Origin of the sequence: uncultured Rhodococcus sp. (assembly GCF_963525155.1) — a bacterium.
Taxonomy (GTDB): Bacteria; Actinomycetota; Actinomycetes; order Mycobacteriales; family Mycobacteriaceae; genus Rhodococcus_F; species Rhodococcus_F qingshengii.
The window spans coordinates 1-55,895 of sequence record NZ_CAURKP010000009.1; the positions used below are offsets into that span (position 1 = coordinate 1).

The window sequence follows — 55,895 nt, forward strand, 5'->3', positions numbered from 1 at the left end:
CTCTGACAGTGCGCGTCGAGGCTCGCCCTGACGCGGCAATTTCCGATCACGCGGCAGCGTCTTCCGCGTTGCAGAAGCTGGTGAAGAACAAGATAGGTGTCACGGTCGAGGTGAACGTTCTCGAACCCGGCGGACTCGAACGCTCGATCGGCAAAGCGCGTCGCCTGATCGACCAGCGTCCTAAGGACTGAAGACTACTCGAGTGCCATGCGGGTGGCGAAGATTCCGAGAATGCCACCCGCTAGCCATTTCTGAGCCCGCATCCACACCGGACGCGCCATGAGGAAGGTCGACACGGCTGCCGCACAGCACACGATCAACGCGTTGACGGTGACTGCCACCAGGATCTGCACTCCGCCGAGTATCAGCGCTTGCTGCCAGACGGGTCCCGCAGCGGGATCAACGAATTGGGGGATGAGCGCCGCGTACATCAGGGCGATCTTGGGATTGAGCAGATTGGTGGTCAGACCCATCCCGAACAGTCGACCGCTGCCGTGGCGGTCGACTTCGCCCACCTCGAAGGCGGACTTCCCGCCTGGTCGGAGCGTCGACCAGGCGAGATAGGCCAGATACAGGGCGCCGCCGATTTTGACCGCGGTGAACACCGCGGGTACGGCGAAGAGAACCGCTGTCAGCCCGGCACAGGTGGCGGCGAGGTAGACCAGAAATCCGGTGGCGACTCCGCTGAGCGAGATCAAACCTGCCCGGCGGCCCTGGCTGATGCTGCGGGACACCAGATAGATCATGTTGGGGCCCGGAGTCAGAACCATCGCGAGGGCGATCAGCGCGACTCCCGTCATCGACGCTGACGCGATCATGTCGGTCTCCCACTACTCGATGCGTATGTTTCGTCGAGTACACAAGGGTTTGCAGTCGCGCGCCAAGGTCCAGTTCGCAGGCAGTGGTCCGCTCAGGTGTTGGCCCAGCTGTCCGGTCCGAAGACCTCGTAGTGGATATTCTGCGCCGGGACATCCCGTTCGAGCAACGATGCGCGCATCGCCAACATGAAGGGCATCGGCCCGCAAAGGAAGGCTTGGGTATCGGGCTCGACTGCAATATCTTGCAAATCCGCCCGTCCTTCGTGAACCGATCCGAACGCAACGTGCGTGCCGAGATCCTCGTACCAACGGTGCAGGGTTGCGGCGGGAATCTGGTCGACGAGTGTGCTGAGTTCTGCGCGGTGAGCATGATCCGCAATGGATCGATCAGCGTGAATGACAGAGACCGAACGGTCAGCGCCGGTGTCCACGAGATGATTGAGCATCCCGATCATCGGTGTGCACCCGATTCCGGCCGATGCGAGTAGGAGGGGTGAGTTGTCATCCGGCATGGTGAGATCACCGAAAGGCGTGGTGACGGAGAGTTCTTGTCCTTCGAATACGTTGTTGTAGAGGAAGTTCGACACTTCGCCGTCAGGAGTTCCGGAGATTCGCTTGACGCTGATCCGCCAGTCCGCGCTGCTCGGTATCGAACACAGGCTGTACTGGCGAATCTGGCGAGCGCCGTCGGGCAGCGTAACCCCGACTGAAAGATACTGTCCGGGAGCGAAGGTGGGGAGCGCGCTACCGTCGAGCGACGTGAGCGTCAGTGAGACGGTGTCGGCGGACTGAAGGACGCGGTCGCTGATCCTGACCGTGCGCCAGACGTCACCGGGGTCGACGCCGGCGAGTTGGTAGAGGCCGCGCTCCATCGTGATGAGGGTTTCCGCCATAAGCCAGTAGACCTCGTCCCAGGCCGCTGCGACGTCGGGAGTGACTGCATCGCCGAGTATTTCGACGATTGAGGCAAAGAGGTGTTCGTGCACGATTGCGTACTGGTCGGGCGTGATTCCCAGCGACGCATGCTTGTGGGCGATACGTGAGAGGATGAGATCGACCTTGTCGCTGTCCGGTTCGAGCTGAAGCGTCGCGAATGCCGCAATGGCGCCGGCGAGAGCCTTTTGCTGTTCACCCTGTTTTTGATTGCCGCGATTGAACAGATCGCGTTCAAGCTCGGGATGTGCGTCGAACATCTTGCGGTAGAACAGGGTTGTGATATCGCCGATGGCGGCGCCGACCACGGGAAGGGTGGCGCGAATGACCTCGGTTGACTGTGGGGAAAGCATGAGCTGCTCCGTTCGGTCGAAATTCGATTGATCAGCCTGCTTCGTCGCTCCGAGTGGTGAGGCGAAGCAGAACAGTTTTGGACGGCTGCCGGATGACGTCTTCGATCGTGACCGCGTCGAGTGAAACGAAAAAAGCTTCCTGGGCGTCGCGCAATGCGCTCCGAAGGAGGCAACCTCCGCGCAGGGGGCACGGTTTGTCGCCTTCGCAGTCGACGACTTCACCCGGGCCTTCGAGGCGTCGGGCCAGCCAGCCGATGGTGGCGGTGCGGCCGAGTTCGGTGATGGACAGTCCGCCGCCGCGGCCACGCCTGGTTGTGACGATGCCCAGCTCGCCGAGTCGGGTAACCACCTTGGTGGCATGGGAGTACGACACGTTGAGCTGCTGTGCAACATCCCGGGTGCTGGGGGAGGCATCCGCGTCGAGTACGGCCAACCGCATGACGACGCGCAATCCCAGATCGGTGAACTGCGTCAGTTGCATGACCCGAACCTACATAATTCGCATCTGAGATGACTATTTATGTGAGGGGGATCTCGAGGTGCCCCAACCAGGGCGAACGGTACGTTCGGCGCCTCCAGTGCGCTGAACGTGCCGTTCGCTCAGAGACGGGCGGCCGAACCCCCGGCAACGACGCCGAGAAAGTGGGGTGCTCGCCAACCTCGCGCCGCAAAGTCGCGGCTCACCGACGCGATGACCTCCGCTCCGCTTCCTTCCGGAACCAGCGCGATGGCCGAGCCTCCGAATCCGCCGCCGGTCATCCGCGCACCGATCGCGCCGCCGCGTCGTGCTGCGGCAACGGCGACGTCGAGTTCTTCACACGAGACCTCGAAGTCGTCGCGCAACGAGGCGTGCGAGTTGTCGAACAGCTCGCCGACGTCACTGAATCTGCTGTTGCGCAGAAGTTCTGCGGTCTTCCGCGTCCTCTCGATCTCGGTCACGACGTGCCGTGCCCGCGCCCGGAGGATCGGGTCTCGCACTGTCTCGGCCTGGCCTGCTGTAGCCTCTCGCAAGCTGCCGACGCCGAGAGCTGCTGCTGCAGCGACGCATTGAGAGCGCCGCATTCCGTACTGTCCGTCTGCGAGTGAGTGTTTGACCCGGGTGTCGATGACGATCAGGTCGTAACCTGCACCGTGGAGTTCGAAAGGTATGGGTTCGGTGGATCCGTCCTGGCAGTCCAGCAGGAGCGCAGTCGAGGGCTGAGCAAAGAGGGCAATGGTTTGATCCATCCCTCCGGTCGGTGCGCCGACGCCGTCGTTCTCGGCCTGGATGCACACCTGTACCAGCTCATCGCGGGCGAAAGGTGAATCATGAAGTTCGTTGACGGCCAACGCAACCGAACAGGTGAGGGCAGCGGAGCTCGACAGCCCGGCCCCGACCGGTACCGACGAGTCGACGGCAAGATCGATTCCTTCGATCGGGAGGCCTCTGCGCGCAAGAGACCACAGAACGGCTGTGGGGTAGGCGGCCCACCCTGTGGCGATGTCGCCGAGGGGCCCGGTGTACGTCTCGGCGGATTGCCGACTGTGCACGCGGACGACCCCGTCGCTGCGCAGTGCGACGGCAACCAGTGTTCGCTGCTCGAGAGCGACCGGTAGGCACAATCCACCGTTGTAGTCCGTGTGTTCACCGATCAGGTTGACTCGACCGGGTGCCGCCCACACTCCGGTTGCCGGATAGCCGTAGGTGGCGTGAAACTGTTGGAGCACAGAATTGTTCGAGACGGTATCCACTATTTCAACTCCCGTAGACGGGCCGCGACTGCCTCGGGAACGGTGTCGTTCACCCAGGCGCCCATGGCGGACTCGGACCCGGCGAGGTATTTGAGTTTGCCCGGTGCGCGCAAGATCGAGAACAGCTGAAGGTGCAGTCGACCCAGAGGTCGGTTGATGCGGACGGGAGCTTGGTGCCAAGCCGCGATGTACGGTACCCGGTCGACGCCCGGATAGAAGCGATCGATACGGCGTAGGACATCTTGGTAGACGACCGCAAGCTCTTCGCGCTCTTGGTCGTTCAGCGAGGGGAGGTCCGGGACGTCTCGGTGCGGTGCCAGGTGAATCTCGATGGGCCATCGTGCGGCGGTCGGGACGTAGGCGCTCCAGTGATCTCCGTCGTAGATCAACCGGGCCTTGTCCTCGCGCTCGAACGCCAGAACATCGGCGAGTAGTGAGCGACCGGTGCGCTCGAAGTGTTTGTGCGCCTGCGTCAGCATCGATCGGGTGCGTGGCGTGACATACGGGTATGCGTAGATCTGTCCGTGTGGATGGGTGAGTGTCACCCCGATTTCTTCGCCGCGGTTCTCGAAGCAGAACACTTGTTCCACAAGCGGATCCGCCGACAACTCTTCGGTCCGAGAAATCCAGGCACCCACAATCGTGCGCATGCGTTCGAGTGGAAGCTCGGCGACGGACGCCGTGTGATCGCTCGAGAAGCACATCACTTCGCAGTGACCGGCCGCTGGGCGATCGCCCGCACCGTCTCCGGGACTGTCAATGTCTTCCTCGGGCGCCGCGGCAAAGCTCGGAAACCGATTCTCGAACACCGCGACGTCGTAGTCTCCGTCGGGTATCTCTGTGGGCGTGCGTGTTTCGTCGGTCGGGCACAATGGACATTCGGCGGCGGAGGGGAGATGTGTCCGTGTCATGCGATGCGAAGCCATGGTGATCCACTCCCCGGTGAGAACGTCGAATCTCATCCGAGACGAGTGGTCGAGAGCCGGCAATTCGCGGGAATCTCGTGCAGAGTGGGCGCGGGTACTGCCGGCATCGTCGAAGTAGAAGATCTGACGCCCGTCGGCGAGGGTGCGACGGGTCGGATCCTGCTTGGGTGTCATGCGTCGACTTCCCATTCCAGAACACCCTTGCTGACAACGGGTTTCCACACTCCGATCGTTGATCCTGTTTCCAGCGCTACGGCATGGGCGCCCAACATGACCGAGATGGACGCCCAGACCGGACCGCCGTTGTCAGTGGCGTCCGACGCATACTCGGTCACACAATGATGGAGTGCGCCGTTGCGTGTGTCGACGAAGTAGTGATACTCGTCCAGTCCGGCAAAGGGAACGAACGAAGGGATGAACATGGTTGCGGCAGTGCCTGCGTCGCGTTGATCGTGTCGATCCATCTCGTCCTCGGCGTAGAGGTCCGGATTCTCGTAGATCATCTCGTCCCACGTTTCGAGCAGAGTGAGACGAACTTCGGTTGCGACGTCGATGGGGTAGAAGAATTTGTCCGGGAGCACGCTGCCGAGAAAGAGGCCGGTCCGGTCGTCGTGGGTCAAGCTGCCGTTGTGAACCCGATACAGGTCGCGAAGTTCCTGGGGCCACGTGACGCCGGTCGAGGCTTCGAATTCCTCGATAACGGCGTCACCGAGTCCTGGTTGAAACGCTGCAGCCGTCACCGGTGCGTGTGTACGGCACCACGCTTCGATTCGGCTCCATTCGTTTGCAACGCTCATGGGCTTTACGATACGTCCGAGTCAGGACCCGTGAATCAGGTACTGCAGTGTGTCCACGAGCTTTCGGTCCGAAGCCTCGGACTTTCGGCCGGTGATTCCCGATCGGAGAATTGCGGAACCCTCGAGCAGGCTCACGATGGTCTGCGCTGTCGCGCCAAGTTCCGCCGCATCCAGCTCCGGTTGTGCACACGCGACTGCGCGCTCTACGTGTGCGATGTACTGGGCGTAGAAGTCTCGAAGCACGACCGCGACTTCTTGGTCCGCCGCTGCAATGGCCCATACTTCGACGTACAGACGCACCGTGGCCTGGTCGTCCTGTTCTCCGAGCAGGACTCCGATGAAGTGTTCGGATTCCTCGCGGGAAAGGCTCTGATCCGTATCGGGGACGACGGCAAGGCGATCCAGTGAGCGGGTCAATGCACGTGACATCACTGCGCGTATCAGATCTGCACGGGTGGGGTAGTAGTGCTGCAGATGTCCTACCCGCACTCCGGCCGCGGCTGCGAAATCGCGCATTGCCGAGTTGGCATTGCCCTGAGTAGTGAGGACCTGTTCTGCTGCGTCGAGAAGTGCTGCCGCACGGGCGGCGCCCTTGGAGAGGGTCATGGTCGCAATACTGCCACCCCGAAGCTCTCCAACTCGGAGACGGTGCGGCGAGGGTTCGGAAGCGATTCGGGGAAAGTGACTCCAGGCCGGGCATCGTCGGCCAAGGCTCGTCTGACGGCCAGCGCGCCGCCCACCGCGGTGAGGTGAGCCTGGCCCTGCCGGTCGACGATTGTCGCGCTTGTCGTGCCGCTCGGGCCCGTGACATCGATGCGTACTTGCGCGCTCCCGCCCTTGCCTGGCGAGTACAGGAGTCCGCGTCGTAGCGGTGTGAAGCGGTCGCCGCGACCCCAACGGAACAGACCCACCTTCTTGGCGGCGAGCAGCGCAGTTGTGGATGCATTCGAACTGAAACCTATTCGAGTGTTGGCAGTTTCGGCGCCCAGGGTCATGGGGAACGTGAATTGTTCCGGAGTGTCGATTCTTCCGACCTTGGTGCGCGATCCGGGGAAGTCGACCCAGCGTGTATCCGTCAACGGGCTGACGGTGATCGGGTTTCCTTGCTGCATCACCTCGAAATCCTGGCCGAGACGATCAATGAAGTCGACGGAGTCGAGCCCGGCAATGTCGTTGACGTCGTAGCGAATCGAGACGTCGATCGTGCTCGCGCCACCCAGTTCCTCGGCCAGCGCTGCGGCGACGATATTGGTGACTCCGCCCATCCATCCGGACGACAGGTACACCGGTGCGCTCGGCGACTTCTGACCCGCCAGAGTGGCGGCGCGAGCGACGCGGGTTGTCCAGCGGGTGATGTCCACGTACGGAATGCCGGCCTCGACGGCGGCGGACAGGACGCGATCGTGGGGATCGTTGACCGTCGACACGACCGCGCGTACGGACGCGTCGAAGGGTGTCGGGTCGAGGAGGTCCCAGCGGCGGACGGAAGCGCCGTGACGGCCGGCCAGTTCGTCGCCTCGCTCGGGGGTGCGTCCGGTGAGGAGTAGTGGGAAGTCGGGGGCGAGCAACGCTGTCAGGGCGCTGCCCACGGTTCCGTATCCGCCGGCCACGAGGATCGGGCCGTCGGCTGAATACTGCAATGAATCGGTCATGCACCTAACTCTAGGTCAAATGACCTAAAACCTCGAATGGGGTTCTTTCCGCTGTTCAGTCCCGGTGTCGCACGATGTTGACGACGTTGCCATCGGGTGCCCGGACGAGGAATCGGCGAACACCCCACTCTTCGGTCGTTATGGGGTGCACGATTTCGTAGCCGAGCCTGCGGGCCTCTTCGTAGGCGTCGTCGACGTCGTCCGTGTGGACTGAGATGGCCGAGTCCTCGGCTGCAGTGGCGTCGTGCGTGACGAGCTGTACGTTCGCGCCGGTGTCGGGAGAGGTGAAGCGAGCGACCCACCCCATGTTGAACTCTTCGGTGCTCAGGCCGAGAAAGTCGGAGTAGAAGCTCTTGGCGGTTCCGACATCGGCGACTTTGAGATTGGCGGTGATGCGTCGAGCGCGCATGTGGTTCTCCTACCCTCGGCAACAGATGCGCTCGATGATCGTCCGAAAGCGGAGCCATGTCGACTGTGCCGTCCGAAGATGCGGGCCACCTGGTTGATTCGATCTGTCACTGCGGATCGAACGAGCTCACAGTTCCCCACCGCGAGAAGGGAAGGACGATCAATTGAACCTTGCCGATGACATTGTCGATCGGCACCGTTCCACTGTGTTCGTCATCGAGATGGAAACGTGAATCCTTCGAATGGGCGCGGTTGTCGCCCATCACCCACAGGTTCCCGTCGGGAACCGTGACCGGCCCGAAATACCTTCCTTGACAAGAGGTACCGTTGCCCGGAATGCGCTTGTCGATGTACGGCTCGGTCAGCGGCTTGCCGTTCACTCGAAGCCCCTCTTCCTCGGACAGGCACTGTACGGTTTGGCCACCGACCGCGACTACCCGCTTCACGAGGTCGTTTTCGTCCGGCGGAACCAAGCCGACGATGGACCCGAGTCCCTGAAACGCGCGAACAATCGAATTGTCGGATCGAATGGATTTGTACTCGTCGTTCCAGGACTCGGGTCCCTTGAACACGACCACATCCCCAGGTTGCGGATCCCCGAATCGATAGCTGATTCTGTCGACGAGGATCTTGTCTCCCGTGCAGCCGGTGCATCCGTGAAGTGTCGGTTCCATGGACTCCGACGGGATCAGAAAAATGCGTCCGACGAAGTTCTGAATGACAACACTCAGGACAAGTGCGACGACAACGAGGATCAGAATCTCACGCCACAGTGGACGTTTCCTCGGGTGATCGGCCACTGCCGATTCAGTGGAGTCGGTCGAGTCCTCGTGGGCGTCGGATTCCGTCACACTCCCGACAATAGATGGCGCAACCAGTCGTCGGCCCGATACCGACGTTCTCGATTCGAGGGTCTACTTTGTCGGCCGATTTGCTTCAGAATTGGATCACATCACCCACGCGGATCTGGTCGGGATCGGGAATCCGGGCATTCCTTGCCCAAACATCCTGCCAACGAAACCCTTTCGCAGAAGCAAGGTCGAAAAGTGTATCGCCCTCGGAGACTGTCACCGTGTCGCCCGCTGAATCTTCCGATGATGGAGCCGAGGTGGTCGAATCAGGGGTGGTGCCGCCCCAGCCGAGGTAGACGCCACATACCGGCCACGCGCCGATGTCCTGAGCTGAGAGGGTTGCTTCCGCAGCGGCGACTTGATCGGCCGTCGACGCCAAGTCGGCGCGGGCCGGTGCGCTTGCCGGTTTGTATGCATCCCACGTCGACTGCGTGAATTGAAGTCCGCCGTAGAAGCCGTTGCCGGTGTTGATGTTCCAGTCTCCGGAACTCTCGCACACGGCAACCTGCGACCAATCGTGTGCACTGGCTACGCTCGTAGTCACGATTGTGCAGGCAAGTGCGAGAGCGCCTGCTCCTGCGGCTGTCGTAACGAATCGTTTGGCGTGAGAACGATTGTTTTTCCGGTGAATTCCCATGATTTTTCCTTGATCGGTCTGAGGGGACAGCGATCTCGGCTCGGCCTGGCGCTGCAGCGGTTTGCGGCATATCGCGGCACTCGAAATCGTCAGTGCTGAAATGTGATTGAGGTGGTCGGTGTGCAGGCACTCGTCGCCGGATCGTGGTTCCGAGGTATGACCAGATTGGTGGCCACGCACGTTTGCCGACAACGGCTCAATTACCCGGTGGGATACCTGTTTTGTAGGCCGACACAAACGTCGGTGTACTCGGTGCTGAGCGGAAACAGGTAGACGAACAGGCCATTCGACCCGTGTGCGGACGAGCACCGATCGGCATGCTGAGGCAACACCGAAACAGGATCTCTTCGAGGTCCAAGCTTGCGGCACGCCGGCGCCTTCTGATGATCGATTGGCGCACCCTTTTGAGGGAGATGTGTCGCGCCCCGAGAGGCGCAGTCTGCGCCCGGGGATGAGCCCTCCTGCGGAATCCAGAGAATCGGATAACGCAGGAGGGCATTCTCTCGAACTTCGATTGACCGCACGAAAACCGGACGTTTGGGGGACAATGATCTGGGGCGATCACCTGGGGCGACAAGTCGAGGAGATGCAGATGTCCGAGGCCAAATCCGAAAGCGCCGAGTCTCTCGCTGGAACAACGCCGCCGGCAAAGACACCGCCGTCCAAGACACCGCCGGCCGAGCCGTCGAAACAATCGGTGCTCAGGCGGTACTACCCGGCTGCGGTGCCCGTCATCCTCGGCTTGATCATCTATTTCATGCCTGTTCCGGACGGTGTGGATCCCAAGGGCATGCACATGCTCGGAATCTTCGTCGGCACCATCGTGGCGTTGATCTTGCAGCCTCTGCCGACGGGTTCTGTGGCGCTGGTAGGCCTGTCGATCGCCATGATCACTCAGACCGAGACGCCGACGGAAGCGTTGTCCGGCTTCAGTAACACCACGATCTGGCTGATTGTCGCATCGTTCTTCATTGCCGAGGGCTTTCTGGTCACTGGACTCGGCAAACGGGTTGCGCTCATGTTCGTGACCAAACTCGGCAAGTCGAGTCTCGGATTGTCCTACGGAATGGCGTTGACGGACTTGATACTTGCTCCGGCGACGCCGTCGAACACCGCCCGTGCGGGTGGCGTCGTCTATCCGATCATCGTCTCGCTGAGCAAGTTGGAGGACTCCAATCCCGAGCCCGAGGACTCTCGCAAGAAGCTCGGAGCATATCTGCTGCTCACGTCGCTGCAAGTCAACGTCGTGACCTCCGCGATGTTCATCACCGCCATGGCGGGTAACCCTGTGGCCGTCGATGCGGCTGCCAAGATCGGCATCGACATCTCGTGGGGCAAATGGGCGCTGGCAGCATCGGTTCCGGGAATTGCGAGTCTCATCGCGATCCCGTGGGTGATGTCGAAGATCTTCCCGCCCACGATGTTGAAGACTCCGAAAGCACCCGAGCAAGCCAGGGAGGAACTGCGCAAGGCAGGTCCGATCAGCCGCAACGAGAAGATCATGGCCGCCACCTTCGTTCTGCTGCTGGTGCTCTGGTGCCTGGGCTCGCAGCTCAACGTCAATGCCACTACAACAGCATTCGTCGGAATCGGCATCCTGTTGGTGACCAAGGTGCTGACGTGGAACAACCTGGTCCACGACACCGGGGCGTGGCAGACGCTCGTGTTCTTTGCCGTTCTGGTCGGTATGGCAAGCCATCTCGAAGAACTCGGCGTGATCTCGTGGATCGGAACCCAGGTCTCCTCGAGCGTCGACGGTTTGCCGTGGATCTGGGCTTTTGCGATCCTGACCTTGGTGTACTTCTACGCGCACTATCTGTTTGCGTCGAACACCGCGCAGATCGTCGCGATGTACGCGGTGTTTCTCGGCGCGGCGGTGGCAACCGGTGCACCGCCGCTGTTCTCAGCCCTGGTGTTCGGCTTCATCGGCAGCCTGTTCGGCGGTATCTCGCACTACGCGTCCGGTCCGGCCGGAGTGATCTACGGTTCCGGATACATCAAGACCTCGGAATGGTTCCGAATCGGTTTCGTGATGAGCGTCGTGATCATCCTGATCTGGACGATCATCGGCGGCGCGTGGATGAAGCTGATCGGCGCCTGGTGACGATCAGTTGTCCTTGCGCCGCAATCCGAATCGCATCGATTCCTTGTTGACAGCGGCAATCGCGGTCAGCGGTATCTCCGCGGGACACACCTGCGCACATTCACCGTAGGTCGAGCACGGCCCGAAATCGGCCTCCATCTGGTGCGACATCGCTCGGGCCCGCTTGCCACGTTCGTTGCGGCCCTGCGTGACGAGAGACAGGTGGGTAAGTTTGGACCCGGTGAAGAGGTGCGCGGCACCGTTCGGGCAGGCTGCCACGCAAGCGCCGCAGCCGATGCACGCGGCGAAGTCCAGTGCAGCTTCGGCACTTTGATGCGAGAGCGGCTGACTGTCTGCGTCCGGCGCGGTTCCTGCATTGTCCGATACGTATCCACCGGCTTCGAGCACCCGGTCGAGCGCAGAGCGATCGACGACGAGGTCTCGGACCACGGGACAGGCTGCGGAGCGGAATGGCTCCAGTTTGATTCGGTCACCGTCGGAGAAGCTGCGCAGGTGCTGACGGCACGTGGGAGTGTTCGCAACCGGCCCATGGGGAAGGTCATCGACGGTGATGCCACAGGACCCGCAGATACCTTCTCGGCAGTCGGAATCGAAGGCGATGGGTTCGTTGCCGCTCTCCACGAGTTGGTCGTTGAGTCGGTCGAGGAGCTCCAGCAGCGACATCTCCACCGTCGCGTCGTCTATTTGGTAGGTGTCGAATGCGCCGGACGACTCAGGTCCGGATTGGCGCCACACGTCCACGGTGATTTTCATACGTAGTTCCTCGTCTGCAGTGGAACAGCGGTGAAGGACAACGGCTCGTCGTGTCGAACGTGTCTGCCGTCCTGGGCGGTTTCCCACGCGGAGACGAAGCACCAGTCCTGATCGTTTCGCTGCGCTTCGCCGTCGGGAGTCTGATGTTCGGCACGAAAGTGCGCTCCACAGGACTCGTCACGATCGAGAGCATCGACGCACATCAGTTCGGCGAGCTCGAGGAAATCGGCTACCCTGCCGGCCCTTTCCAGCTCCTGGTTGAACTGGTTTCCGCTGCCGGCAACTCGCAGGTTCGACCAGAAATCGGTTCGCAGTGCGCGGATTTCGGCGATCGCCTTGGTCAAGCCCTCGGCCGTTCGGGTGACACCGCAACCCGCATAGAGGATCTCGCCCAGTTGTCGATGGAACCTGTCGGGGCCGTGTGTTCCGCCGACCGAGAGCAGCAGGTCCACCCGACCCCTCACGTCAGTGAGCGTCGACGTCACTGCGGGATCGGAAAGCTCGAGAGGTGCTGATCCGAGTAGTGGCGCAAGATAATTCGGAATCGCGTACGGGAGGGTGAACCAGCCGTCGACGCAGGCCGAGAGCAGCGAATTGGCGCCGAGGCGGTTGGCCCCGTGGTATCCCCAGCCTGCCTCACCACCGACGAACAAGCCGGGGACGGAGGTCATCTGGTCGTAGTCGTTCCACAGTCCGCCCATGGTGAAGTGGGCTCCAGGGGCGATGCGCATCGGCACCGTGTACGGGTCTTCGCTGGTGGCATCGCGATACATCGAGAACAGATTCCCGTACCGCTCCTCGATGGTCTTGCGGCCGAGCCGTGCCAACGCATCGCGGAAATCCAGGTACACACTGTTTTTCAGAGGGCCGACGCCGTGACCGGAGTCGATTTGCTCGCGGGCGGCCCGTGAAGAGACGTCGCGGGGAGAGAGGTTCCCGAACGCCGGATATTTGCGCTCGAGGTAGTAGTCGCGTTCGTTTTCGGGAATGTCGCCGGGCTCACGATCGTCTCCGGGCTTGGCCGGTACCCAGATCCGGCCGTCGTTGCGCAGGGATTCGCTCATCAGAATGGTTTTCGACTGCCACTCGGAGTTGACGGGAAGTGCCGTCGGATGGAATTGGATGAACGAGGGTGAAGCCATCAACGCACCGCGTCGGTGCGCTCGCCACGCGGCCGTGGCGTTGGAATTCTTCGCAAGCGTGGACTTGTGGAATACGGTTCCGTAGCCGCCGGATGCCAGTACGACGGCATGGCCTGTGGTGGCGCCGATCTCACCGGTCACGAGATCGCGTGTGACTATCCCTTGTGCTCGCCCGTCCGAAACGATGAGATCGAGCATCTCGGTTCGGGTGTGTAGGTTGACCGTTCCGGCTGCGATCTGACGTTGCAGTGCCTGCGACGACGCTATCTGCAACTGCTGGCCTGTCTGCCCGCGCGTGTAGTACGTGCGCGACACCTGAACGCCGCCGAAGGATCGGGTGGCCAGAGTGCCGCCGTACTCACGAGCAAACGGTGCCCCGATGGCATTCATGTGATCGATGACGCGTACGGATTCTTCGGCGAGACGGAAACAGTCGGCCTCACGGCCCCGGAAATCACCGCCCTTGACGGTGTCCTTCACGAAGCGGGCGAGACTGTCGTTGTCCACTTTTCGAGCGCGAGCAGCGTTGATGCCTCCTTGCGCGGCGACACTGTGTGCACGGCGGGGTGCATCGTGGAAGGTGAAGGACTCGACGTGGTAGCCCAGTTCACCGAGGGAGGCGGCGCAGGCCGCGCCGGCGAGGCCGGTACCGACGACGATGACCGTGAACTTGCGCCGGTTGAGTGGGCTGACGAGCTTGTAGTCGAGTTTGCGAGTGGGCCAGGCCGTCGCCGGATCGCCGGCCGGGACCTTACCGTCCACCGGTGTCCCGATGCTGCGCAGATCGTCGAGTTCGAAGCTGTTCACTTATGACGCTCCTGTCTTCGAGATGGCGCCGGTCATGACCGCGATGGGGATCGACATGTTTCCGACCATCACGACGAGCGCAAAGATTCCGGAGAGTGCAACGCCAATCTGGCGTAGTCGTTGGCCGGTCACGCCGAGATCGTTGACCGCGCTCCAGAGTCCGTGCGCGAGGTGCATTGCCAGCAGAGCCATCGCGACGATGTAGAACGCTGCCACCAGCGGACGCTCGAAGCTGGCAATCAGATTGTCGTATGCGTAACTCTGTGTGCGCGTGGCCGCTTCGTACTCGCTGCTGCCGATGGGTCGGGTTCCGGTCGTGAGGTCGAGTATGTGGAAAATGACGAATAGCAGCAGCACAGCTCCGGTGACGGGCATCGTGCGCGCTGTAAAGGACTTGATTCCCAGACCTTTACGTCGAAATCTTCCTCGAGCTCGGCGTCCGCGGGCGGTGAGCAGCCAGGCACACCAGACGTGTGCGACCAATGACGCGAGCAAGACGATGCGAAGAATCCACAGAAGTCCCTCGTAGGGCAGGAAGGGTTCGAAGACCGTTCGTAGCCAGTGTGCGTAGTCGTCGAAGTGATCGGCACCGGTGTAGACCTTCAGGTTTCCGATCATGTGGACGAGAACGAAAGCGGCGAAGATCAGTCCTGTCACGGCCATCAGAATCTTGCACGTGATGTTGGACGGCCGCGGTCGAGCTTGGAGTGAATCGCCGGTAGCTCGCGATACACGGGTCGGAGCACTCACAGACAAACCTCCCACGCCAGACTTGCCGGACAGGTGCCGTCAGCCTAAGCCCGATCGGGGTTTTCGGCCAACGGATGGGTGCCCGACTTGTCTGTTAATGCAGGTGAATGGGAGTGTAGGGGTGCTCATTACCCGAAAGTAAGGAACTCGTGAACGATGTTTGACTCGACGTGGCGACGGTGGTCATGGCGCGCCGGAACGGCATCGGCCCTGGCAGTGGCCTTGTTTGCGGTGGGGTCGCCGGCTGGTGCGCAGGAGACCGTCGACCTGGCCGACGTGTTCAATCCGTTGGTCGTGAAGGCACTCCAAGGCGCTGACATTTCCACCGAATTGACTCCACTCGGGCTCTCGTCCGATGATCCGTGGTTCGACGAACCCGAAATCGAGCCGGGTACCGCCCCCGGCACACTTCTCAAAGCGCGTCCGGTCAGCGTGCAGGTCTACCAGGTCCGCCCCGACGTGGTCTCGGCTCACCAACTGATGTACACCACCACTGATCACTTCGGTCGGCAGGTGATCAGCACCGGAATTCTAATGATTCCCGAGGACGGAACTGTGCCAGGTGATCGCAAGATCATCGGATACGCCGAGGCGAACGACAGCCTCGGCGCGAACTGCGCACCAAGTCACCAGTGGACCGGCGGCAATCAGAGCGACCCGGCGATGTTCTCGGCGCTCGGCCCGGTGGCTCAGATGTTCGGCCACGGCTGGGCAGTGATGATGAGCGACGTCGGCAACGACGGCGACACTGCTCCCCATCCGTTCTCGATCGGACAGTTCTCAGGGAAGGCAACGCTCGACGGCGTTCGGGCAGCACTCGCGCTTCCGGAAGGTGGCCTCGAATCAGACACCCCTGTCGGCATCTACGGTGTCGCCGGAGGCGGTGTCGCAGCGGGCTTTGCCGCGGAACAGGCTCATGAATATGCGCCGGAACTGAACGTCCAGGCCAGTGCCATTCAGGCGATGATGATCGACCCGGCAACGTTCGAGGAAACAGCGGCCGGTGGGATCGGTTCCGGATTCGTCTTCTCGAGCATTCTCGGATTCGACGCGGGCTACCCCGACGTTCGGCTCGACGATCATCTGACTCCGATCGGTCACAACGTCGCCGCAGCCTTCCGCGCGTCCTGCCAGGCGCTCTACCTCGGACTCCCATTCGTTCCATTCGACGTCCTACTCACCAACCCTTCGCCCCGAACGATCCCTGCGCTGGCCGCGGCGTACGCGGACAACACGTTGGGAAAGCAGGCGCCGGCTTCCAAGCTTCTGATTTCTTCCTGTGAGGACGACTTTCTCGTTCCCTTCAGTGAGGCAGAGCAATTGGCGCAGACATATCGAGCAGACGGCGGCAACGTGGACCTGCTCCCGTCGCAGTGCGGGCCGCTCGATTACGTGACCAACCTGTACAAGACGGTGACCGATCAGCTGGGTATGCAGGACATCGCCTGGCTGGCAAAGACGTTCGACGAAGCCGAGGGGCGATGAGCTTGCGGAAGTCTCTGACGCGCAGGGATTTTGCGCGCATGGTTCTCGTTGCTTCGGCAGGTATCGGCGGTGCCGTCGTACTGGGAGGCAGGGCGTCCGCGGGTACTGGTGAGCTCGACAGGTACCTCGACCTGGAAGCAGTGAACGCAAACGCCGAAGCCACGGGCGGTCTGCATCCTTCTCTGCCATCGGATTCCGCGACGCTGCGGTCTTTGGTGGATACCGCCCGAGCCTCGGGAGTGGATCCGCATCGCTATCAGACACTGCTCAAGCAGTACTGGCTCGCGGTCGGGACGGAGTCGGCAGGTATCGATCTCGCTACGTGGACTCCGTTCGACGGTGTGCACGCGAATCTCGGAAACCTCACCAACACTTTCCAGTTCTACGAGCGACTCCAGCTCGAGCATCGAGAACTGCAGTGGGCAGGTATGGGAGGAATGGTCGGGCCCGCTTTCGCCGGTGGACTCCTCGACTTGGACTACGGGCGGGTTGTGCTGGAAGTCCAAGCGATCAGTGAGGCGATGGCACTGGTGTGGCGAGAGATCGACCGCATCGGGTCGCCGGTTGCATCGTCGACGGGAGCACCCGAGGACATTGCGGCACTTCTCGAGGTCGGCCACGAGATTCGCCCCGAGGACGTGATGTGGTTCCAGGGGAAAGTGATTGCGATGAGCAAACACATCTTCTCGGACCTGATTCCCATGCACATGGCGTGGGTTCACGACGGTGTCGACGGTATCGCCGAACTCGATCGCGCAGGGCTGCTCGACGAGAACGCCCGTATCGCGTGGAACAACATTGCTTCGGGGACACCGGAATCGGTCTTCGACGGCAATGTGCGTCTGCTGCGAAGGGAGCAGTACCAGTCGGTGGGTGATCAGTGGGACGAGGCGAAGGCCTACCGCGGCAGCGTTGGTCGCTCGTTGACTTACCTGACCACCTTCGCCGCATCACCGTCGATGCCTGGCGTCGTGCCGCCACGCGAGTCGAACCCGCTCTCGTTCGCGGTGGGCAATGCTGTTGTGCAAACGCCGCTTCCGGACTTCAACTGGGCGGACCGGGATGGTCGTTGGACCTACATCAACGATCAGTTGCTCCCGGTCTACAACAACCTGATGAAGAATCAACCGGAACTGTGGCGAGCGACGCTGGCCGCGCCCGTCTCCGTTCGGATAACCGAGCAGCGAATGATCGCTCGCTTGCCGGACATGTTGCGGTCCATGTTGTCGACTCTGGCGATTACGGTCAACTGAACTCGGCGGTGGCGGGGCCTCAGGGTCCCGCCACCGCCCGTGAACTTGTCGGTCAGGCCTGGCTCAGCTCCGCTTGCATGCGCGCGGAGTCCTTGCCGACAGTGCGGGTAGCCAGGTAGATGAATACCGCGGTGAGTGCCAACATGATCGGCACGAGATACATGGCCGAGTTCAACCCGTCGCCGGCGTACTGAGCCAACTTCCCGGTACCGGCATCTGCAAGTGCACGCTTGGCGAACCAGTCCGAGATCGCGCCAACGGCAACCGGTCCGGAGAATCCGCCGAGAAGGTACATGGCAGCGAAGAACAACGCAGTCGCAGTGCCGCGGAGCCTGGGAACCACGACGTCGTGAATGGCAGGGTAGACGCTGATGTAGAAGCCGTAGGCCAGAAGCCACCCGGCCGAGAACAAGAGCGTGAACATCACGACGTTTCCGCCGTGTTGCAACAGTGCCAGCGCCGTCAAAGGTGCCGCCAATGCCGAGGTTCCGACACCGATCATCAACCGTGCGCGCGGTGAGCGTGCGCTGGCCTTGTCAGCGTAGCGAGCGCCGAGAAGCAATCCGATCAGGCCCGTGATTCCGACGATGATGCCCGTGACCGATGCCGCCGCAGTCAGTTTCAGGTGGTACTGGCGCATGAGCAGTGGGACGACAAACGAATTCACTGCGTAGGCGGCGAAGTTGAACGTCAGCCCGGCAAGGATGAGCCAACGAAGCGTGGGAATTGCGAGCAGACGACGGATCGGGCGGGTGATCGGTGCCTGTGAAACAGCGGCTGCGCGGGCCTCCGGACTTTCGGAACCACCACGAACCGGATCTGCCATGCGGTAGAGCACGACTGCCAGCAGGACACCGGGAATCGCCGCGAGGAAGAACGGTGCACGCCAGCTGTCGAATGCCTCGGCGATCTTGCCGACGGTGAAGTAGGCGAGCATGAGGCCAATTGGCAAACCGAGCATGAAGACACCAAGTGCGCGTGAGCGTCGTTCCGCCGGGTAGATATCGCCGATCATCGAGTTTGCTGCGGGTGTGAAGGTCGCTTCGCCCACACCGACGCCGAGACGCGCGAGGATGAACAGCACGTAGCTGCCGGCGGCACCGGTTGCTGCCGTCAGTCCGCTCCACACCAGGAGTCCGATCCCGATGATCTTGGGACGGTTCTTCGTGTCGGCCAACCGGCCCAGAGGCAGTCCTGCGACTGCGTAGACGAGGGTGAATGCAGAGGTGATCAATCCCAATTGCAAGTCGCTGAGCGAAAACTCGTTCTTGATCGGCTCGGCAACGACCGAGGGGATCGCCCGGTCGAAGAAGTTGAGCATGTTTGCGAGAAACAGTGCGACGAGTGTGCCGCCGAGAAGTTTGTCGCGTGTTCCGACAGGGGCGCCGTCGACGGACGGCAGCGGCGGAGCGTCTCGTTGAATTGACATGATTGTTCCACCCTTTTCGCGAGTGCTGAATGAATTGTGCTGGGGGAGAAGCTCAGGACAGAGCGTCGGCGACCGTTTTCCCGATCGCCTGCATCCCGGCCGCAGTGGGATGCAGTGGAACCGCCGGCTGGGTAGGGACGATTCCCGTGTAGTAAGCAGTGGCAGGGTCCGTGCAGATGTCATGCCCGGCAGTGGTTTCGGTGATGTCGATGTACTCGACGCCGTGACGGGCCGCAGTTGCTGCCATGACCGTGTTGCCGTAGTCGATCACACTCTGGAGATAGTCGGCGTCGCGCGGCCAGAACGGCTGAGTGCCGGGGCAGCCGCCACCACGGATGTATGTTCCGTATCCGACCACGACGATGCGCGCCGACGGTGCTCGATCCTGCGCGACTTCGATCATGGAACTCCAACCTGTGGACGCATTTTCGATCATCTGTCGCTGTTGATCGACGCCACCGGAGGTGAACTTGTCACGGCAGGACGTTCCGGTGGGTTCGGGGAGTGGATTGACGCAGCTCAGAACTGTCGGGAACAACGAGATGTCGTTGGCACCGATGGTGATGGTGACGAGGTCGGTATCAGGCCCCAATGCTGTTGCCTGCGGTGATACTTGACCGGAGAACGTCGATTGTGCGGTGTCCGTGACGCTGGCGGATCGCGCCGACGAGCAGGTCATATCCGTGAGTTGAGCGCCGAGTTCTCGCGCCACCACGGACGGGTAGTTGTCGAGTGATCGTAGACAGCCCGGTGACGACGAGTCCTGCGCGGTGACCAGTGGGCCGGCCGCCGCGGAATCGCCGAGCGCGACGTACTGGATAGTGCTGACCGCTGTCTCGGCACTCGACACACCGGTCCCGAGAGCCGCGATCGAACCGGCAGCCACGACGCCTGCCAGAATGGCTGCGCTGCGCGTTTTCCACGTCACTCGAGGCTCCTATTGGTCGAAGGTGGTACTTCCAGTTACGCCGCCGATTGTGAATTCGTGAGTGGCGTGGGTTACATAGTGATAGGAAAAAGGCAGGTCGGCCTTGTGGTGGCAATTCAATTCTGTGGAGGGTTTTGTGTCAGGAAACAAAGATCTGCCGTTCGAGCCGATCCTGGTTGGTGGCAGATCTCTGGCCGACCGACTGGCGCAACGCACCCATCCACTGGTCATTGAGACAGTCGATCTGGTCCACCGCGACGTCACCTTCTACCGGTTGCTCCCTGACGAGGCATTGCGTAACGACGTCACCACCATCGTGAGGCGCAATCTGGAACTGTTCATTTCGATGCTGCGGACCGGCGCCGATCTGGCGCCCGAGCTGCTCGCCGACATCAGCGAATCGGCTCGCCAACGGGCTCAGGAATTGGTTCCGCTCGGTGAGGTGCTGCGGGCATATCACTTGGCAGCCGGGCTGTGGTGGGAGACCATCAGCGAATGGGCGGTCCCGGAAGACGGTGTCGCACTTGCCCGCACCGGACGACTCCTGAATGCATACACCGCGGCCTCCGCGTCGGCGGTTCTTGCCGGCTACGGTTCCGACCATGCCACCCAGACGGACGAGGATTCTGCGCGAAGGTCATTGTTCGTAGCACTTTCGACGGGTGTCGATGTTGATCGGGTCTCCGACGATGTGGGCATCAGGTTGGCGCGCCTGTACTGGGTGGTGGCGCTGCACGTCGAACGGAATGACGACGAGTCCTCGACCGAGGTGGACACTGCCGTCGCCGAGCGGAGAAAGGTGCGCCACCTGCAACGAGAGCTTGATCAGGTGGGGCGTGACAAAGCGCTCGGGGTGCTCGGGAGCAGTGGCGGAGCCGTACTGATTCCTATTGTGGAATCGGAACCCGCTGAGGGGAACTGGGCGTCGAGTCCGCAGTATCTTTCATTGTGTCGACGATTGGGTGATCTCGAGAAGGTCATCGGTGCATCGACGGTTGCCGCCGTACATGTCGCGGCACCGCCGGCAATTCCCGCAGCGGTGTCGCAGGCGCGCGAGGTGCTGAACGTTGCCCGAAAGTACGGCCGTACAAGTGGGGTCGTGCGTCTCGAGGATCTTGCAGTCGAGTATCAACTGACCCGCCCGAGCGCTGCGCTGCCGATCCTCGCAGATGTGTTGTCGCGGTTGGAGTCCGATCCTGCCGTGCTCGAGACGCTCGAATCTTTCATCGACTCCGGATTCGATCGAGCTACCACGGCTCGGCAGTTGCACGTACACCCGAACACGGTCGTGTACCGCCTGCGTAAAGCGAGTTCCCTGACGGGACTTGACCTGTCGTCACCGAAAGATCTTGTACAGGTCACCATGGCGCTGGGAGCGCGTCGCGCGCTCGGAATGGAGGCTGACTCTTCCCAAACGTGATGCGTCTGTGGTTCTCTGTGAACGTGTCTGATTCTCGGATTGGCAATGCGGCCGGGAGACATGGCCAGACTGGGTCAGCTGATGGTGCAACGAGGCGCGTGGCGTGATCAGACGTTGATCGACTCCGCCTACCTCGACGAGTTGTCCGCGCCCTCTCCGTCCAATGGGGGTACGGCTTCTTGACCTGGGTGAACGCGGGCGAGGACTTCTACTCCGTGAATGCGCCGGTGAGCAAGTATGTTTCGCATCCGGTGTGGCAGAACGCGCCTCGGGATCTCTATCTCCAGGAGTTCTTGCGGCTTGTCGTCGCTTCGATCGTGGACGTTCCACCGCCGCCGTACGTCGGGCCTCCCGTGCATGGGTCGGGTGGTCCGCTCATCGACGATCCGTCACAGCTCGTCGGCTTCGCGAACCCCGAATTGATCTTCGACACGATGGTCGGGACGGGGCGAGCAGGAACACCCGGATGCAACATCGTGATCTGCAACAACGAATTGTTGCCGTTCAGTGTCGCCGACCTGCTCGGGGATGCTGCAGCTCAGATCGGTAACGCGGCAGGCGCGTCGATTCGAGATGCTGGTAGATGACGGTTTCGAAGCCAAATCGTTGTGAAACCTTCATGTTTAGTCTGTGTGACGGTAAGTCAACAGTAAAAGTCGCTTAAATCACACAATTCAGACAAAACGTTCGTTACCGTGTGCTGGACAACCGACAACTCATGGGGGTTCGGCTACATGGCAAATGTTCGTAGGTCTCTGACGAAGGGATTGATTACTGCTTCGGTAATCGCCGCAGCCGGAGTGGGATTGTCGCCGGCGACAGCGAGTGCCGACATCACTCCGACGACGGTCGTCAACGGCATCCTGTCGACGGTGGGCGGCTGCCAAACACCGGTGCGGTCTCTCATTCTTGCGTGCACGAGTGCTGAGACGCTGACACGCCAGTCGCCCGTGCTGCTCGACCTCAACCCCGTGGGCACGAACATCGTCGTCTTGGGTGCCGGCCTCTTCGACGACGGCACGATGCGTCCGATGTTGGTCGACCGGCTTCAGGCGGCGCTCCAGCTGGCCCGTCAGTACCCGCAGTCTCCGATCATCACAAGCGGTGGGGCTCCGAAGGCCGGAGTAACGGAAGCCAGGGCGATGCGCGAATGGCTCGTTGCCAACGGCGTCAACCCGGGCCGGATCACCGAAGAGGGAACTTCGTGGTCGACGGTCGAGAATGCGATCAACTCTGCGCGGATTCTCGCCGATCGAGGCGCGACCGGCGTGGTTGTGGTCTCGAGCGCCAATCACGTGGAGCGCGCGATGGTGGACTTCCGCGTTGCAGTTCTCGGCCGGATCCCGGTCGCAGGCGTAATCGCTGCGACCTGACGTCAGTGATTGTGGGAGTTGGACTTTCGCCAGTTCAACGGCGAGGCGTCGAATCGTCGACGGAAGGCGCGGCTGAACGCGGCATCGGATTCGTAGCCGACAGTTATCGCAATGGTCCCGACCGGCTCGGTGGTTTGCACGAGTAGTTCGGCGGCACGGTCGAGTCGGCGCTCGGTGATGTAAGCGCCGGGCGTCTGGCCGACCAGTCGCGAGAAGCGCTCCGCAAAAGACGATCTCGACAGGGTGGACAGCGTCGCCAGTTCGTCGATGGTCCAGTTGCGTGACGGGTCGTTGTGGACGGCCTCGAGGGCCTGCCCGATTCGTGGATCCATTGCTGCGGTCAACCATCCGCCGTTCGATCCGTCCGCTCGAGCCCACGCTCTGAGGATCTGGACGAAGAGAAGGTCGAGAATCCGGGAAACCATCACGGAGGAACCAGGTTTCGGATCGTCCACCTCGGCGCCCAACAGTCGGCTGCTCACCTCGAGCCACTCGACCGGGGTCCCTTGTGTCGCGCGCAGTTCGACGAAGTCCGGCAGAACGGACAGCAGTCGCTGCGCTGCGACGTCGTCGAGTGTGAAAGTACCGAAAAGCCAACGTGTTTCGCTTTTCGCGTGCATCGGCATCGCATTCTCGATCGTATGAGCATGCCCATGGGGTAACAGTACGAGTTCCCCGGGGCCGAGTTCGATCGGGGCTTTGCCCTGCGTTCTGATCACGATGTCACCGTGCTCGGCAATGTGAAGTGCTCGCACCCCAGTGGGTACCTCCACGGTGAAGTTCTCGCCGTGGACGCAGCGATGAATCTGATCTCCGCGAAGGTGGACGACTTCGAGAACGTGCGAGAGGGTGTCCCGGGTTCGAGTCTCGTCGGTGGTGGGTACGTACCGCTGTGATGATGTTGTCCTCATGGATCGATCACTCCGATGGTCTCGAGCATTCGGCGTTTCTGCACAAAAACTTGGCAATCTGGTCATGGTTATTGATCCAGGATCCCCTTAACCTGGGTAACAGGCAAGGCATGGGTTTCGAAGGCTTGCCGATCGTCGGAGTATTCGTCGCACTGCGTATCTGGAGGAGTTGGTCATGGCAGAGAAGGTAAACATCGTTCTGGTGCATGGAGCCTGGGGAGACGGTTCTCATTGGCGTCACGTCATACCCACCCTGCACAACGCCGGGCATCGAGTGGTTGCGGTCCAGAATCCACTTACTTCGCTCGCCGACGACGTGGACCGGACCAGGAAGTTGGCCGAATCGATGGACGGCCCGACCTTGCTGGTCGGACACTCGTACGGCGGCGCGGTGATCACAGGCGCGGGTCATGCGGAAAATGTTGTGGGACTGGTATATATCGCTGCCTTTGCGCCGGACGAGGGTGACAGCCTGGGAAGTATCTTCGCCCGCACGGATCAGCCGGCGGGCGCGGCGAACATCGCGCCGGACGCCGAGGGCTTCTTGTGGATCGCCCCGGACAAGTTTCAGGAGAGTTTCAGTCAGGATCTCGACGACACCGAAGCATTGGTCATGGCGCTGACGCAGAAACCCATTGCGGGTCAGTGCTTCTCGGACCCGTCAGGGCCGCCGGCATGGCGTGGGAAGCCCAGTTGGTATCAGGTTTCAGGGCAGGACCGAATGATTCCGCCGGAAACCGAGCGATGGATGGCAGAGCGTATCGGTGCCCGCGAGATCGAGGAACTCGACGCAGGCCATGCATCCTTGGCGTCCCACCCGCACGAGGTCACCCAGTTGATTCTGCGTGCTGCTGCAGAATTGTCGTGACGGCGTAAATCGTCCGGCTGTTCGAGTGGGCTGCCCATCACGATTACTTTGTCGTCAGTCCTCGGAACTGCCCAGTCGGTGAAGCAGCGCTGTCAGCGTGGTGATGTCGTCCGTATCCCATTTCGCGAGTCGGGCGCGCCAGCGATCTATCTGGTGATTGCGGATGGTCGTGAGCTTCGTTCGCGCCTCAGGGGTCAGAGCTACCAACTTGGCGCGAGCGTCGTCGGGATCGGGGATTCGTTCCACCAGGCCGAGTCGAGCTGCGGCGTCGATTTGCCTGGTCAAGGTGGACTTCTCGATATCAAGGGTGCAGATCAGGTCGGACATCCGCACCGCATCCGAACGGTTCAGGATGACCAGAACCGGGTAGAGCGCCGGATCGAGTTTGGGATGAATTGCGCGCGCATAGGTGCGCGCCTGGGCGCGTCCTCGTTGCCACATGTCGGCAAGTTCCATCTCCAGGCCCGTGATCGGATCTGAAACCACTGTCGTTTCCCCTATGGAGCGATACGTTCGGTGTCCATCAAACCAGCAGGGGGGCCGAAGTGAATTGGGTGAAGTCACGCTGAGCGAAAGGAACGTTCGGCGTACTGAAGGCGCCGGGCGTACCTTTCGCTCGCAAGGTGGGTGGGTCAAGCCACCGCATACGCCCGCACACACGTGTTCAGGTCGCGGGTGAGATCGGCCGCGGTACTGGTCGGAGAACCGAATTTCACGACGGACCCGTCGCTCCCGTGGAACAACAGCGTCGGAAACGAAGTGGCGCCGAGCCTGCGTGCTCGGACGAAATCAGCGCGGGCGGCATCCTTCGAAGCGGCGGTGAACAGGGAAGACACCGCGGCAGATGGGTCGAGTTGGAGGGATTCCGCGATGGATCGGTACGTCTCGGGATCGGAAAGGCTGCGACCGTCTCGGTAGAACGCGATCTGCATGGCCTCCGCGATGTCGAGGGCGCGTGTCGGATCTTGCGCGCGCAGTGCGGCGAGTCCGATCGCTGCATCCGTCGAATCCATGACGAACCGTCCGTCAGACACCAGTTGTGAATATCCGTCACCGAAGACAGCGCCGGTCTGGGCGGCGATGGTGGCGTTGGCTGATTTCAGGTACGGAGCCGAAGACATGGGCGCGACGCGCTCACCGGTGAACAGTCCGCCGCTGACCACGGACAAGTCGATGGAATCGGCATTTTGACGGACGAACTCCGTCAACGCAGGGCCGAAGCCGAAACACCACCCGCAATAGGCGTCGAAGACGTAGGTGAGTTGCGTCTTGCCTGCTGTTTCCGAGCGTGATGTCTGCACTGGAAGATTCCTATCCGAGCGTGAACTGATTGATACCCTGACGATATGTCGCATTCGGGTATTCGGTCACGGTGAAGATGAGTCCCGAACTAGTGAAAAACAGACAAGTACCCGTCCGGGACGTCGGGTACGCATCTTCGGTGGCTGACGCGACCGAGATCGAAGTACTCAGCCTGGACACCATTCGCATCAACGGGGGAAGCGCAGAGTTCGTCGGCCCCCAACGTCCGCAATTTCACTTGCTCGCGTTGGTGACCGAGGGCTCGGCGCTACACACCATCGACTTCGTGAACTACGCGGTGAGCCCGGGGACCGTGTTCTGGGTCAGACCGGGGCAGGTGCAACAGTGGGGGCGAATCCAGGACTTCGAGGCGACGGTTGTTCTGTTCACGCCCTCGTCGCTCGATGCCGTCAGCCAGCAGTTGTTGGACGGGAACGCTCGCAGTCGGCAGGCAGCGTGGCAGTTGTCCGGCGAGAACCTCGAGACCATCAGCACGGGTATGAAACACCTGAACCTGAACTACGGCTGCCCGGATACTTCCGCGCCGGTCGTTCGCGCGGCCATTCTGCGGCACACGCTGACAGCAATTCTGTTGAAACTGACCCATCTCGGTGGACAGGAACAGAGTTCCGTGCTGGCGCACAATGACGTGTTCGAAAGGTTTCATGCCGTTGTCGAACGTGACTTCGCCACGGTCCGTTCGGTTTCGGAGTACGCCAACAAGATCGGGTACTCCGAGAAGACTGTATTGCGGGCCACCCGAGCCGCTGCCGGGATGACGGCAAAGCAGTACATCGATCAGCGTGTGGTTCTCGAAGCGAAACGTCTGCTGTCTTTCGGCACGGACACGGTCACCCAGGTGGCGTCGAAGTTGGGGTTCGACGATTCTGCGAACTTCACGAAGTTCTTCGCCACCCGGGTGGGTGTTTCTCCGCTGACCTTTCGTCAGGACGTCAGAGCGCGCTGAATGCCGCCCATCGCGCGTCGGCGCTGTCGAGGGTTCCGATACTGTTCTGCCCCTTGCCATGCGCGATGCCGTCCAGATCCTGGATGATCCAGTAGATGGCAAAAGGATGGCTGCCGAACCAGAGATCACCGCTGACGTCCAGAGCGTGCGCCGGATCGGGTGTCAGGTTGTCGAACAGTGGAGTGTTTCGCACGATGGATGCGTCGTACTGCTGCCCGGAAAGTACGGCGACGGTCTGCGCCGCATGCTCGGGTAGGAGTTCCGGCGAGACGGGGGAAATCGTGCCGGTGTCTTGATTGTTGGTCGCGTTGACTTCCGATGCCGGCCTGGTGAATCCGGCCTCGGTGACCAGTGTGGAGATGGGAGTGGTCGGTGGCACGGTGAACAGGTTTCCGCTGTAGCCGAGAAGGATCGCAAGGCTCTGGCCGGCAGCCGCGGACTTGACGCCTTCGAGGCCGGATTCCAGCTTTCCGATCATGGCGGTAGCTTCGCTGCCTCGATCGAGTTGTGCCCCAGCTTGTTCGAGCACATCACGCCACGGCGCCGAGTACGGGAGGACCAAGGTTGGCGCCACGGAATTGATCTGCGCGAACAGGCTCGGTAGTGGACCGGCATTGCTCATCAAGATCTCGTCGGGTTCGACGGACGCGATCTCCTCGACGGCGGGGTTGGCGAAGAAAGTCGGCTTGTCGAGAACTTCGACGCCCTGCTCGCGCAGAATCGACTTGGCGACGTCCGATCGCAGGGTGCTGTAGACGACGGTGGGCTTCACGCCGAGTGCGAGTGCACTCAACCCCGCGTACTCGTCGAGCGCGAGAATGCGCTGCGGTGAGGCCGGAACTTCGACGGTGCCGAGTTCGTGGGTGACGGAGCGAGTTGCAGAGGCGGTGTCGGACTCGGCGGAGCTGCTGCACGCGCTTGCGCCGGCGACGGTCAGGAGAAGCGCCGAGACAATGCCGAATGCGGTTCGGGTGGTGAACATCTGAGGTCAACGATCCATTCGTGGGAAGAAGAAGGACAGGAGGGTACCGGCCAGCAGTAGGCCGGAGCAGACGAAGAGGGCCTGGGAGTATCCGGAAACCAGTGCTTCGGTCGGCGCGCTGTCCGAACGTGCCGTCGAGGAAGCGGCGACGCTCACGAGAACGGCTAGTCCGAGTGAACCGCCGATCTGACGCGATGTACTCAGTAGCCCGGATGCCATGCCGACTTCTTCGGGGGGAGCGTCGGCGGTGGCGACGTTACTGAGCGGCATGAACGACAGACCGATGCCGATGCTCGCCAGAAGCGAAGGCACCAGGATGACGGCCCAGAAGGGACTGTCGAGGTTCATGGTCGAAAACATGAAAGTTCCGATTGCGGCGACTGCTGTCCCGACTACGAGCAGCGGTCGAACTCCGTAGCGCGGAAGGAGTTTGGTGGACGCGAGGATGCCGATCACCAGGCCGAAGCAGAAGGGCAGGAAAGCCAGACCGGTGGTGGTCGGTGAATAGCCCAGCCCGCGTTGCAGGAAGAGTGAGACGAAGAAGAACGCGCTGAACTGTGCCGCGCACACCAGGCACATGATGGCGTTGGCCAGTCCGATTCGGGGTCGAAGCAGGGTGGACAGTCGTACCAGTGGTGTGGCGCAGCGGCTTTCGACCACAACGAAAGCAGTGAGCAGCGCGATCGTGAGCGCGAATCCACCCAGCACGTAACCCGAAGTCCAGGAATGTGATTCCGTGGCGATCACTGTGCCGACAAGGGCGGTGATTCCGGCCGTCGCCAAGATGGCTCCGGGGAGATCGAGGGAGCCGCCTCTGGCGGCTTGGCCGGCCGGCAGGCCACGGGCACCGGCAACTGCGGCGATCAGGGCCACTGGTGCGCCGGCGAACATCACCCATCGCCAACTGAGCCCTTCGGTCAAGATGCCGCTCAGGACGACGCCGAGTGCGCCGCCCAGTGCTGACGACATTGCGCCGATGCCGAATGCCTTGGCCCTGGCGCGTCCGGTGGGAAAGGCCTGACTGAGTGCGGCGAGCCCGGCCGGCGCGATCAGTGCAGCGCCGACGCCTTGAAGCGCCCGAGCTCCGACAAGCATTTCGGCGGACACGGAGAAGGTGCCGACGATGCTGACGAGGGCGAACAGCAGAAGCCCGGAAACCAGAACTCGCCGAGTGCCCATCACGTCGCACAGACGACCGCCGAGAAGCAGCAGTCCGCCGAAGGCGAGGGCGTACGCGTTGACGACCCAGGACAACCCGGCGTCGGAAAAGTTCAGCGATTCCTGGATGTCGGGCAGTGCGACGTTGATGACCGACATGTCGAAGGCCACCAGGAATTGCGCTGCCGCGGCGGCTGTGAGGACCAGAGCCGGTGCGGCTACCGCTCGAGTTGTTGTTGTCATTGCAGGTACCTAATTTGTATACGCGTTCTCATAAGTAGTTAGGTTTACCTTGCTGGCGACTGAGATGCAAGGGGTTCCCCGGGCGAGGGCGTCGTAGCAAGGGCGCGCACAATCGACGGATGGCCGAAAAGATGGAACCGAGATCACCGCGGCTCGGACGTCCCCCGACGATCACGTCGGAGCAGATAGTCGACGAGGCGAAACGGCAGCTTCAGACCGGCGGTGCCGACGCGTTGAGCATGCGCGCGTTGGCGAAGTCGCTCGGCACCACGCCGATGGCGCTGTACCGGCACGTGGGCGACAAGGAACAGCTGATCAGCGCGGTGCTCGATGTGTACTCACAAGATCTCGGCGCGCTGGTCCTGCCGCAGGATCAGGTCGAACGGCTTCGCACGATCTTCACTGCGATCTTCGAAAAGCTGGCGTCGGAGCGCTGGATCATCGAGTTGCTTCAGCGCGGTGGCCGTGGTGGGAGCGGCGCTGTGGTCTTGGTCGATCGGGCGATGGCTGCGTGTGTCGAACTCGGTATGTCACCTAGTCGCGCACTGTTGGTCTATCGAGCGCTGTGGAACTACACACTCGGCGCATTGCTCAACATCTACGACACCACTACGCGACCGGAAGGCAGCGTGTCACCTCTCGCGGTCAAGATCCGAGAAATCGGGCCCGAGAAACTGCCGGTGCTCAGCGAGGTGCTCGAGGACTGGCCGGGAGGGACGACGACTGAGAGCTACTTGGAAGGACTGGAAGTCTTGATCAGCGGATATATGAACTCCGACTGATGTGTTCACAGCAGCCCGTGCCGCGGTGGGATTGTCCCGGACAGTGTCCACCGGCCGATGTGCTGGACCTTCCACCTCGTCGGATCGTGCAGGGTGTGCGTGCGCGCGTCACGCCAGAATCGGGAGAGGTTCGCCGATTCGCCCGCGCTTCTGGTGCCACCGATCTCGAACAAAGTGCTCGTGGCCGCCAATGACGCCCTGGCGCCGACCACTTTGGCAGTTGCAGCGTCGATGGATGCTCGAGCCGTGGAGTCCTCGGTGGGATCACGACGCGCCACGTCGATCGATCGCGCTGCTTCCGCCAAGAGGGATCTGGCAGCGCGAACCTCGATTGCCGCTTCGCCGGCGAGTTGAACGAGCAGTGGATCCTCCACCGCTGTATCGACTTTCGCCTCGAAGAAGGGACGCGCCTTTGCCGCGAGTTTCACGGATTCACGCAGTGCAGCCGACGCGATGCCGGTGTCGATCGCGGCGTGCAGGATCTGGGCCTGTGCTCCGTAGGTGGTCGGGTGAGTGAAGAGCGACGTGAAGGGTACGACATTGAACTGCGGCACCGAAACGGATTCCAGGGTCACGGTTCCGCTTGCAGTTGTCTTCTGTCCCATGCCGTCCCAGTCGTCGACGATCGACAGTCCGGGAGTATTCCGGGGTAGGTAGACCGCGGATTTCACCTGTGCGCCGGTCTCGGTGAATTGATCCGCATTGGCGGCACGCACCACGATCCAATCTGCGAAAAGCGCTCCTGTGCAATAGAATTTTTGACCTTCGAGCACAAAGTCTTCCCCGTCGGGGGTGAGAGTGGTGCCGTCGATGTCGATGGTCTTGTTGCCGCGCTCGCTCTGGGCGTTGGCGAACTGCTTGCCCGACAACGCTTCGGCGTAGAAGAACTGCTTCTGCTCGTTAGACCCCTGGTACCGGAGCGCTTCCAGGAAAGTGAAGTGGCTGTGCGGAATCTGCGCGATGCTGGGATCGCCCTCGGCGAGTAGGCGGAAGACCTCGGCCAACGTCTCGGTGCTTGCGTCGATGCCACCGAACTCCTTCGGCACCGAGAGTCCGAGCAAGCCGGACCGCGCCAGGGTGCGAACCTCGTCGTGGGGAAGGAGGCGCTGCGCATCGCGGACTCCGGCACCTGCCGCGAACTCGTCGGACAGCTGTGACGCCACCGAGAGCGCCTCGTCCTCGCTGGTGATGCGGTGCGCGATCTCCTGAATGTCCACAGCAGTCATGCTGCCACCGTTTCACAGTCGCAGCACCCACCCAACACTTACAACCTGTGTGATCGCTACCCTGGAAACCGCTGGGAACTGCATGTTTGCTGGGTTTCATGTCTACTGAACGTATCGCCGACGAGATCAAGTTCGCCTACTGGGTGCCCAATGTCAGTGGTGGTCTGGTCACCTCCGACATCGAGCAGCGGACCAGCTGGGACTACGAGTACAACAAGAAGCTGGCACAGACCGCCGAGAACAACGGCTTCGAGTACGCCCTGAGCCAGGTACGTTACGAGGCGAGCTATGGGGCCGAATTCCAGCACGAATCCACGAGCTTCAGCCTTGCGCTTCTCCTGGCCACTGAGAAGCTCAAGGTGATCGCCGCGGTGCATCCGGGACTCTGGCAGCCGGCAGTGTTGGCGAAACTGGGCGCTACCGCTGACCACCTGTCGAACGGTCGATTTGCCGTCAACGTCGTCAGTGGTTGGTTCAAGGACGAGTTCACACATCTAGGCGAGCCGTGGCTCGAGCACGACGAGCGCTATCGGCGGAGCGCCGAGTTCCTTCAGGTTCTTCGTAAGATCTGGACGGAGGACGACGTCGATTTCCGCGGCGACTTCTACCGCATCCACGACTTCACGTTGAAGCCGAAGCCTCTCAACACTCCGGAGCGCCCCAATCCCGAACTGTTCCAAGGTGGTAACTCGGCGGCAGCCCGTGAGAACGCGGGCCGGTATTCGGATTGGTACTTCAGTAACGGCAAGGACTACGACGGCGTCACCGAACAGTTGGTCGACGTTCGCCGTGTTGCTCGTGAGAACGATCGGGAGGTCAAGTTCGGGCTCAACGGATTCATCATCGCCCGCGACACCGAGGCGGAAGCAAAGGACACACTGCGCGAGATCATCGCCAAGGCCAACCGCCCTGCGGTCGAGGGATTCAAGAATGCAGTCCAACAGGCCGGCGCATCGACCGCGTCCAAGGACGGGATGTGGGCGGATTCGACGTTCGAGGACTTGGTTCAGTACAACGACGGTTTCCGCTCACAACTGATCGGCACGCCGGAACAAATCGCGCATCGGATCGTCGAATATCGCCGTCGCGGTGTCGATCTGATTCTCGGCGGATTCCTGCATTTCCAGGAGGAGATCGAATACTTCGGGGCCAAGGTGCTTCCGCTGGTTCGTGAACTCGAAGCAGCCGACAGCGACGAGCAGGTGCTCGTCACCGCCGGCTGATCGCCTGATCTCTCAGGACTTCGCGTGGCGTTTCGCCAGCATCCAACGTGAGATCTTCATGTCCCTGGCTTTTCGCTCGATGGTCAGCAGGTCCAGCGGAGCGTTGAACTTCTGAACGGCCAGTGATTTCACACTGCTGAACTCACGCAGCCCATCGGCTCCGTGGATACGGCCGAATCCGGAATCGCCGACCCCGCCGAACGGCAGGGCGGCGATTCCGGCGAATCCGAGAACCGAATTGACCGTGACGACACCGCATTCGAGCTTTTCGGCAATCGCTCGGCCCTTCGACGAACTCTTGGTGAACACCGAGGCGCCCAAGCCGTACTTCGATGCATTGGCGCGCTCGATCCCCTCGTTCATGTCGGCGACCTTGTTCACCACGACGCTCGGGCCGAACGTCTCCTCGGTGATCGCCGTGGAATCCTCCGGAACATCCGTCAGGATGATCGGATCGATGAACGGACCGTTGAACGAATCAAGTCCGCCGAGTACAGCTTTCGCGCCGCGACTGAGAGCGTCTTCGATCTGGCCCCGGACTATCCCAGTCTGCTTTCCCAGCGTCATCGGCCCGTAGGTCGAGCTGTCGGTGGCGCCGGCGTGGGCGTCTCGTAGCGCGGCGGTGAGCTTGGACAGGAAGGCGTCGTACACGGGCGCTGCGACGTAGATTCGTTCGACGCCGGCACAGGTTTGTCCGCCGTTGCCCACTGCCCCGAATGCCGCGAAGCTCACGGCCGCATCGAGGTTGGCGTCGGAGTCCACCAGCATGGCGTCCTTGCCGCCGCATTCGGCGACCAGGGGGGTGAGGGTGTCCGCGCAGGCGGCCATTACGCGCTTTGCGGTAGCGGTCGAACCGGTGAATGCGATCTTGTCGACACCGGACGAACACAGAAGTGCACCGGTTTTTCCGTCACCGGTAATGGTCTGCAGGACAGGGTGTCCGGGTGCCGCGATGTTCCACAGCCGGGCCAATTCGACGCCGACGCCTGGTGAGAGTTCGCTCGGTTTGAAGACTACGGCGTTGCCGGCGGCCAGTGCGTAGCCGATCGACCCCATCGGTGTGTACAGCGGATAGTTCCAGGGGCCGATCACGCCGACGACGCCCATCGGCCGGTAGCCAACGGATGCAGACTGGTTGGCGCTGATCAGTCCTGCACCGACGCGTCTGCGGCGCAACACTTTCTGTGCGTTGCGTGCCGCCCAGTCGAGATGTTCGACGGCCAGCATGACTTCGAGTAGTGCGTCGTCGCTGGGTTTTCCGGTCTCGGCGGAAATGATCGCCGCCATCGATTCGGCGTGAGTGGCGATCGCGGCGCGGAAATTGCCGAGCACCTTCCGGCGGCCTTGGAATCCGAGTTGATCCCACCACTTCGACGCCGTGCGTGCTGCGGCGACCGCTTTCTCGATCTCCTGCTGGTCTGCAATGGGGTGCTGCGCGACCACGGAATCGTTGCGAGGGTCGAGGCTCGCGAAAGTGTGATCGTCCGATCTCGGATCTGTCGACGTGGACGTGCTCTGGCGGCCGAGCTGTTCTGTCATGTTCTTCAGATCCTCCACATGTCGGTGCATCACATATATGTGATGTGATTTACTGTGCTGGTAGTCACAGTATGCGTCGGACCGAGCTCCGACAAGCCTCCAGCCTCATCTCACTCGGGAGTTTTCGATGTACATGGATTTCACGCAGGAGCAGTCTGATTTCGCCAAGTCGGTAGCGTCGTTCTGCAAGAAGGAAAGTGGTACCCGTGAGCAGCGAGACCTGCTGACCGATCATGGCGCCCATAACCACAACCAGGCGTTCTACGAGAAGATGGCGGAATTGGGATGGCTCGGGCTGACTGTCCCGGAGGAATACGGCGGATCCGCCGGAAGCACGGTCGACCTGTGCATCTTTCTGGAGGAAGCCGCCAAGGGCATGGCGCCGATCGGTGGACTCGGCCCGACCGTCATCACCGGGGCTGCATACGAGAAGTTCGGCAGTCCGGCCCAGAAGGAGGCAGTGCTCGGCGGGATCGTCCGTGGCGCGTCTCAGTCGATCTCGATGTCCGAACCCGAAGCGGGCTCCGACGTGGGAAATCTGAGTTGCCGCGCCGAGAAGGTCGACGGTGGGTGGCTGATCAACGGCCAGAAGACGTGGTGTTCCAACGCGCACTTCGCCGAGAACATCCTTCTGGTGGCTCGCACGTCCCGAGGTGAAGGCAAGCACGAGGGCTTGACCATGTTCCATGTCCCGGCCGACATCTCCGGATTGAAGATCAGTGGAATCGACACCATGGGCGGCAAGGAGGTCAACGATCTCTACTTCACCGACACATTCCTGCCCGAGGACGCGGTGGTTGGGGAAGTCGGCAACGGCTGGCGTCAACTCATGGCCGGACTCAACATCGAACGCCTCATCCTCGCGGCGATGATGCTCGGGACCGCGCAGCGCGCTTTCGACGACACCCTCGAATTCGTCACCACGCGTAAGCAGTTCGGCCGTCCGGTCGGATCGTTTCAGGCGCTTCGCCACCGGATCGCGGATCTCGCCACGGAGATCGAATGCGGCCGTCTGCTGGTCTACAGCGTGGCCCGAATGGTCGACGCCAACCCGACCAAGATGTTCCCGCGGGAAGCGTCGATGGCCAAGCTCAAGCTGACCGAGACCGCCAAGAAGGTCGCGCTCGAGGGGATGCAGATGATGGGTGGGTACGGTTACGCGACTGAGTTCGACATGGAGCACCATGTGCGAAAGACTCTTGTGTCCTCCATTTATGGTGGTACCAACGAGATTCAGCGAGACATCATCGGCAAAACGTACGGACTGTGAGGATCGGTTGTGGCAACGTCTGCACGCACTCGGAGAGCGACATCTGAGCTGAGGAGACGGCCACAGTTGTCGGAGGACGTGGCCAACCACGTTCGCAACCTGATCATGTCCGGCTCGGTCCGTCCGGGCGAGTTCGTCAGGCTGGACGAAACCGCGGCCGACCTCGGGGTCAGCGTCACGCCGGTGCGAGAAGCCCTCGTCGCATTACGCGGCGAGGGGATGGTCGAGTTGGTTCCGCATCGCGGCTATCTCGTCTCGCCCCTCAGTCGCCAGGACATCGAAGACATCTTCTGGTTGCAGGGGCAGATCGCGGTCAAGCTGGCGTTGCGGGCGATGGACAGCATCACCGCTGATCAACTCGCGGAACTCACGGAACTCAATGCCGATTTGCGAGCGGCGGTCGACGCTTCGGATGCAGCTGCGATCGAGCAGTGCGAATTCGAGTTCCATCGCCTGATCAATCGCGCTGCGGGTGGTGCGAAGTTGGCATGGTTCCTGTTCGGCGCGATTCGGTACACCCCTGCTCGTCTCTACGCGACGGATCCAGGCTGGGGTGAGCTTGCGGTATCGAGCCACGATGCTTTGATCGCGGCGTTCGAGAAGCACGATCGAGAACAGGTGGACGCGCAGATGAGTCTGCAGTTCTCCGACGGCGCTGCTCGACTTCTCGCTCACCTCGACAACATCGGGATCTGGGACTGAATGCAGGAGCTCAAGACGGTGGCAGGGCGGGTGCGAGCAGGATCGCCGCACATTCGGCGACCAGTTCTTCTTCCGTCACGTCGATGTACCCGTCGAGCCATGCACTGAGGGTCTGCGCCAGGCCGCCGACCAGGAACGTGGCCGTCAGGGTCAGATGACCGCTGTCGTTCAATCGGTAGAAGGTCTTCGCGTTGGCGGCCAGGAGACCGATGAATATCGTCGTCGACGCTTGGCGTTTCTCGGCCAGGACAGGGCTCGTCAGGGCGCTGGAGAACAGTAGACGTCCGCGACGGGGATCCTGCGCGATCGTGCGGACGATGTTCGCGATTCCGGCGAGCGCCTTGCCTCGTTCGGTCTCGGCGGCATCCACCGCGGCCTGGGTCGAAACGGCGATGTCCGTGATGACGGTGTCGTAGACGGCCGACATCAGAGCATCACGATCGGTGAAGCTCTCGTAGAAGTACCGCGCCGCGACACCGGCCTTCTTGCACACTCCGCGGACCGTCAGTTCGGGCTCGGCGGAGCCCATGAGTTCCAGACCGGCCTCGATCAGCGTCTCTCGTCGTTGGGCTACGCGGAGCGCGCCGTCGACGCCACCGTACGAACGCGGTTGGTCATTCATGAAGACCATCTTTGCATCCCGAGATTGCTTGACATCTCGGCATTTCGGCGTTTCACTCATCTGAGAACATGCGTTCGCAGATATCGACTCGAAGGGGTTCTGCCATGACGGTGAGTAGGGATTCGATGGACGGGCGCGAGGAAGCGGTGGCAGGCGGCATCGGAGCGGTCGGCGTCCAGGCGGTCGACATCGACGCCGAGGTTGAAAAGGCGATGTCCGGGCTCGGACTGTTGGCCGCCGGCGCCAACGTCATCATGCAGTTGGCGCGCCCGGCGGTGGGGTACGGCGTGTACGAGAGCAAGGTCGAGACGGGTCGGTTGGATCGGCATCCGGTGAAGCGAACCCGGACGACGCTGACGTATCTCGCCGTCGCAAGCCTGGCGACGGACGAAGAAAAGAAGCTGTACCGGCGCGCAGTCAATGGCTCGCACAAGCAAGTTCGCTCCGATGAGAACAGTGCGGTCGAGTACAACGCGTTCGATCCGGAACTGCAGTTGTGGGTGGCCGCCTGCCTGTACCGAGGCTTCGAGGACGTCTACAAAATCTTGTACGGGGATCTCGATCCGGTAACCCGGGATGCGTTCTATCAGCGCAGCGCCACGTTCGGTACAACCCTTCAGATGCGACGCGACATGTGGCCGGCGGACCGGGATGCGTTCGAGGTCTACTGGAACGAGAACCTCGACAAGGTGGCGATCGACGAGACGATTCGTGAGCATCTCTACGGGATCGCGTCGGCGACCTTCACGCCGAAGTTGTTGCATCCCGTGGTCGGTCCGCTCAACCGATTTGTCACCACCGGGTTCCTGCCCCAAGCCTTTCGTGACGAAATGCGGCTCCCGTGGTCAGTGCGTCAGCAGCGTAACTTCGACCGATCCATGCGCGTCGCCGCGCTGGTCAATCGGCTCAGTCCGAAGATTCTGCGGATGTTTCCCTACAACTTCTATCTCTGGGATCTGCGTCGGCGCATCGCCAAGGGAATCCCGTTGGTCTGAGCCGACTCTGGCACTTGAAGTGATTGACACCACAGGTGAATCGGACACATACTCAACGTAGTTGAAGTTGACGTCAAGTTTCATCATTCCTGTGGAGGCTGTCAGTGGCGAACATCGAAGGCGTATGTGACCAGCGATTCTCCGGCTTGAAGGAGGCGCTGGCACGCAATCTCGATTCCGGCGAGGACGTCGGGGCAGCGATCGCATTGACGATCGACGGCGAATCCGTCGTCGACATGTGGGGCGGTTGGGTCGACCTCGAGCACACTGCTCCTTGGTCTCGCGACACCGTCACCAATGTCTGGTCCTGCAGCAAGACCGTGACCGCACTGGCCGCGCTCATGCTCGTCGACCGCGGGTTGCTTGATCTCGACGCCCCGGTCGCGCAGTACTGGCCGGAATTCGCAGCAGCGGGCAAGGACCGAATTCAGGTCCGGCAACTGTTGTCGCACACCTCGGGTGTGTCGGGGTGGGACCAACCGTTCACCCTCGAGAACATCTGCGACGACGAATATGCCACCGCCCGGTTGGCGACACAGGCTCCGTGGTGGGAACCGGGTACGGCATCCGGATACCACGCCCTCAACTACGGCCACCTGATCGGCGAGGTCGTCAGGCGCATCGACGGACGAACCCTCGGCCGCTTCATCGACGAGGAAATCGCCGGCCCACTCGATGCTGATTTCCGCCTGGGCTTGCCGAAGTCGGAATACGGGCGAGTCTCGAATGTGATTGCGCCACCGCCGTTGCCGATCGACATCGCGGCACTCGGGATGGACAACATCATGGTGAAGACATTCACCGCGCCGCCCGCTGACGCTACAGGTTCGTGGACCGACGGGTGGCGCGCCGCCGAGATCGGTGCGGCCAACGGTCATTCGAATGCGAGGGCACTCGCAAGGATCCAATCGGTGATCGCGTGCGGTGGCAAGGTCGGTGACGTTCGCTTGCTGTCGGAGGAAACGATCGACAAGATCTTCGAGGAGCAGTCGTACGGGGTCGACCTCGTCCTCGGCGTGCCGGTCCGCTTCGGCGTCGGATTCGGATTGCCGACGCCCGAGTCCGTCCCGTTCATTCCGGAGGGGCGAATCTGCTTCTGGGGAGGTTGGGGTGGCTCGCAGATCATCATCGACACCGAGAAGCGCATGACGTTCTCGTACGTGATGAACAAGATGGGGCCGGGTCTGCTCGGTTCCGAGAGATCGGCGCAGTACGTATCGGCGGCCTACGACGCTTTGAGTTGATCGACCGATTCAAATCCGGCAGAACGGTTTGTTTGTCTGTCGCCGCTGACTATGCTGCCGGATATGCCAGTGCGCTTCGGGGGGAAATCAGCGAGTCCGTTACGTCGAAGTATGCCCAAAAGTTGCGGAGCAGCATCGGCTGACCGGCGATGAACGGTTTGGTCGACGTTGTCATGCGCTGGTGGCAGTTGCCGGACCAGTTCCACAGTTTCAGCAGGTACCTCGAGGACCGCGGGTTCTTGACTTCCTGTCGGGCGCTGGTCGGCGGAACGGCATTCTGGATGGGGTTGGTGTTGCTGTCGGCGCGATTCAGTGACGTCGGTCCGCAAGGTACGTTCTGGCGAACGGTCAATCTGGCGGTCATCGCGCTGTGCCTCGGCGCGGCCCTGATCTGGTGGCTGTTTCCGCCGACGCCGCTGTGGTCGTACACCTTTGTCGTGGGTTCCGACGTCGCGATTGCGGCGGCGGCCGCAACCGACTCGGAACCGCTGGGACGGCTCATCGCGTGCGTCGTTTTCGCGTCGATCGGCGGCTACATCGCGTTCTTCCACAATCCGAAACTGCAAGTCGGTCACTTGGTCTTCGCCTCGACGGTCACAGTGCTTTCGGGGTGGACTTTGTTGTTCGGGCCAGTAGCGGACGTCGGCTTGGGACTGGCGAAAATCGCGGTCGTGATGGCCACCATCATTGTGATTCCCGTGGTGTCCCAAATGGTTCTGGCAGTTCTGGGATCCGACGCCACTACTTCCGACATAGACCCGTTGACTGGTCTGCTCAACCGTCGCGGACTTTCGCGTCGTGTGAAGGATCTGATGGGACCTCCGGTGACCGAGGCCGATGCGGTTCTCGTGGTGGTGATCGACCTCGATCGCTTCAAGACGATCAACGACGTTCACGGCCATGACGTAGGAGACAGCACGATCATGCGAACTGCACTGCGCATCCGTTTGTGGACAACCCAGTCCGCCTTGACTGCTCGTATGGGCGGTGACGAGTTCGTCGTGGTCGAACGGGTACCGGTCAGCGTGATCTCCAGGCTGGAAGGACAGATCCGCTCCGCCATGGACGGAGCGACCGATGATCCTCCGACGAGCGCGAGCATCGGAATGGCGGTCCGCACCGCGCCCCGGAATCCGGGTGAGTCCGTCGACGCTGCTTTTGCCGAACTCTTCCGCGTCGCGGACTCGGTGATGTACGAAGCGAAACGCGAAGGTGGCAACCAGGTGCGGGCGAGCCTGGTCTGATGTGAGAGCTCAGTCGGCGAAGCTCAGTCCACGTTCGGCGAGTGCTTCGCGCAGAATCCTCAAGGCCTTCGGTCCCATCCCGTGCAAAGCGCCGAGTTGCTTCTCGGACACGGACGTCAGCTGCGCGAGATGGGTGTAACCCGCTGCGATCAGCGCGCGCTGTGCGGGAGCTCCCGTCTTCGGGAAGTCGGTTTCCACTGTGCCCGGATCCGGTTCTGTCACTGGCCAACTCCTCCGTGTGGGTTTCTCACAGTTTAGCGAGCGTCGTGAACGATTTCGGGGCTGCCGATTTTGTCGGGCGTTCGCGGAAGTGCGCGAGCTGCCACGGCAATGCCGATGATCGAGACAGCGGCGAAGGTGAAGAGAAGCAATTGCGCAGAACGAAGCGTCGACGGTTCGCCGATGTTGACCAGCACTCCGGCCAGGGCTGCGCCGAAAGCATTGGCGATCAACTGCACGGTGTTGATGGCAGCCGAGGCACGCGCACCTTCCCCGGGATCGGCGACCGAAGTCATCGCGCCGACTGCAAGATGAGGCCAGGCGATGCCGATTCCGACGCCGGCGAACAGCAGTCCGATCACCCACGCGACCATCGCACCGGCGCCGGCGTGCTCGGTGAGAAATGTTGCCATGATGCCCAACCCGATCGCGACGAGGATCGGACCGCTGACAACGATTCGACGCACGATACGAGGGGTCGTGGCCGAGGCGCTCGGGATTTCGCCGAGAGTCCAGCCCAGAGCGAGTGCGGCGCCGAGGAATCCGGCGGCGAGCGGTGCCAGTCCGGCAAGTCGTTGGCCGAAGAGTGGAATGAACGTCTCGACGGTCGACGCGACGGCGAGGACGACGATGGTCAGGTACACCCATTTGAGAGATGACGCGTTGAACGTCGACGGTGGCAGTACGCCGTGGCCCGAGCGGCGGTCTGCGGCGACAAAAGCGATCAGTAGCAGCACAGCGGCGAGAACCATTGCGGCGGTCACGGCGAGGTTGGACAGAATTCCGGCAACGCTGACCAGCAAAGCTGCCGCAGTCAGCAATGCCAGCGAGAGGACCGGCACCGGGCTACTGGTGGTGCTGCCCGGTTCATGTGCCGGTAGCGCGCTGGGGACGAGAGCGGCGACTGCGATCGTCGCGATGACCAGGACGCCGAAAGCCCATCGCCAGGCTCCGAACTGAGCAAAGACACCGCCGATTGCAGGGCCGGCGAAGGTGCCGACTCCCCACATCGCCGAAACCAGCGCGGCCCCGCGAGTCCACAGATGTCTGGGGAGCGCGGCATTGATGACGGCGTAACCGAGACCGGCCAGCAGGCCACCGCCCGAACCCTGGATCGTGCGGCCGACCAACAGCAATTCCATAGTCGGGCTGACCGCACAGACAACGGTGCCGAGCGCGAAGATCGCGAGGCCGATCAGGTAGGCCCCGCGCGGTCCCCTGGCAGCGAGGACGTTGGTGACCAACATCGAAGAGATGACGGAAGCAATAAGGAAGACCGTCGCGGTCCAGGCGTAGTACTGCTGACCGCCGATGTCGTCGATGGCAGTCGGAAGCAGGCTGGTCGTCAGGTAGACGTTGGTCGCGTACAGCGCAACGCCGCCTGCGAGGACGGTAGCGGTGCCGAGGTATCGACCGCTCAGGAGCTGCCGCCAGGTTCCGGCGGGAGCATCGGTGGGGGAGTGCATGTTGTCGAAGGTAGAATCTCGAGTGCGCTTCAGGTCAATGTCGCGCAGCCATTGGGAGGCAGAATGATCCGTAAGAGTGACGAACTTCTCTCGATCGGTGAGGTATCGGAGCGCACCGGCGTCGCCGTGTCGGCGGTGCGCTACTACGAAACACTCGGTCTGGTTCCTGCGGAGCGGACGGCAGGAAATATGAGGAAGTTCCCGCGGCACTCGATCCGGCGGGTGTCGCTGATCCAGTTGGCAGTCAGGTTCGGGATACCTCTGGCCGAAGTTGCCGAGGTATTCGGATCGTTGCCGCAGGGGCGAACTCCGACGAAGAAGGACTGGCGCAAGATTTCGACGGAGTGGAATCAGCGCCTCGAGGATCGCAAGCAGGCCATCAACCGGATGCAGGACGAACTGACGGGCTGTATCGGCTGCGGGTGTCTGTCACTGAAAACATGCAACCTGCTCAACCCTGGAGACGAACTGGGCCGGGAGGGACCCGGCGCCAGACGTCTCTGAAACTACTGTCGGTCACACTCTTTCGCGTGGCCGCGACTGAGCATTCCACCGACCACCACGACGCTCGATCTCGATGGGATGCGAGAAGCACTCGCTGATGTTCTGGGTGGTGATCACATCCTCGGCGAGGCCGCTGGCGGTCACGACGCCGTCCTTGATCAGAAGAGCATGTGTGGTGGTGCTGGGGATCTCTTCGATGTGGTGCGTCACGAGGATGCTGGCAAGTGACGGGTTCTGATTGCGGAGGTCGTCCAGTGCCGTCAAGAGTTGTTCGCGTGCAGCAAGATCGAGTCCGGTCGCGGGCTCGTCGAGCAGAAGCAGGCGCGGTTCGACCATGAGTGCGCGGGCGATCAGGGCTCGTCCCCGTTCGCCTTGGGACAAGTTGGGCCACAGCGCGTCCGAACGCGGACTCATTCCGAGTAGATCGATCAGTGCGTCGGCATGAGCCTCTTGCTCCGGCGTCGGTGACCAGCGCGGCATCACCTCGGTGGTGTTGGTGAGGCCGGTGATCACGACGTTGCGGACGGTGATCGGAATTCCGATCGTGTGACGAGGGTTCACGTGCCCGATGTCCATCCGCAGTTCCCTCATGTCGACGCGGCCCAACTTGTGGCCGAGGACGTAAACGGAACCGCGAGTCGGGTGGGCGGTTGCTCCGAGCAGGCTCAGAAGCGTGCTCTTGCCCGCGCCGTTCGCGCCGAGGAGGACCCAGTGTTGTCCGGGTTCGATCGAAATGTTGATGTCTTTCAACAAGTATCGGCCGTCGCGGACGAGATCCACGTGTTCGGTCGACAGAACTGTGCCGGTGGGGTGTTGCACGAGAACTAACCTCTCTTAGGCGTCGAGCACACGCAGTCGTCGTAGGACGGTGTCGATGTTTGCTCGAGTTGCCGCTACCGCGGCTTCTGGGTCGGCGTCTTGAAGGGCCTCGACCAACTGATCATGGGCATGTGAGGTGTCGGGGACGCCGGCCTCGTGGGCCATCATCTCGACGAGGGATTCACGAAGGAGTGGACGCACCGACGTGAAAAGCGAGAGCAGAACTGCGTTTCCGGACAGCCGAACGACTTCGGTGTGGAAGTCGAGGTCGACGTCGACGAACTTCTCGACATCACCCTCGAAATGACTGTGTCGCATGGTCAGTCGCCGCCGCAGGCCGTCGAGGTCCTCGGGTTGTACCCGCTCCGCGGCCAGTCTGGCGGCCTCGATCTCGAGTGCGCGACGGACTTCGAAGACCTCGAGGATCCTCGAGCGTCGAAGAAGCTTGGTGAATTCGTCGACGTGCTCGAGTTCGGACGCGGCAGCCACGAAGGTTCCGACGCCGTGTCGGACTTCGAGTAGTCCGTCGCGAGCGAGGAGGCGGATTGCCTCGCGAATCGAGGAACGCCCGACGCCGAGTTCGACGGCAAGGGCCGCCTCGCTCGGTATGCGCTCGGACGGCGCCCACGTTCCTTGCCTGATTCGCCCGCGAAGCAACTGTTCGAGTTGCGGTACCAGCGGACCACTGCGAAGTGTGAATCCTGTGTGGTCGTCGGACACGGCTCGCCTCTCGGGTGGGTACCGAAAGAGTAACAACTCATCAGACGTCTGAGGACTCGGGTGGCCGGTGTGTCGCCGTAGTGTTCACGCGGTCGAAGCGAGTCAGTTGCGGGTGACGCCGAGGAGCAGTGCGATCAGGTCGAGGGCCGTCTCGATCTCGGCCTTTTCTCGGCCGAGCAGGGGGGCGTAGAGGTGTACGTCGCAGATGCGGACGAGGGCTTCGCCCAGCACTTGCGGCGAGAGCGTGATCGTCAGTTGGCCGGCGTCGACCTGGGACTGCAAGATTTCGGCGGTAATGGAGGCGGAGATCGATTCGATGGAGCCGGGCATCATCGCGAGTTTGATGAACACCATCGGTTCGCGTTTGGTCAGCGCGCGCAGTTCTGTCGACGATTCCACCGATCGCATAACGCGGCCGAAGACGTCGAGAATGTACTCCGGACCTTGCCCCGACGCCTGTGACATCGCCTTTCGGTATGTCCGTTCGGTGGCCTCGGCCAGCACTGTTCCGAGCAGTTCGTCGCGGTTGCCGACCCAGCGGTACAGCGTCGCGCGGCCTACGCCGAGACGTTCGGCGAGCAGTGACATGTCGAGTGGTTCCTCCGCGAGGTACATGCTCGCGGCGGTGTCGATCGCGCGTCGGCGTTCGAGGTCGGTAGGCATCGGGACATTCTCTCCGGTTGTCCGGTACTGCACAATTTCGGCCGTTGAAAAAATGGTGAGCCTCGGGGGATCGAGCCTATTGACGAACCTGGCCACGTGAGACACACTAGCTCATTGTCTCATGTTAGTGATGGCGATCACAGTCAGGGGTTCGATCGATGAGTTCAGTACAAACCGTTCGTGGGCCGGTGGACACAGCCGATCTGGGAAAGGTGTTGATGCACGAGCATGTCTTCGTTCTGGGTGAGGAGTTGCGCCAGAACTACCCCGACTACCCCGAACCCTGGGACGAGGAAGTACGGGTAGCGGACGCGGTGGCAAAGCTGACCGAGGTGAAGTCCCGCGGAATCAGCACGATCGTCGATCCCACGGTGATCGGCCTCGGCCGGTACATTCCGCGCATCGTCCGGATCAACGAGCAGGTCGATCTCAACATCATCGTTGCTACCGGCATCTACACCTACAACGACATTCCCTTCCAATTCCATTACACCGGACCGGGATTGCTGTTCGACGGCCCCGAGCCGATGGTCGAACTGTTCGTCAAGGACATCAGGGAAGGAATCGCCGGAACCGGTGTCCGAGCCTCCTTCCTGAAGTGCGCCATCGAGGAGCCGGGCCTTACCCCCGGCGTCGAGCGGGTCATGCGCGCGGTCGGACAGTCGCAGGTGGAAACGGGAGTGCCGATCACCGTGCACACCAACCCGCACACTGAATCCGGGCTGGTCGCGCAGAAGGTTCTGGCCGAAGAGGGTGCGGATCTGACCAAGGTGGTCATCGGTCACTCCGGCGACACCACCGATCTCGACTACTTGTGTGCGCTGGCCGATGCCGGTTCGCTACTGGGGATGGACCGTTTCGGTCTCGAACCGTTCCTGTCGTTCGAGGATCGTGTCAACACCGTGGTGGAGATGGCCCGTCGCGGTTACGCGGAGAAGATGGTTCTGGCACATGACGCGTCGTGTTTCATCGACTACTTCCCCAGCGCGGCAAGAGAAGTGGCACTTCCGAACTGGAACTACACCCACATCAGTGATGATGTCATTCCGGCGCTGCTCGAACGTGGTGTCACCGAAGACCAGGTCAAGGCGATGCTGGTGGACAACCCACGTCGGTACTTCGAGAGCTGAGATATGACCAACGTGTACGAGAGCAAGCCCTGGCTCGCCAATTACGACGCCGACACTCCGCCGAACGTAGACATCGAGCACGTCGACGCCCTCGCGATGTTCCGTGCTTCGCTGGAGCGCGATCGCACCGCCCCGATCATCAGGTACTTCGACAGGACCGTCAGCTTTGCCGAGCTCGACGAGATGTCGGATGCGCTTGCCGTAGCCCTCGCCAAGGATGGAATCGGGTTCGCAGACAGAGTTTCCTTTGTCCTGCAGAATGTTCCGCAGTTCGTGATCGCGACAGTCGCGGTCTGGAAGCTCGGTGCCGTCGTCGTTCCGGTCAATCCGATGTACCGCGACCGTGAGCTGTCCACCGTACTGGCCGACAGCGGAGCGGCGGCAGTCATCTGTCTCGAGTCCTCGGCCGAGACCGTGGCGACTGCGTCCGAGGGCACCGCAGTGAGACGGGTGATCACCACGTCGGAACTGGATTTTCAGTCGCGCGACGATGAACGGATCTTCGGTTCGGCGTCCAGGATTCGGCACGATGGATTTCCGGATCTACTGGAATTGATCGAGGCTCATCGAGGGCAGAAGCCCGAGAAGGTCGATCTGTCCCCGGAAGACCTTGCCTACCTTCCCTATACGTCAGGGACAACCGGCCCGCCGAAGGGGTCGATGAACACGCACTCAAATGTCGTGTTCGCAGCGCAGATCTATCGGGACTGGCTGGGGTTGCGCCCCGGCGGCGCGATGTTCGCGGTGGCGCCACTGTTCCATATCACCGGGTTGATCGGGCACGTCGCGGCTCCACTCCTAGCCGGCGCGCCCACGATTCTGACCTGCCGATTCCATCCCATCGTTGCAGCGGAGTCGATTTCGGAGCATCGGGCTACCGCGATCATCGGAGCGATCACGGTATTCATCGCGTGGACGGACAGCGCCGCAGTCTCGAAGGAATCTTTGAGCTCTCTCGAGTCGGTGTATTCAGGTGGCGCGCCGATCCCGCACGCGGCGTTGGAAGCGTTCCGGGCGAAGTTCGGTCACTACATTCACAACGGCTACGGGCTGACCGAGACGAACAGCCCGGCAATCGTGGTGCCGAATTCGCGTGAAGCGCCGGTAGATCCGGCGTCGGGGGCCGTTGCCGTCGGTGTTCCGGTGTCGAATACGTACGCCGAGGTGGTGGACGAGAACGACAAGCCGGTACAGGTCGGGGAGTACGGCGAGATCGTGGTCTCCGGTCCCCAGGTTGCACTCGGATACTGGAACAAGCCGGACGAGACCGCACATGCCATGCCGGACGGGCGTTTTCACACCGGCGACATCGGATTCATGGACGGCGACGGTTGGTTTTACATCGTCGACCGGATGAAGGATCAGATAAATGCGTCGGGCTTCAAAGTGTGGCCACGCGAAGTGGAAGATGTTCTCTACGAACACCCCGCCGTACGAGAGGCTGCTGTCGTCGGTGTCATGGATCCGTATCGCGGCGAAACCGTGAAGGCCTTCGTGTCCTTCAAGGACGGTGCCGAGGCGACCGCCGAGGATCTGGTCGAGTTCTGCAAGGAAAGGCTTGCAGCATACAAGTATCCACGCATCGTCGAGGTCATGAATGACCTCCCGAAAACAGTGAGCGGCAAGATTCTTCGTCGTGAACTGCGGGTACCGAACTAGATCTGCCTGACAAACGAATTGCCGGCCGCCGACAAGGTGAGCCGGCCATTCGTCGTGGTGGCTGACGAGCATCGGTAGGGGATTTAGTCCCCTATGCGGCAATGCATTTCAGTGATTGACATCACTCTTTTTGTATCGCAGACTGATCGCAACGCCACAGAGTTGAAGTTGGTGTCAGTTTCTACTTCTGGCCCGGTTCCGCTTCTCAACTCCCGGCGCGACGAGCGTCCGACCCATCGAGGAGTAACCCATGACGAGATCGGCAGTGGATTCGAACACGCAGGCAGGGGGCCTGTCCGATCAGGAACGGAAGAAGAAGAAAGCGCACCGCAAACTTCTCGGCGCGGGACTGCTCGGCAGTTCCATCGAGTGGTACGACTTCTTCTTGTACGGAACGGCTGCGGCACTGGTCTTTCCGCATGTGTTCTTCCCCGATTCATCCGCACTGATGGGCACATTGCTCTCGTTCAGTACGTTCTGGGCCGGCTTCGTTGCCCGCCCCATCGGCGGTTTGGTCGCCGGACACTTCGGCGACAAGTACGGACGTAAGCCCGCCGTCGTCACCTGCCTGTTGCTGATGGCTGTCGCGACGTTCCTGATCGGCGCGATTCCGAGTGCTTCGGCAATCGGCGTAGTCGCTCCGATTCTCCTCGTGACACTGCGATTCATCCAAGGTCTCGCCTGCGGTGGCCAGTGGGGCGGAATCGTCCTTCTCCTCACCGAATCCGCGAGTCCCAAGAAGCGCGGATTCTCAGGCACTTTCGGTCAGATGGGTGTTTCGTTCGGTGTAGTGCTGGGCAACTTGGTCTTCCTCGTCGCGACCGCGACCATTTCCAACGAAGCATTCCTGAGTTGGGGTTGGCGGGTTCCGTTCTTCGCCAGCGCGCTGCTCTTCCCCGTGGTTCTGTACATCCAGACGAAGGTCGAGGACACACCGGAATTCCTCGAGTTGCAGGAAGACGCCAAGAAGAACCAAAAGGACGTCGTCGTTCAGGCTCCACTGGCGCAGGCGCTCAAGGATCACTGGCGCAAGATTCTGCTCGGTTGCGGACTTCTGGCCGCCACCAATGCACTGTTCTACATCAGCATCGCCGGCGTGCTCAGCTACGGCACAACCGAACTGGGGTTGAAGCGGAACTCACTGCTCATCATCTCGCTCCTGAGTGCGTTGCTGACAGTCGGTGTGGTGCTGTGGTCCGGGAAGATGTCCGACAAGATCGGTCGTCGTCCGATGATCCTGATCGGCGCCGCGGCGATCGTGGTCTGGGCATTCCCGTACTTCTGGTTGATCAACACCAGGTCCCTGCCGCTGTTCTTCATCGCGGTGACAGTCGGCAGCGTGTTCCAGTCGATGACCTACGGGCCGATCGCTGCGTACATGGGTGAGCTGTTCGCGCCCAACGTGCGTTACTCGGCAGCATCGTTGGCGTACCAACTGGCGGCGATCACGGTCAGCGGTGGTACTCCGTTCATCATGACGGCACTCATCGCGAAGACCGGGACCACTACATGGGTTGCCGTGTTCGTAGCCCTCATGGGTCTGGTGACCTTCTTCAGTGCCTGGGTGCTGAAAGAGACCAACCCGAAGGAAGTTCGGGACGATCCGAACGCAATTCCGGGCGCGCACCTGTACGCCAAGTAACTCTTTCGGTTTCGAGTAGACGCCCGCTATCGGTCACCGGTAGCGGGCGTCTGACGTATAACTGGAGCATGGCTGCAGCACGCACAGGCTCCGAAGATGCTTCGTCGACAGTGTCACGGGAACTCCCCTCCACTCAGCGTGGCTTGCGTACGCGTCGAGCGTTGATCGATGCGGCCCGCACCGTTTTCGAACGGACCGGTTATCTGGACTCGCGGCTGATCGACATCACTGTGGAGGCGCAGTGCTCGGCCGGTACTTTCTACACCTACTTCGCGAGCAAGGAAGAGATCTTCGCGGCAGTGATGGAGTTGGCGCGCGAAGACATGATGCATCCGGGTATGCCGCACACTCCGAAAGGCGCGGATCCTGCTGAGGTCATCGCGGCGAGTAACCGCGCGTACCTCGAGGCGTACCGACGGAACGCGAAGCTGATGGGACTGCTCGAGCAGGTAGCAAGCATCGATCCGGAGTTCCGGGTTCTCCGCCTCGAGCGTGCTGACGCGTTTGTTCGACGCAACGCGCGCAGTATCGAGAAGCTGCAGAAAGCCGGACTGGCGGACGCGAATCTGGATCCGCTACTGACGTCTCGGGCACTCTCCGGGATGATCAGTCGACTTGCGTTCGGGTACTTCGTATCCCGCGGCGGCGAGGATGGCGCCGCCGGAGTGACCTTCGACGGTCTGCTCGATACCGTCAACCGGTTGTGGATCAACACTTTGCAATTCTCGCTACGCCAAAATTGATGTTGACGCCGGGTTCATGTTTGGTGTCTGATGGAGCAATGACACCCACGCGTACGGCAGTGCTCGTCGATTTCGGTGGAGTTCTCACCTCCAGTGTGCTGCGGGCCTTCGAAGATTTCGGGGCCTCGCTTGGCGGCGACCCACGACTTCCGTTGACCCTGCTCTCCCGCGACGACGTCTCGAAAAAACTGCTCTCCGATCACGAATCCGGAAAGATCGACCAGGAGGCCTTCGAAGCAGGATTCGGGGAACGGCTACGAGCGCACGGCGCCGTCGTGGACAGCGAAGGATTGGTCGACCGTATGCAGGCCGGGCTTGTCCGAGACGAAGAGATGGTGCGACTGATTGCGGACGTCCGAGCGGCGGGTCACCCTGTTGCGCTCGTGTCCAATGCTTTCGGGCGTGATTGCTACGCGGGTTTTGTGCTCGAGGACCTCGCCGACGAAGTGGTGATCTCCTCGGAAGTAGGGATTCGTAAGCCCTCTCGTCAGATCTACACCATCGCGTGTGAGCGGCTGGGTGTAGCGCCCGAAGGCGCCGTGATGATCGACGACCTGCAACAGAACCTCGACGGCGCGGCACGATTGGGGATCGCCGGCATTCTCCACACCGATGCGGAAAGCACTCGCAGTCAGTTGGAATCGACGTTCGGACTACTGCCCATGCAGTGAAACTGTAGGTTCTCGGTAACACTCGAATACTGCTGGAACACTTTTGGAGGAATGAATGATTGCTGTCATCGCGGATATCACCGTCAAAGACGGAAGCGGCGAACAGTTCGAAGCCGTAGTCGCCGAACTTGCCGAGAAGGTGCGCACGGAAGAGCCCGGAACGGTTCTGTATCAACTGATCCGCTCGAAGACGGATACGAATTCGTACAAGTTCATGGAGCTGTATCACGACAGTGCTGCGATCAAGGCCCATGGATCGTCCGAGCATTTCCAGGCCGCGGGAAAGGCGATGGCGCCCTTCCTCGCAGGCGCCCCGCAGATCGAGTACTTCGACGCACTCTGAGCGCATGGACAGGTGAACCCCGGCGAAATCTCGCCGGGGTTCACCTGTGTTTTCAGTTCTGCTTCTGGGCGAGGAGTTCGGTGCGGTCGATCGATCGCTTGAGGATCTTTCCCGTCGAACCCTTCGGGAGCGCGTCGATGAACTGGACCACCCGCGGAATCTTGTAGGCGGACAGACGTTCCCGAGCCCACGAGGTGACGTCATCTGCTTCGAGGTCGGAGCCTGGGCGCACGGCCACCACCGCCGCAACCTCCTCGCCGTAGTAGTCGTCGGGTATACCGATCACCGCGGCCTCGATGATGTCGGGGTGCTGGTAGAGCACCTCTTCGACCTCGCCTGGATAGACGTTGTATCCACCGCGGATGATGAGGTCCTTGACGCGGTCGACGATGCGAAGGTCACCGTCGGCGTCGGTCTCGCCGAGGTCTCCGGTGCGGAACCATCCGTCGTCGGACAGGACGGCGGCCGTGTCGGCCGGGCGCCTCCAGTAGCCCTTCATGACCGTCGGTCCTTTGATGAATACCTCGCCCACTGTGCCTGCCTGGCAGACATTTCCGTCGTGATCACGGACCTCGACCTCGGTGCGCGGTACGGCGCGGCCGGTGTATCCGATCTTTGCGACGCGGTCGATGCTGTTGAAAGTTCCGAATGCGCTCGTCTCGGTCAGGCCGTAGCCCTCGAGGATTGTGCAATTGAACCGTGCTTCGAAGGCGCGAGCGACTTCACCGGGAAGTGATGCGCCACCGGAGATTGCGATCCGCAGTTGTTCGAAGTCGGAGCTGTCCACGTCGGCTGCGGCGTGCAGCATGGCATTCCACATGGTGGGGACGCCGGCCATGATGGTGAGCTTGTCCCGACGCACCAGATCGAGCATGGCGGCCGGGTCGAACCGGGCGAGCAGGGACAGCGATCCGCCGCCGGTGAAGGTTGCCATCATGACCGAACCCTGGCCGAAGATGTGAAAGAGCGGCAGCCCGGTACCGGTGCGGTCCGAGGGATTTCCGCGGCTGCTCTCGGCGCCGATCTCACCGGCAGACAACAGATTCCCGACTGTCAGCTGAGCGCCCTTCGGACGTCCGGTGGTACCGGAGGTGTAGAGAATCGCCGTGGTGTCCGCTGTGTCGCGGTCGACCACCGTTGCCGGTGGATGGTCGGCCTTCGCCGATTCTTCGGTGAGCGTCCACACCGGGACGCCGCGCGCACTCCCTGCATCCTGAACTGCGGGACCGAGCTGGTGCCAGGCGATCGCCAGCGAAATCTCGGCGTCGTCCAGTACGTACTCGACTTCGGGTTGCGCCGACATCGTGTTGATGGGCACCACGACACAACCTGCAGCCTGAATCCCCATGTACGCCACGATGAATTCAGGCACCGACGGCGCCGCGAGCAGAACCCGGTCGCCGATGCTCAACCCTTCGTCGCGAATGCGGCCGGCGAACGCCAGAGACGCGTCGTGAAGCTGTCGGTATGTCCAATGACTATCCGTGCCGCGAATTGCAATATTTTCCGGAGTGGCTTCCGCGTGACGGGTCACCGGGTCGAGAACGCTAACCATGGTTCTGCCTTTCGGGAGGAATCGACCGATTGTGTGTCCTGGGTCTCACCAGAGCGTACACTTGAATCCGGCGTCAACATCGAGTCTGCTGGGATTGTCCCGAAAATGATGTTGATCGGAAGGATGAGGAGCGCACCGTGCTCGACGACGAATCGCGAATTGCCGCCTTACCGGTGGCTCCGCCCGCGCTGCTCCGGGATCGACCGACCACCGAGCGGGGGACACGCACGCGTGCGGCATTGGTTGCTGCTGCCCGTAAGGTTTTCGAGCGCAGTGGCTATCTCGATGCACGTTTGATCGACATCGCAAAAGAAGCCGGTTGCGCGACGGGATCGTTCTACACGTACTTCGCGAACAAGGAAGAGGTGTTCGCCGCCGTCCTCGAGGTCGCGCGAGACGACATGATGCACCCGGGCATGGGACGCGTTGCGAGCGCGGACGATCCGTACGCCGTGCTCGAGGCAAGTAATCGAGCGTATCTGGCCGCGTATCAACGCAATGCGAAGTTGATGGGGCTCATGGAGCAGGTTGCTCACATCGACCCGGAGTTCCGGAAGTTCCGCAGCGAGCGTGCCAATGCGTTCATACGCCGTAATGCCCGCGGGATCGCAGATCTGCAGTCCCGCGGCATCGCGGACACGGCGCTGGATCCGATGACGGCGTCGATTGCTCTGTCCGGCATGGTGAGTCGACTCGCCTACAGTCTGTTCACCCTTCGTGAGGGTGAGGTGGACGGGCGTTCACCGGAGTTCGATCAGATTGTCGCCACTGTGACCGATCTGTGGGCGAACGCTCTGAAGTTCCCCGACCGTCTCTGACGAGGTGGGCCGCCCCGGCTGCATCGATGTTCGAGCGGCCGGGCGTCCCAGTCTCGGTTCAGCTCTTTTCGGTTCAGCTCTTTTCGACGACGCGAGCGACGGATTCGGCGACCACGACGGGCTTGTCGGAACCCTCGCGCTCGACCACCTGGCTCATCTTCACTTGGATTCCGCCGGGCAACTGCTCCGCGGACACGACGGTTGCGCGCATGCGGACCCGGGATCCCACGGGAACGGGAGCGGGGAAGCGAACCTTGTCGTAGCCGTAATTGAGGCTGTGGGCGAAGCCGTCGAAGTGGATGAGTTGGTAGGAGAACTGGGGTCCCAGTGAGAGGCTGAAGAGTCCGTGCGCGATCGTGCTGCCGAGCGGGCTCGATGCGGCTCGTTCCGGGTCGACATGAATCCACTGATGATCGTTTGTGGCTTCGGCGAACGCGTTGATGCGCTCCTGGGTGATGTCGTACCACTCCGTCGGGCCAAGTTCCTGGCCGATGAGCTTCTCGAGCTCGGTGAAGGTGGACGGGCGGACGGGCAATTGGTTTTCAGTCATCGTTATCCCTTTACTCGCAGTTCAGGAGGACGGAACGGGCCGTTCGGGTGACCGTCGCGATTCGACGGTTGAAACTGACGCCGGATTCAACTATACATGAGGGGAGACGTGGATCACTGTCAGCGCGTAGGTATGACGCAAGCGAGAGGAATCGCTCATGAAGGTTGCCCAGAAGGTAGCAATTGTCACCGGTGGCGGCGGGGGAATCGGCGGTGCACTGGCCGAGCGACTGGCTGCCGAGGGTGCTCGCGTCGTAGTGGCTGACCTGGACGGGGCAGCAGCTTCGGCAGTAGCAGAGGCGATCAACGCGGAGCGTCCCGGAGCGGCCGTGTCTGCCGGTGGCGACGTCTCCGACGAGACGGTCATTGCGGGCCTGATCGCGCAGGCGGAAAAGGAATTCGGCCCGGTCGACCTCTACTTCGCCAATGCCGGCGTTACCGGTGGCATGGGCCTCGACATCAGTGAAGACGTCTGGGACACGACGATCGACGTCAACGTTCGCGCCCACATTCGCGCTGCCAGGCTCCTCGTCCCCGGCTGGACGGAGCGCGGGGAGGGCTACTTCATCAGCACGGCCTCTGCGGCCGGCTTGCTCAGTCAGGTCGGGTCCGCCGCGTACTCGGTGACCAAACATGCCGCGGTCGCGTTTGCCGAGTGGCTCTCGATCACCTACGGAGATCAGGGTGTTCGCGTCAGTTGCCTGTGCCCGATGGGCGTCAACACCAAGCTTCTCTACGAAGGTGAGAACTCCGGCGATCCGGTCGGCAAGGCCGCAACCGGAGCCGTGCTTGCGGCAGGCAATGTTCTCGAGCCTGCCGAATGCGCCGAAATCGTTCTTGCGGCAGTGGATGCCGAAGAGTTTCTCATCCTTCCGCACAAGAACGTGCTGGACATGTACCGGCAGAAGGGCGCCGACTACGACCGTTGGCTGCGCGGGATGCGCCGGTACCAGGCGTCGCTCCTTGCGGGAACACGATGACCGAGGAACTCGTTCTCTCCGAGCAGAGAGGAGCGGTGCTGGTTCTGACATTCAATCGGCCCCGCGTTCTCAACGCGTGGACCAACGAGCTCGAAGATCAGTACTACGACTTTCTGGCCGTGGCAGACGAAGATCCCAGTGTCCGAGCAATTGTTGTCACCGGCTCCGGCCGAGGATTCTGCTCGGGGGCTGACCTCGGCAATTTGAAGAACGTCGGCGAAGTCTCCGAAAGTGATCTTGTCCGGCCGCGAGACCGTCATTTCCCGACCACCATCCGCAAGCCGCTGATCGCCGCCGTCAACGGCGTCGCCGCAGGGCTCGGAATGGTCGAGGCTCTGTGCTGCGACGTTCGTTTCGGTTCGAGCGCAACACGATTCACTACCGCGTTCGCGCGTCGAGGCCTGATTGCGGAGTACGGCATCTCCTGGATGTTGCCCCGCTTGGTCGGGCACAGTCGAGCAGTCGATCTTCTGCTTTCCAGTCGGATGGTGGACGCCGACGAGGCGTACCGCATCGGTTTGATCGACCACCTGGTCACCGGCGGTGACGTTCTGGACGCGGCGATTGCTTACGCCGAGGACATCGCGGCGAACTGCTCGCCGACGTCCCTCTCCGTCATCAAATCTCAGATGAGTGCCGACGCGCACTCGACCTTCACCGATTCCGCCAGGCGTGCGGAATCGCTGATGCTGAACGCATTTCACGGCCCGGATGTCGTCGAGGGTGTCAACAGCCATCTCGAACATCGAGCCCCCAATTTTCCTTCCCTCTCTGTCAGGAGTTCACATGTCAGTGTTTGAGTTCTCGGATCGCACCAAGAAGTACCAGGCCGAACTGCTCGATTTCATGGACAAGCACGTTTACCCGGCCGAAGCGGTCTACGAAGAGCAGATGCGTGAGTCCGGTAACCCGCACTTCCAGCCGCCGATCATCGACGACTTGAAGAAGGAAGCCAAGGCCCGCGGGCTGTGGAACCTCTTCCATCCCCATCCCGAGTGGGGCCCCGGCCTGACGAACCTGGAATACGCACCGCTCGCAGAGATCATGGGCCGCAGCCACCTGGCCTCCGAGGCCACCAACTGCGCCGCTCCGGACACGGGAAACATGGAGGTGCTCACGCTCTTCGGCACCGACGAGCACAAGGAGAAGTACCTCAAGCCGCTTCTCGAAGGCGAAATTCGTTCCGCTTTCGCGATGACCGAGCCCGAGGTTGCCAGCTCCGACGCCACCAACATCCAGCTCCGTATGGACCGTGACGGCGACGAGTACGTGCTGAACGGCCGTAAGTGGTTCGCTTCCAACGCCTTGCACCAGAACTGCAAGGTTCTGATCGTCATGGGCAAGACCGACTTCAATGCCGCCACCCACCGTCAGCAGTCGATGATGGTCGTGCCGATCGATGCTCCCGGCGTCACGATCCTGCGCAACCTGCCGGTTTTCGGCTACCAGGACCGCGAAGGACACGGCGAGATCACTTTCGAGGACGTGCGCGTCCCGGCCAAGGACATTCTCGCCGGTGAGGGTGAAGGATTCGCGATCAGCCAGGCCCGCCTCGGCCCCGGCCGCATCCACCACTGCATGCGTGC

Annotated in this window: 58 protein-coding genes and 1 pseudogene (1 of these 59 running past the window's edge); 28 read left to right on the forward strand and 31 right to left on the reverse strand. The window is 61.7% G+C overall.

Going from position 1 to position 55,895, the window contains the following annotated elements; genetic code table 11:
- Window positions 1-191: pseudogene (locus RWT78_RS03745) on the forward strand (phenylacetate--CoA ligase); the annotation flags it as partial.
- 3 nt (window positions 192-194) lie between these two features.
- On the opposite strand, the gene RWT78_RS03750 reads toward RWT78_RS03745, so the two are convergent.
- The 11 genes from RWT78_RS03750 to RWT78_RS03800 form a co-directional block, all read right to left on the reverse strand.
- Window positions 195-818, reverse strand: coding sequence for a LysE family translocator (locus RWT78_RS03750; RefSeq protein WP_314674035.1), 624 nt, complete (start codon window positions 816-818; stop codon window positions 195-197).
- A gap of 92 nt (window positions 819-910) precedes the next feature.
- A complete protein-coding gene (locus RWT78_RS03755; RefSeq protein ID WP_314674037.1) occupies window positions 911-2,104 on the reverse strand; it encodes a globin domain-containing protein in 1,194 nt (397 codons plus the stop codon).
- A 31-nt stretch (window positions 2,105-2,135) separates the two neighbouring features.
- Window positions 2,136-2,585: an Rrf2 family transcriptional regulator gene (locus RWT78_RS03760; protein ID WP_042446409.1), complete on the reverse strand. Its 450-nt coding sequence runs from the start codon at window positions 2,583-2,585 to the stop codon at window positions 2,136-2,138.
- Window positions 2,586-2,704: 119 nt separating this feature from the next.
- Complete coding sequence (gene galK, locus RWT78_RS03765; protein WP_065455025.1) at window positions 2,705-3,835, reverse strand: galactokinase; 1,131 nt, start codon at window positions 3,833-3,835, stop codon at window positions 2,705-2,707.
- Window positions 3,835-4,935, reverse strand: a complete 1,101-nt coding sequence (galT, locus tag RWT78_RS03770; protein ID WP_003942938.1) for a galactose-1-phosphate uridylyltransferase — start codon at window positions 4,933-4,935, stop codon at window positions 3,835-3,837. Before galT ends, galK begins: the two co-directional genes overlap by 1 nt.
- Complete coding sequence (locus tag RWT78_RS03775; RefSeq protein ID WP_003942920.1) at window positions 4,932-5,558, reverse strand: SMI1/KNR4 family protein; 627 nt, start codon at window positions 5,556-5,558, stop codon at window positions 4,932-4,934. Before RWT78_RS03775 ends, galT begins: the two co-directional genes overlap by 4 nt.
- Window positions 5,559-5,579: 21 nt before the next feature.
- A complete protein-coding gene (locus RWT78_RS03780) occupies window positions 5,580-6,164 on the reverse strand; it encodes a TetR/AcrR family transcriptional regulator (RefSeq protein ID WP_003943180.1) in 585 nt (194 codons plus the stop codon).
- On the reverse strand, window positions 6,161-7,210 hold the full coding sequence (locus tag RWT78_RS03785) for a saccharopine dehydrogenase family protein (protein ID WP_003943071.1): 1,050 nt from the start codon (window positions 7,208-7,210) through the stop codon (window positions 6,161-6,163). The genes RWT78_RS03780 and RWT78_RS03785 overlap by 4 nt, the downstream gene beginning before the upstream one ends.
- Window positions 7,211-7,265: 55 nt before the next feature.
- Window positions 7,266-7,619 carry a glyoxalase superfamily protein gene (locus RWT78_RS03790; protein WP_314674048.1) on the reverse strand — a complete coding sequence of 118 codons (354 nt, stop codon included), beginning with the start codon at window positions 7,617-7,619 and terminating at the stop codon, window positions 7,266-7,268.
- Between the two features lie 106 nt (window positions 7,620-7,725).
- Window positions 7,726-8,469 (reverse strand): signal peptidase I, encoded by a 744-nt coding sequence (gene lepB, locus RWT78_RS03795; protein WP_003942848.1) that lies wholly within the window; start codon window positions 8,467-8,469, stop codon window positions 7,726-7,728.
- Window positions 8,470-8,554: 85 nt separating this feature from the next.
- A complete protein-coding gene (locus RWT78_RS03800; protein ID WP_277921636.1) occupies window positions 8,555-9,013 on the reverse strand; it encodes a transglycosylase family protein in 459 nt (152 codons plus the stop codon).
- A gap of 685 nt (window positions 9,014-9,698) precedes the next feature.
- Between RWT78_RS03800 and RWT78_RS03805 the strand changes: the two genes are divergently transcribed.
- On the forward strand, window positions 9,699-11,210 hold the full coding sequence (locus RWT78_RS03805) for an anion permease (protein WP_314674052.1): 1,512 nt from the start codon (window positions 9,699-9,701) through the stop codon (window positions 11,208-11,210).
- 3 nt (window positions 11,211-11,213) lie between these two features.
- Here the strand turns inward: RWT78_RS03805 and RWT78_RS03810 are convergent, their stop codons facing one another.
- From RWT78_RS03810 to RWT78_RS03820, 3 genes are read right to left on the reverse strand one after another with little or no spacing between them, the layout of a single operon-like run.
- Window positions 11,214-11,963: a succinate dehydrogenase/fumarate reductase iron-sulfur subunit gene (locus RWT78_RS03810; RefSeq protein WP_314674054.1), complete on the reverse strand. Its 750-nt coding sequence runs from the start codon at window positions 11,961-11,963 to the stop codon at window positions 11,214-11,216.
- Window positions 11,960-13,912, reverse strand: coding sequence for a fumarate reductase/succinate dehydrogenase flavoprotein subunit (locus RWT78_RS03815; protein WP_314674056.1), 1,953 nt, complete (start codon window positions 13,910-13,912; stop codon window positions 11,960-11,962). Before RWT78_RS03815 ends, RWT78_RS03810 begins: the two co-directional genes overlap by 4 nt.
- Window positions 13,913-14,662, reverse strand: coding sequence for a succinate dehydrogenase cytochrome b subunit (locus tag RWT78_RS03820; protein ID WP_314674057.1), 750 nt, complete (start codon window positions 14,660-14,662; stop codon window positions 13,913-13,915).
- 156 nt (window positions 14,663-14,818) lie between these two features.
- Between RWT78_RS03820 and RWT78_RS03825 the strand changes: the two genes are divergently transcribed.
- A complete protein-coding gene (locus RWT78_RS03825; RefSeq protein WP_314674059.1) occupies window positions 14,819-16,147 on the forward strand; it encodes a lipase family protein in 1,329 nt (442 codons plus the stop codon).
- 38 nt (window positions 16,148-16,185) lie between these two features.
- Window positions 16,186-17,400: a Tat pathway signal protein gene (locus RWT78_RS03830; RefSeq protein ID WP_314674061.1), complete on the forward strand. Its 1,215-nt coding sequence runs from the start codon at window positions 16,186-16,188 to the stop codon at window positions 17,398-17,400.
- Window positions 17,401-17,452: 52 nt separating this feature from the next.
- Here RWT78_RS03830 and RWT78_RS03835 read toward each other — a convergent pair whose 3' ends face one another.
- Window positions 17,453-18,829 (reverse strand): MFS transporter, encoded by a 1,377-nt coding sequence (locus RWT78_RS03835; RefSeq protein ID WP_003942962.1) that lies wholly within the window; start codon window positions 18,827-18,829, stop codon window positions 17,453-17,455.
- 52 nt (window positions 18,830-18,881) lie between these two features.
- On the reverse strand, window positions 18,882-19,757 hold the full coding sequence (locus RWT78_RS03840; RefSeq protein ID WP_314674064.1) for an SGNH/GDSL hydrolase family protein: 876 nt from the start codon (window positions 19,755-19,757) through the stop codon (window positions 18,882-18,884).
- 136 nt (window positions 19,758-19,893) lie between these two features.
- On the opposite strand from RWT78_RS03840, the gene RWT78_RS03845 reads away from it, so the two are divergent.
- The 4 genes from RWT78_RS03845 (at window position 19,894) to RWT78_RS03860 (ending at window position 22,550) form a co-directional block, all read left to right on the forward strand.
- The gene (locus RWT78_RS03845) at window positions 19,894-21,177 is read left to right on the forward strand and encodes a CdaR family transcriptional regulator (protein WP_003943177.1); all 1,284 of its coding nucleotides are present in this window, start codon (window positions 19,894-19,896) and stop codon (window positions 21,175-21,177) included.
- Between the two features lie 45 nt (window positions 21,178-21,222).
- A complete protein-coding gene (locus RWT78_RS03850; RefSeq protein WP_156888948.1) occupies window positions 21,223-21,360 on the forward strand; it encodes a hypothetical protein in 138 nt (45 codons plus the stop codon).
- On the forward strand, window positions 21,357-21,764 hold the full coding sequence (locus tag RWT78_RS03855; RefSeq protein WP_144245833.1) for a hypothetical protein: 408 nt from the start codon (window positions 21,357-21,359) through the stop codon (window positions 21,762-21,764). The genes RWT78_RS03850 and RWT78_RS03855 overlap by 4 nt, the downstream gene beginning before the upstream one ends.
- Window positions 21,765-21,911: 147 nt before the next feature.
- Window positions 21,912-22,550, forward strand: coding sequence for a YdcF family protein (locus RWT78_RS03860; RefSeq protein ID WP_151098370.1), 639 nt, complete (start codon window positions 21,912-21,914; stop codon window positions 22,548-22,550).
- A 2-nt stretch (window positions 22,551-22,552) separates the two neighbouring features.
- On the opposite strand, the gene RWT78_RS03865 is transcribed toward RWT78_RS03860, so the two are convergent.
- A complete protein-coding gene (locus RWT78_RS03865) occupies window positions 22,553-23,461 on the reverse strand; it encodes an AraC family transcriptional regulator (RefSeq protein WP_314674072.1) in 909 nt (302 codons plus the stop codon).
- A 175-nt stretch (window positions 23,462-23,636) separates the two neighbouring features.
- Between RWT78_RS03865 and RWT78_RS03870 the strand changes: the two genes are divergently transcribed.
- Entirely contained in the window at window positions 23,637-24,329 is a 693-nt protein-coding gene (locus tag RWT78_RS03870; RefSeq protein WP_047269408.1) for an alpha/beta hydrolase, read from the forward strand.
- 54 nt (window positions 24,330-24,383) lie between these two features.
- On the opposite strand, the gene RWT78_RS03875 is transcribed toward RWT78_RS03870, so the two are convergent.
- Together RWT78_RS03875 and RWT78_RS03880 are read right to left on the reverse strand one after the other, a co-directional pair.
- Window positions 24,384-24,815 (reverse strand): MarR family winged helix-turn-helix transcriptional regulator, encoded by a 432-nt coding sequence (locus RWT78_RS03875; RefSeq protein WP_003942924.1) that lies wholly within the window; start codon window positions 24,813-24,815, stop codon window positions 24,384-24,386.
- A 146-nt stretch (window positions 24,816-24,961) separates the two neighbouring features.
- Window positions 24,962-25,630, reverse strand: a complete 669-nt coding sequence (locus RWT78_RS03880; RefSeq protein WP_314674078.1) for a DsbA family protein — start codon at window positions 25,628-25,630, stop codon at window positions 24,962-24,964.
- A 140-nt stretch (window positions 25,631-25,770) separates the two neighbouring features.
- Here RWT78_RS03880 and RWT78_RS03885 point away from each other — a divergent pair, with 140 nt between their 5' ends.
- On the forward strand, window positions 25,771-26,598 hold the full coding sequence (locus RWT78_RS03885) for an AraC family transcriptional regulator (protein WP_030536057.1): 828 nt from the start codon (window positions 25,771-25,773) through the stop codon (window positions 26,596-26,598).
- Here RWT78_RS03885 and RWT78_RS03890 read toward each other — a convergent pair.
- Together RWT78_RS03890 and RWT78_RS03895 are read right to left on the reverse strand one after the other, a co-directional pair.
- Complete coding sequence (locus RWT78_RS03890; RefSeq protein WP_003943156.1) at window positions 26,585-27,580, reverse strand: ABC transporter substrate-binding protein; 996 nt, start codon at window positions 27,578-27,580, stop codon at window positions 26,585-26,587. The genes RWT78_RS03885 and RWT78_RS03890 overlap by 14 nt on opposite strands.
- Before the next feature lie 6 nt (window positions 27,581-27,586).
- Window positions 27,587-28,981, reverse strand: coding sequence for an MFS transporter (locus RWT78_RS03895; RefSeq protein ID WP_003942889.1), 1,395 nt, complete (start codon window positions 28,979-28,981; stop codon window positions 27,587-27,589).
- 119 nt (window positions 28,982-29,100) lie between these two features.
- On the opposite strand from RWT78_RS03895, the gene RWT78_RS03900 reads away from it, so the two are divergent.
- Entirely contained in the window at window positions 29,101-29,763 is a 663-nt protein-coding gene (locus RWT78_RS03900; RefSeq protein ID WP_054825642.1) for a TetR/AcrR family transcriptional regulator, read from the forward strand.
- 5 nt (window positions 29,764-29,768) lie between these two features.
- Here the strand turns inward: RWT78_RS03900 and RWT78_RS03905 are convergent, their stop codons facing one another.
- Complete coding sequence (locus RWT78_RS03905; RefSeq protein WP_054825643.1) at window positions 29,769-30,989, reverse strand: SfnB family sulfur acquisition oxidoreductase; 1,221 nt, start codon at window positions 30,987-30,989, stop codon at window positions 29,769-29,771.
- Window positions 30,990-31,087: 98 nt separating this feature from the next.
- Between RWT78_RS03905 and sfnG the strand changes: the two genes are divergently transcribed.
- Complete coding sequence (gene sfnG / locus RWT78_RS03910; protein ID WP_007730790.1) at window positions 31,088-32,212, forward strand: dimethylsulfone monooxygenase SfnG; 1,125 nt, start codon at window positions 31,088-31,090, stop codon at window positions 32,210-32,212.
- A 12-nt stretch (window positions 32,213-32,224) separates the two neighbouring features.
- On the opposite strand, the gene RWT78_RS03915 is transcribed toward sfnG, so the two are convergent.
- Window positions 32,225-33,751, reverse strand: coding sequence for an aldehyde dehydrogenase family protein (locus tag RWT78_RS03915; protein ID WP_050656790.1), 1,527 nt, complete (start codon window positions 33,749-33,751; stop codon window positions 32,225-32,227).
- A gap of 127 nt (window positions 33,752-33,878) precedes the next feature.
- Between RWT78_RS03915 and RWT78_RS03920 the strand changes: the two genes are divergently transcribed.
- Both RWT78_RS03920 and RWT78_RS03925 read left to right on the forward strand, forming a co-directional pair.
- Window positions 33,879-35,021, forward strand: coding sequence for an acyl-CoA dehydrogenase family protein (locus RWT78_RS03920; protein ID WP_007730792.1), 1,143 nt, complete (start codon window positions 33,879-33,881; stop codon window positions 35,019-35,021).
- Between the two features lie 9 nt (window positions 35,022-35,030).
- Window positions 35,031-35,723, forward strand: a complete 693-nt coding sequence (locus RWT78_RS03925) for a GntR family transcriptional regulator (RefSeq protein ID WP_003942905.1) — start codon at window positions 35,031-35,033, stop codon at window positions 35,721-35,723.
- Between the two features lie 10 nt (window positions 35,724-35,733).
- Here RWT78_RS03925 and RWT78_RS03930 read toward each other — a convergent pair whose 3' ends face one another.
- Entirely contained in the window at window positions 35,734-36,354 is a 621-nt protein-coding gene (locus RWT78_RS03930; protein ID WP_314674091.1) for a TetR/AcrR family transcriptional regulator, read from the reverse strand.
- A 116-nt stretch (window positions 36,355-36,470) separates the two neighbouring features.
- On the opposite strand from RWT78_RS03930, the gene RWT78_RS03935 reads away from it, so the two are divergent.
- From RWT78_RS03935 to RWT78_RS03945, 3 genes are all read left to right on the forward strand, one after another.
- On the forward strand, window positions 36,471-37,340 hold the full coding sequence (locus RWT78_RS03935) for an oxygenase MpaB family protein (protein ID WP_314674168.1): 870 nt from the start codon (window positions 36,471-36,473) through the stop codon (window positions 37,338-37,340).
- 104 nt (window positions 37,341-37,444) lie between these two features.
- Window positions 37,445-38,584 (forward strand): EstA family serine hydrolase, encoded by a 1,140-nt coding sequence (locus tag RWT78_RS03940; protein WP_003942999.1) that lies wholly within the window; start codon window positions 37,445-37,447, stop codon window positions 38,582-38,584.
- A gap of 149 nt (window positions 38,585-38,733) precedes the next feature.
- Window positions 38,734-39,828: a GGDEF domain-containing protein gene (locus RWT78_RS03945; RefSeq protein ID WP_037130565.1), complete on the forward strand. Its 1,095-nt coding sequence runs from the start codon at window positions 38,734-38,736 to the stop codon at window positions 39,826-39,828.
- A 9-nt stretch (window positions 39,829-39,837) separates the two neighbouring features.
- Here RWT78_RS03945 and RWT78_RS03950 read toward each other — a convergent pair whose 3' ends face one another.
- Together RWT78_RS03950 and RWT78_RS03955 are read right to left on the reverse strand one after the other, a co-directional pair.
- A complete protein-coding gene (locus RWT78_RS03950; protein ID WP_054831340.1) occupies window positions 39,838-40,050 on the reverse strand; it encodes a DNA-binding protein in 213 nt (70 codons plus the stop codon).
- 32 nt (window positions 40,051-40,082) lie between these two features.
- Window positions 40,083-41,513: an MFS transporter gene (locus tag RWT78_RS03955; RefSeq protein WP_314674096.1), complete on the reverse strand. Its 1,431-nt coding sequence runs from the start codon at window positions 41,511-41,513 to the stop codon at window positions 40,083-40,085.
- 63 nt (window positions 41,514-41,576) lie between these two features.
- Here RWT78_RS03955 and soxR point away from each other — a divergent pair, with 63 nt between their 5' ends.
- Entirely contained in the window at window positions 41,577-42,017 is a 441-nt protein-coding gene (soxR, locus tag RWT78_RS03960; RefSeq protein ID WP_003943238.1) for a redox-sensitive transcriptional activator SoxR, read from the forward strand.
- A 12-nt stretch (window positions 42,018-42,029) separates the two neighbouring features.
- Here the strand turns inward: soxR and RWT78_RS03965 are convergent, their stop codons facing one another.
- The 3 genes from RWT78_RS03965 to RWT78_RS03975 form a co-directional block, all read right to left on the reverse strand.
- Window positions 42,030-42,836, reverse strand: coding sequence for an ABC transporter ATP-binding protein (locus RWT78_RS03965; RefSeq protein ID WP_003943111.1), 807 nt, complete (start codon window positions 42,834-42,836; stop codon window positions 42,030-42,032).
- Between the two features lie 15 nt (window positions 42,837-42,851).
- Window positions 42,852-43,556, reverse strand: coding sequence for a FadR/GntR family transcriptional regulator (locus tag RWT78_RS03970; RefSeq protein ID WP_019745713.1), 705 nt, complete (start codon window positions 43,554-43,556; stop codon window positions 42,852-42,854).
- A 102-nt stretch (window positions 43,557-43,658) separates the two neighbouring features.
- Window positions 43,659-44,219 carry a QsdR family transcriptional regulator gene (locus RWT78_RS03975; RefSeq protein WP_003943195.1) on the reverse strand — a complete coding sequence of 187 codons (561 nt, stop codon included), beginning with the start codon at window positions 44,217-44,219 and terminating at the stop codon, window positions 43,659-43,661.
- A gap of 158 nt (window positions 44,220-44,377) precedes the next feature.
- Here RWT78_RS03975 and RWT78_RS03980 point away from each other — a divergent pair, with 158 nt between their 5' ends.
- The 6 genes from RWT78_RS03980 (at window position 44,378) to RWT78_RS04005 (ending at window position 50,407) form a co-directional block, all read left to right on the forward strand.
- On the forward strand, window positions 44,378-45,349 hold the full coding sequence (locus RWT78_RS03980) for a phosphotriesterase (RefSeq protein WP_003943005.1): 972 nt from the start codon (window positions 44,378-44,380) through the stop codon (window positions 45,347-45,349).
- 3 nt (window positions 45,350-45,352) lie between these two features.
- A complete protein-coding gene (locus RWT78_RS03985) occupies window positions 45,353-47,008 on the forward strand; it encodes an AMP-binding protein (RefSeq protein WP_314674102.1) in 1,656 nt (551 codons plus the stop codon).
- A gap of 250 nt (window positions 47,009-47,258) precedes the next feature.
- Window positions 47,259-48,650, forward strand: a complete 1,392-nt coding sequence (locus tag RWT78_RS03990; protein ID WP_314674104.1) for an MFS transporter — start codon at window positions 47,259-47,261, stop codon at window positions 48,648-48,650.
- Between the two features lie 68 nt (window positions 48,651-48,718).
- A complete protein-coding gene (locus tag RWT78_RS03995; protein ID WP_019745708.1) occupies window positions 48,719-49,393 on the forward strand; it encodes a TetR/AcrR family transcriptional regulator in 675 nt (224 codons plus the stop codon).
- 38 nt (window positions 49,394-49,431) lie between these two features.
- Window positions 49,432-50,064 carry an HAD family phosphatase gene (locus tag RWT78_RS04000; protein ID WP_042446307.1) on the forward strand — a complete coding sequence of 211 codons (633 nt, stop codon included), beginning with the start codon at window positions 49,432-49,434 and terminating at the stop codon, window positions 50,062-50,064.
- A 55-nt stretch (window positions 50,065-50,119) separates the two neighbouring features.
- On the forward strand, window positions 50,120-50,407 hold the full coding sequence (locus RWT78_RS04005; RefSeq protein WP_314674109.1) for a putative quinol monooxygenase: 288 nt from the start codon (window positions 50,120-50,122) through the stop codon (window positions 50,405-50,407).
- 52 nt (window positions 50,408-50,459) lie between these two features.
- Here the strand turns inward: RWT78_RS04005 and RWT78_RS04010 are convergent, their stop codons facing one another.
- Window positions 50,460-51,962 (reverse strand): class I adenylate-forming enzyme family protein, encoded by a 1,503-nt coding sequence (locus tag RWT78_RS04010; RefSeq protein ID WP_208690157.1) that lies wholly within the window; start codon window positions 51,960-51,962, stop codon window positions 50,460-50,462.
- 137 nt (window positions 51,963-52,099) lie between these two features.
- Between RWT78_RS04010 and RWT78_RS04015 the strand changes: the two genes are divergently transcribed.
- Window positions 52,100-52,780, forward strand: a complete 681-nt coding sequence (locus RWT78_RS04015) for a TetR/AcrR family transcriptional regulator (RefSeq protein WP_054187502.1) — start codon at window positions 52,100-52,102, stop codon at window positions 52,778-52,780.
- Between the two features lie 73 nt (window positions 52,781-52,853).
- Here RWT78_RS04015 and RWT78_RS04020 read toward each other — a convergent pair whose 3' ends face one another.
- Entirely contained in the window at window positions 52,854-53,330 is a 477-nt protein-coding gene (locus RWT78_RS04020; protein WP_153211450.1) for a MaoC family dehydratase, read from the reverse strand.
- Between the two features lie 157 nt (window positions 53,331-53,487).
- On the opposite strand from RWT78_RS04020, the gene RWT78_RS04025 reads away from it, so the two are divergent.
- The 3 genes in view from RWT78_RS04025 to RWT78_RS04035 are tightly spaced (each overlapping or abutting the next) and all read left to right on the forward strand, a layout consistent with a single transcriptional unit that may run on beyond the window.
- Entirely contained in the window at window positions 53,488-54,309 is an 822-nt protein-coding gene (locus RWT78_RS04025; RefSeq protein ID WP_003942864.1) for an SDR family oxidoreductase, read from the forward strand.
- Window positions 54,306-55,109, forward strand: coding sequence for an enoyl-CoA hydratase-related protein (locus RWT78_RS04030; RefSeq protein WP_314674115.1), 804 nt, complete (start codon window positions 54,306-54,308; stop codon window positions 55,107-55,109). The genes RWT78_RS04025 and RWT78_RS04030 overlap by 4 nt, the downstream gene beginning before the upstream one ends.
- Window positions 55,096-55,895, forward strand: partial view of an acyl-CoA dehydrogenase family protein gene (locus RWT78_RS04035; RefSeq protein ID WP_019745701.1) — the 5' portion only. It continues 421 nt past the right edge of the window; only the first 800 of its 1,221 coding nucleotides appear in the window; it begins with the start codon at window positions 55,096-55,098; its stop codon lies off the right edge, out of view. Before RWT78_RS04030 ends, RWT78_RS04035 begins: the two co-directional genes overlap by 14 nt.

Coding starts and splice junctions, on each gene's coding strand:
- RWT78_RS03890 (WP_003943156.1), bottom strand. CDS start 27,580: ATGTTCACCACCCGAACCGCATTCGGCATTGTCTCGGCGCTTCTCCTG.
- RWT78_RS03985 (WP_314674102.1), top strand. CDS start 45,353: ATGACCAACGTGTACGAGAGCAAGCCCTGGCTCGCCAATTACGACGCC.
- RWT78_RS03935 (WP_314674168.1), top strand. CDS start 36,471: ATGGACGGGCGCGAGGAAGCGGTGGCAGGCGGCATCGGAGCGGTCGGC.
- RWT78_RS03980 (WP_003943005.1), top strand. CDS start 44,378: ATGAGTTCAGTACAAACCGTTCGTGGGCCGGTGGACACAGCCGATCTG.
- RWT78_RS03775 (WP_003942920.1), bottom strand. CDS start 5,558: ATGAGCGTTGCAAACGAATGGAGCCGAATCGAAGCGTGGTGCCGTACA.
- RWT78_RS03825 (WP_314674059.1), top strand. CDS start 14,819: ATGTTTGACTCGACGTGGCGACGGTGGTCATGGCGCGCCGGAACGGCA.
- RWT78_RS03895 (WP_003942889.1), bottom strand. CDS start 28,981: ATGACAACAACAACTCGAGCGGTAGCCGCACCGGCTCTGGTCCTCACA.
- RWT78_RS03870 (WP_047269408.1), top strand. CDS start 23,637: ATGGCAGAGAAGGTAAACATCGTTCTGGTGCATGGAGCCTGGGGAGAC.
- RWT78_RS03785 (WP_003943071.1), bottom strand. CDS start 7,210: ATGACCGATTCATTGCAGTATTCAGCCGACGGCCCGATCCTCGTGGCC.
- RWT78_RS03780 (WP_003943180.1), bottom strand. CDS start 6,164: ATGACCCTCTCCAAGGGCGCCGCCCGTGCGGCAGCACTTCTCGACGCA.
- RWT78_RS04000 (WP_042446307.1), top strand. CDS start 49,432: ATGACACCCACGCGTACGGCAGTGCTCGTCGATTTCGGTGGAGTTCTC.
- RWT78_RS03945 (WP_037130565.1), top strand. CDS start 38,734: ATGAACGGTTTGGTCGACGTTGTCATGCGCTGGTGGCAGTTGCCGGAC.
- RWT78_RS03750 (WP_314674035.1), bottom strand. CDS start 818: ATGATCGCGTCAGCGTCGATGACGGGAGTCGCGCTGATCGCCCTCGCG.
- RWT78_RS03850 (WP_156888948.1), top strand. CDS start 21,223: ATGCGGCCGGGAGACATGGCCAGACTGGGTCAGCTGATGGTGCAACGA.
- RWT78_RS03830 (WP_314674061.1), top strand. CDS start 16,186: ATGGTTCTCGTTGCTTCGGCAGGTATCGGCGGTGCCGTCGTACTGGGA.
- RWT78_RS03955 (WP_314674096.1), bottom strand. CDS start 41,513: ATGCACTCCCCCACCGATGCTCCCGCCGGAACCTGGCGGCAGCTCCTG.
- RWT78_RS03805 (WP_314674052.1), top strand. CDS start 9,699: ATGTCCGAGGCCAAATCCGAAAGCGCCGAGTCTCTCGCTGGAACAACG.
- RWT78_RS04030 (WP_314674115.1), top strand. CDS start 54,306: ATGACCGAGGAACTCGTTCTCTCCGAGCAGAGAGGAGCGGTGCTGGTT.
- sfnG (WP_007730790.1), top strand. CDS start 31,088: ATGTCTACTGAACGTATCGCCGACGAGATCAAGTTCGCCTACTGGGTG.
- RWT78_RS03790 (WP_314674048.1), bottom strand. CDS start 7,619: ATGCGCGCTCGACGCATCACCGCCAATCTCAAAGTCGCCGATGTCGGA.
- RWT78_RS03900 (WP_054825642.1), top strand. CDS start 29,101: ATGGCCGAAAAGATGGAACCGAGATCACCGCGGCTCGGACGTCCCCCG.
- RWT78_RS03760 (WP_042446409.1), bottom strand. CDS start 2,585: ATGCAACTGACGCAGTTCACCGATCTGGGATTGCGCGTCGTCATGCGG.
- RWT78_RS03915 (WP_050656790.1), bottom strand. CDS start 33,751: ATGACAGAACAGCTCGGCCGCCAGAGCACGTCCACGTCGACAGATCCG.
- RWT78_RS03905 (WP_054825643.1), bottom strand. CDS start 30,989: ATGACTGCTGTGGACATTCAGGAGATCGCGCACCGCATCACCAGCGAG.
- RWT78_RS04005 (WP_314674109.1), top strand. CDS start 50,120: ATGATTGCTGTCATCGCGGATATCACCGTCAAAGACGGAAGCGGCGAA.
- RWT78_RS03990 (WP_314674104.1), top strand. CDS start 47,259: ATGACGAGATCGGCAGTGGATTCGAACACGCAGGCAGGGGGCCTGTCC.
- RWT78_RS03860 (WP_151098370.1), top strand. CDS start 21,912: ATGGCAAATGTTCGTAGGTCTCTGACGAAGGGATTGATTACTGCTTCG.
- RWT78_RS04020 (WP_153211450.1), bottom strand. CDS start 53,330: ATGACTGAAAACCAATTGCCCGTCCGCCCGTCCACCTTCACCGAGCTC.
- RWT78_RS03865 (WP_314674072.1), bottom strand. CDS start 23,461: ATGAGGACAACATCATCACAGCGGTACGTACCCACCACCGACGAGACT.
- RWT78_RS04025 (WP_003942864.1), top strand. CDS start 53,488: ATGAAGGTTGCCCAGAAGGTAGCAATTGTCACCGGTGGCGGCGGGGGA.
- RWT78_RS03755 (WP_314674037.1), bottom strand. CDS start 2,104: ATGCTTTCCCCACAGTCAACCGAGGTCATTCGCGCCACCCTTCCCGTG.
- RWT78_RS03930 (WP_314674091.1), bottom strand. CDS start 36,354: ATGGTCTTCATGAATGACCAACCGCGTTCGTACGGTGGCGTCGACGGC.
- RWT78_RS03995 (WP_019745708.1), top strand. CDS start 48,719: ATGGCTGCAGCACGCACAGGCTCCGAAGATGCTTCGTCGACAGTGTCA.
- galT (WP_003942938.1), bottom strand. CDS start 4,935: ATGACACCCAAGCAGGATCCGACCCGTCGCACCCTCGCCGACGGGCGT.
- RWT78_RS03975 (WP_003943195.1), bottom strand. CDS start 44,219: ATGCCTACCGACCTCGAACGCCGACGCGCGATCGACACCGCCGCGAGC.
- RWT78_RS04010 (WP_208690157.1), bottom strand. CDS start 51,962: ATGGTTAGCGTTCTCGACCCGGTGACCCGTCACGCGGAAGCCACTCCG.
- RWT78_RS03920 (WP_007730792.1), top strand. CDS start 33,879: ATGTACATGGATTTCACGCAGGAGCAGTCTGATTTCGCCAAGTCGGTA.
- soxR (WP_003943238.1), top strand. CDS start 41,577: ATGATCCGTAAGAGTGACGAACTTCTCTCGATCGGTGAGGTATCGGAG.
- RWT78_RS03835 (WP_003942962.1), bottom strand. CDS start 18,829: ATGTCAATTCAACGAGACGCTCCGCCGCTGCCGTCCGTCGACGGCGCC.
- RWT78_RS03810 (WP_314674054.1), bottom strand. CDS start 11,963: ATGAAAATCACCGTGGACGTGTGGCGCCAATCCGGACCTGAGTCGTCC.